Genomic DNA, 57,671 nt, shown 5'->3' with positions numbered 1-57,671 from the left:
TCTGCTGGGATTTCCTACAATAAATTTCTAGCTAAAATGGCTAGTGATTATCAAAAGCCACATGGTTTAACAGTCATCCTCCCAGATCAAGCCCAAGACTTCCTCAAACAAATGGACATTGCTAAATTTCATGGTGTGGGCAAAAAAACAGTTGAACGCCTTCATGAAATGGGCATTTATACTGGCGCAGACTTATTGGATGTCTCTGAAGTCACTTTAATCGATCGGTTTGGCAGACTCGGTTTTGATCTTTATCGAAAGGCTCGTGGTATTCACAATTCTCCAGTCAAGTCCAATCGCATCCGCAAATCAATCGGGAAGGAGAAAACCTATGGTAAAATTCTCCAGGATGAAGAAGATATCAAAAAAGAGCTGACTCTTCTCTCTGAAAAAGTAGCTCACAATCTCAGCAAGCAGGACAAAGCTGGAAAAATCATTATCCTAAAGATTCGTTACACCGACTTCTCCACCCTGACTAGACGAAAAAGCCTCCCACAAGCTACACAGAACGCTAGCCAAATTGCGCAAACCGCCCTTCAACTCTACGAAGAGCTAGCTGAAAAAGAAAAAGGTATCCGTTTACTAGGAATTACGGTGACAGGATTTTAAATCCTTGAGGGGATTCATTGGTTTAAATCAAATGAGGTTGGAACAAAAGTATTTCAGCCTCTTTCTGTTTTAAAAATAATTCTTAAATCGTGATAGCTAACCACTAAGACAGTCTGAGGTACTATCTTAAATTGCTGACCAACATTCAGCAGGCTGTATCAGTATTATTCCCCTTTTAGACTCTAATAATTCCTAATTCAAGAAAGTCTCTTCCTCTTATTCCCTCTCTCTTTTATTAGAAAACTGAATGCTTTTAGGAGTTATAGTTTAGTTTGATGTCCTACCGCATTTGTACTAGGATATATACTAGAATTTTCAAGTAATATTTCCAAACTACAATATTTTTTGACAATTTATTAATGAAAAAGGGCAGTTGGTTTTAATTAAGTATTAACTCCAACACTTAAAACTAAAAATGTGAGATAGATTTCAAATAGTTTCTAGTAAAAAAAAGTTTTTATCATAAGTGGTAGGTGTTGACACCTTCATTTTTATTTGTTAAACTAGAAAATATAAAAAAATACCGTCTGGTCGGTTTTTAAAAGAAAGGACTTAACATGAAAAAAACTATGCTAGAAAAAACAATCGATTCTATTGGAAAACAAAATCAACGAGTACGTCAACAACAAATACGTCATCACGAAGTCATTAAAAAGCAAATAAAACTGCAAAAAAAACTGTTTGATCGATTCACACAAGGAGAGAGCGGTATCCGACATTCTCGTTTGGGAGTGAAATGTGGGTATGCTACAATCACTGGTGGGCTCATCACTACTTTGTTTAGTCCTTGGAATGGTTTAGGAATAATGGCCATCGGTGGGATTTCAGTTCTCTCAAACTTGTATCAGATCAAACGTATAGAAGCAAAATTAAAAAAGTAGAGTGATTTTCTTAAGAAGGAGGCTTGTTAGACGCTCAAATATTACCTTTTCTTCTTTTTTTGATAAAATAAATCTAATATAACAGAGAGAAGGAACTCAATGGTCGCAAAAACAGAAAAATCTCAAGCAATGATTGAAAAAATTTTATCAACAGCTTCACAGCTTTTTATTCACAACGGCTATGAAAAAACAAGTATACAAAACATAGCACAAACAGCTAGTATTTCAAAAGGAGCCATTTATCACCATTTTCAATCAAAAGATGAAATTCTTTTTGCAGTTTTAAAACAGCGTTATCAATTGATGGAAAAGGAATTGCTAGACTGGCTTGAATCCACCAGTCATTTAACTGGAAGAGAACAGCTCAAAGAAATCTTTCAGTTTAGTTTAAAAAGTCAGAAAACTAACTACGAAATGTTGAATCACGCGCCTCTTGATGCAGAGTTCATGCTGACTATTATCCGTTACAATCTGCGTATAGGAACTCCCCTTATTGCAGATATTATAAAAAAAGGGATAGAAGATCAGTCCATTCAACCCATCCCCTTCCCTAATGAAGTAGCCGAGACAATCTTGCTTTTGACTAACTTTTGGGTAGAAGGAAGTATTTTTGAAAATTCTTCCGAAAAAATTGTAGATCGGATCTATTTTTTACAATTTATGCTTCAATCCATCGGCTTAGATATTTTTGATGAATCTTTGATCCAAGAAATTTTAAGTCAATCAAATTAAATACAATCTTTTCGTTTACTTTTAAAACCGTAGACAAACGTCGGGCAAGGCGACATAATAAGGTAATATAAAATAAACTAAACGATTATAAAAAATAGGATAGTTCCCCAAATGTTTTTTTGGCGAACTATCCTATTTTATTCTAATTTCAACTTATACAAACAAACGTACAAAACTATAGAGCAACAAGACACTACCGAGTACGATACGGTATTTCCCAAAGAGTGTAAAGTCGTGTTTTTTCACATAACTGGTCAAGAAACGAATAGCAACCATGCTGACCGCAAAGGCTACTCCCATGGCTACAAGAAGCAAGAATAGTTGACCAAAACTCAAGAGCTGACCTGCTTTAATAAATTTGAAAATCTTTAAAGCACTGGCTCCGAACATAACAGGAATTCCGAGATAGAAGGTAAACTCTGTTACGACAGAGCGACTTGTTCCATTCAACAAACCTCCAACGATAGTCGCACCTGAACGGCTTGTCCCTGGGAAAAGGGCAAGGACTTGGAAGAGTCCAATGTAAAGAGCTGTTTTATAAGGCAACTTGTCTAACTCTGTTACTGTTGGTTCAATAGCTTGCGCCTTATTTCGTTTTTCAAGATAGATAAAGGCAACCCCATAGATAATCAACATGATCGCAACTGAAACCATGTTATGGAAGTTGGCATCAAACCAATCATCCAGTTTAAAGACCAATAGCAACGGCAAGGTCGCAACGAAAACTTTTGACCACAATTGCCAAGTTCTACGAACTTCGACTTTAGTTTTACCAGGTTTGAAGGGATTGAGCTTGTTAAAGTAGATGACCACAACTGCTAAAATAGCACCGAGCTGAATGACAACATTAAACATAGACATGAAGGCTTCATTTTGGTCCTTGTATTGTACAAACTCTTCAACCAAAATCAAGTGTCCAGTACTTGAAATGGGCAACCATTCTGTAATTCCTTCAACAATCCCAAAAAAGATTGACTTCAAAATTTCAATAAAATACATACATTACTCCTTTTTCTGTCCTCTATTATAGCATAATTTCGGATGTTGCGATAGATTTTTTAGAAGGCGCCGATGCTACCACCGCCTCCGCCTCCTGAGAATCCTCCACCCGAACTTCCGCTTCCAGAAGATACCGAGTAGTTGCTAGCTGTATTAGCGACAGCTGTGTATTGCTTGATTTGTGCAGTTGAGGCATGGAACTGTGTATGCCAACCGTAGGCTATATACAGATTCAAATCTGGATTTTCTAGCTGAATATGACGTACTTTCATTAACTTGCTCACCTTCTTGGCATAACCAAAGAGAGTCGCATAGACTAGTAGACGATTCCAAAGGACGATGCTCTCTAGCTCGGCCTGATCCAGATGAGCGATGTCGCGAAGCATATTTTCAAAACTAGTCCAGAGATAGAAGATTTCCGCTCCTTCCTCTGTTAGAACTCCATCACGATAGGCTCCTCGCATCGCAAAATGAACCCAGAAACTTGCTGCCAGCCCTGTCAACCCCAAGAGAAGGAAAGGAATTGAGAAGAAACCGTGAGTCCGCCAACTATAGTAAAAGAAAAGTAGGCCACCTAGAGCCGTTATAGCTGAACAGACCCGCATCCCAAGAGCAAGACGGCGTTCCTCACTTGTCAAGGGACGATAATAGCTTGGAATACGAAGTACATGGACCTTATCCTTGACACAAGACTGAATGCGTTGAAGTCTTCTTTCAAAGGAACGCTTGAGGTGCAGACCTGTTTCTCGGATATGTTTTTCATCTGACTCTTTAGCTCCATGATACAAGCCAGATGAGACTTGGTAATCAGGGAATAAATCCGAAATAGCCAGTTCCTTCTTATTCGATAGGGTCATGCGCAGGCATTCCTTCTCAAAATTGGATAGGCCTTTTTCACTGATAATTCGTAGATAAGGTTCCTCATCACCTTGGAAAATAGATAAATGGCCTCGATCTACTAAATCCAACAAGGTTGCCTGAATCAGACGTTCAAAAGTAAATTTGCCAAAACCTGATTTGTTTAGAGGATTGACTTCCTCTAAGGAAGTTGAATACACTGCTTCTGCTAGAACCATTGGAGGCAAATCCATCGGCGGTTCATAAAGCCTGTGGTCTTTTGGAAAGACCTTTTTAATGCTTATACTCTGACGAAACATTCTATAAAAGATAGGAATTGGAAGTAAGAGACTCATAAAAATGATCGGGAAGACCCATTTCATCATAATCTCACCTTGCGCTTTTTCTGTCGCTATATTGCTTTCAATTCGATTAAAATCCGTTAAACGTTCTTCCTCTAATCCTTGATCTGGAGCTCCTGCAAAAGCACTTCTCAGCCAGTAAGCATGTAATTCGATCTGTCGCTTTCTAGGAAGGTCTTTCATTTTGATATGATAGAGATTATTAACTTTTTCAACACTAGAGTCCCTTAGGAGTTGTCCTGCATGAAAATAGAGTTTCTCCGCTGGATGGTCCGAGCTGACCTTGAACTCAATCTCTTTGATGTCTCCAGTACTATCTGTCAAGGGTTGCCAATTTAGCTCTGCGATATCCGTATATAAGAAGAGAAGGTTTGTTAGTTTCCAGGTGACCGTTACCCGAACAGTATCTCCGGCATATCCAGCATTGTAAATTTTTAACTTGTAGCCGTCCTCTTCCTCCATAGTATAGTAGGAAATATTTTGCACAATTTTTCCATTTTTAGAGACCTGAACGGTCGGGTCAGGATCAATAGCAAATCCTTCTGGCATTTTCCCAGCTTTGCCGAGTCCAACTAACTGACCATTATAATCATCACCGAAGCGGTAGGTGATTGTTTCCTTAAAAATTGCAGTATTATCTGCATGAATATTCAAATCACCTTGATAGAATAAGACATCAAAGTCTACCGCAAAAACCAAGCTCGGGATAAATAATAAACAAGTAAGTAGCAGAGTCAGTAGCCATCTTTTCTTCATAACAATTTCCCTTTCAATCTTTTCCCTATTATATCATTTTTTATAAGTAAAGGCTTACTTGTATTGAAAATCTCACTATTTTTAGATACAATAGAGAGAAGTCATTTTTAGACTAGAAATAGGAGAAAACATGAAAAAATTATGCTTATCTGTGCTTGCTAGCCTAGCCCTCACACTGGGACTAGTTAGCCAGGTCCAAGCCGATGAATATCTACGCATCGGGATGGAGGCAGCTTACGCCCCTTTCAACTGGACCCAAGACGATGATAGTAATGGCGCTGTCAAAATTGATGGTACCAACCAATATGCCAATGGCTACGATGTCCAAATCGCAAAAAAGATTGCCAAAGACTTAGGTAAGGAGCCTTTGGTCGTTAAAACCAAGTGGGAAGGACTTGTCCCAGCCCTTACTTCTGGCAAGATCGATATGATTATTGCAGGTATGAGCCCAACGGCTGAACGCAAACAAGAAATTGCCTTTTCAAGCAGTTACTATACCAGTGAACCTGTTCTATTGGTCAAAAAAGACTCTGCCTATGCCAATGCCAAATCTTTAAACGACTTTAGAGGAGCAAAAATCACGTCCCAACAAGGTGTTTACCTCTATGATTTGATTTCCCAAATCCCTGGCGCCAAGAAAGAAACAGCCATGGGTGACTTTGCTCAGATGCGCCAAGCACTTGAAGCAGGTGTTATCGATGCTTATGTTTCAGAACGTCCTGAAGCCCTGACCGCTGAATCTGCCAACTCAAAATTTAAGATGGTCCAACTTGACAAGGGCTTTGAAACCGGAGAAGAAGACACCGCTATTGCCATTGGTCTTCGCAAAGACGATAGTCGCATCAGTCAAATCAATGCCAGCATCGAAACCATCTCTAAGGACGAACAAGTAGCTCTCATGGATCGGATGATCAAAGAGCAACCAGTAGAGGCGACAACAACGGAGGAAGACAGTAGTTTCTTTAACCAAGTCGTTAAGATCCTTTCTGAAAACTGGCAACAACTCCTGCGCGGCGCTGGTATCACACTCTTAATCTCCATTATCGGAACTGTCACAGGCCTTATTATCGGGCTTGCAATCGGAGTCTTCCGTACAGCACCTCTATCTGAAAACAAAGCCATCTATGGCTTGCAAAAGCTACTTGGCTGGACCCTCAATGTCTATATTGAAATTTTCCGTGGTACACCAATGATTGTTCAATCTATGGTTATCTACTACGGTACAGCGCAAGCCTTCGGCATCAATCTCGATCGTACACTTGCAGCCATCTTCATCGTTTCAATCAACACGGGTGCCTACATGACAGAAATCGTCCGTGGAGGTATCCTAGCAGTTGACAAGGGACAATTTGAAGCCGCAACTGCTCTGGGTATGACCCATAATCAGACCATGCGCAAGGTTGTCCTACCCCAGGTCGTTCGCAACATCTTACCTGCTACTGGTAATGAGTTTGTCATCAATATCAAAGATACCTCTGTACTGAATGTTATCTCTGTGGTAGAACTCTACTTCTCTGGTAATACTGTGGCCACCCAAACTTATCAATACTTCCAGACATTTACCATCATCGCCGTGATTTACTTTGTCCTCACCTTCACAGTGACCCGTATTCTACGCTTCATCGAAAGACGTATGGACATGGATACCTACACTACAGGTGCTAATCAAATGCAAACGGAGGACTTGAAATAATGAGTCAACCCATTCTTGAAATTAAACACCTCAAAAAATCCTATGGACAAAACGAAGTCTTAAAAGACATCTCTCTGTCAGTCCACAAAGGAGAGGTTATCTCCATCATCGGCAGCTCAGGAAGCGGAAAATCAACCTTCCTACGTTCGATCAATCTACTTGAAACACCTACTGAGGGGGAAATTCTCTACCGAGGAGAAAACGTCCTTGCAAAAGGCTATGACCTTACTCACTATCGTGAAAAACTCGGTATGGTTTTCCAGTCCTTTAACCTCTTTGAAAACCTCGATGTTCTCGAAAATACTATTGTCGCCCAAACGACTGTCCTTAAAAGAGAACGCTCTGAAGCTGAAAAAATTGCCAAAGAAAATCTTGAAAAAGTTGGCATGGGTGAACGCTATTGGCAAGCCAAACCAAAACAACTCTCTGGAGGCCAGAAGCAACGTGTAGCCATCGCTCGCGCCCTCTCCATGAATCCTGATGCCATCCTCTTTGATGAGCCAACATCTGCTCTGGATCCAGAAATGGTCGGTGAAGTCCTTAAAATCATGCAAGACCTGGCTCAGGAAGGATTGACCATGATTGTCGTAACCCACGAAATGGAGTTCGCCCGCGATGTCTCTCACCGTGTCATCTTTATGGATAAGGGTGTCATTGCTGAAGAAGGCAAACCAGAAAACCTCTTCACGAACCCTAAAGAAGAACGGACGCGCGAGTTTCTTCAGCGCTATCTCAAATAAGATAAAAGACTGCATAAAGAATGCAGTCTTTTTTAGTAATTAGGAAAAAGAAAGACAGATCCGCTTTAAGAATCTGCCTGTAAGCGTGGTTTAATCTTCAAATTTTTCATGATTTTTTTCATAGAAATCAATTAAACCTAGGGCTGTTTCAAATGAAATATTTTTAACTTTTGCGCGACCTTGTGCTAGAGCAATGATAGACATTTCACGAGCGTTAGTTTCCTTAGAGATACGGTAACCTGTGATTTTCTTATCACGAACCCAGCCAACAACTGCTTCTACTTTTTCAAAGTTTGACTTAGCCATGTTCTTCTCCTAAATTATTCTTTACAATACTTAATTGTATACGTTTTTATTTTGTTTGTCAATAAAAAAACATATATTCGTCCAAACTATAATATTCTGCATATTTTTATTTGGCTTTTAAAGCCGATAATATATGAGTTCTTATGTCCTCAACTCCATTAGGATTCGCTGGTAGGAAGATTGTATTATTACCCTCTTTATCTGCAAAATTATTCAACGTGTCTAAGTACTGGTTCGTTAATAGGATCGACATGATTTGTTCTTCAGTTAGTTCGACATTGGCTCCTTTTAACTCTTGGATAGAATCAGCAAGTCCGTCAACAATCGCTTTACGCTGCTCTGCAATCCCTACCCCATGTAGGCGATCTTTTTCTGCTTCTGCTTCTGCTGCGGTCACGATCTTAATCTTATCTGCTTCAGCAAGTTCTTGCGCTGCAACTCTTTTACGTTGTGCAGCATTGATTTCATTCATTGATTGTTTTACTTCAGCATCAGGTTCAACCTTAGTAATCAGCGTTTTGACAATAATATACCCATATGTAGACATTTCTTCTGCTACTTGTTTTTGAACTTCTAATGCAATTTCATCTTTCTTCTCAAATAACTCATCTAAGGTTAACTTAGGTACAGATGAACGTAAAGCATCTTCGATATAGGATTTAATCTGAGCTTCTGGACGCATCAATTTATAATAAGCATCCGTAACGTTGTTTTCATTAACTCGATATTGAGTAGCTACATTCATCGTCACAAATACATTATCCTGCGTTTTAGTTTCTACAACGATCTCACTTTGCAACAATCGTAGTTGGACTCTAGCCGCAATCCTATCAATTCCAAAAGGAGCTCGTACATGAATACCACTATTACTCAACTTTTGGTATTTACCAAAGCGTTCAATAATAGCGACAGATTGTTGCCGTACTACATATACAGAACTAATTACAATCGCTGATACTATCAGCACTAGAAAAAATAGAACAAGTAAAACATGTAAAACCATGGGAATCTCCCCCTTTCATCACCCTCATTATAGCACCATCATATTAATTACGCAAATAATATGATAATAAATTTATTTTATTTTACACTAACATATTATACAAAGTCTCATTCCCATTCAAATTAATATAAGATGGGTCAAACTTTTCCATCCGATGAATCAAGCCATTATAATCATGCTTATCCGCAAGAGCAATCCCAATCAAGACTGGCCCTGTCCCCTTGCTGGCTCGTTTGATATACTCAAAACGAGTAATATCATCATGCGGCCCCAAGATATCATTTACAAACTCTCGGAGAGCCCCTGGACGTTGTGGAAAATTGACTACAAAGTAATGCTTGATGCCATCATAAATCAAGGCACGCTCTTCCATTTCTGGCATACGGTTAATATCGTTATTGCCTCCAGAAATGATGCAGCAGATTGTTTTGCCTTTGATATAGTCCGATAGAACTTCCAAGGCCGCAACACTGGCAGCTCCAGCCGGTTCGGCGACAATTCCTTGCTTGGAATAAAGATCAATCAGGGTCTCGGAAATCAAGCCTTCATCCACTCCTACAAGAGTTTCAACATTCCGACGAGTCGCTTCATAGGTCAATTGCCCAACTTTCTGTACAGCTATGCCATCAGCAAACTTGTCGATTTCTTTTAATTTAACTGGCTCTCCAGCTTCAAAAGCCGCCTTCATCGAACGGGCACCATTGGCTTCAACACCGATGACTTCCATTTCCGGATTTGTTTCCTTGATATAGGTAGAAACTCCCGCAATCAGACCTCCACCACCGACTGGAACGAGAACAGTGTCAAAGTCGATTGACTCTTTCCGAGCGTCTTCTAAGATTTCATAGGCAACTGTTCCTTGCCCTGCCTGAACATGGACATCATCAAAAGGATCGATAAAGGTTCTATTTTCTGAAACGGTAAATTCTTGGGCTGCCTTAGCCGAAGCGTCGAAAGTATCTCCGACCAATTTGATCGTCACATAGTCACCTCCAAAGAAGCGAACTTGCCCAATCTTTTGTTGAGGCGTTGTGATGGGCATAAAAATTGTCGCAGGAATTTTCATCTCGTTACAAGTGTATGCGACACCTTGAGCGTGATTCCCCGCCGATGCACAGACCACACCACGCCCACGTTCTTCTTTTGTCAACTGTGAAATGGCATAATAAGCTCCACGAATTTTAAAAGAGCGAACTCGTTGCGCATTTTCCTTTTTCAGATAGATCTTAGCTCCATACTTTTCTGATAAATAATGATCATATTCCAGTGGTGTATTCACTACTACACCACTTAAAACTTTGTGGGCTTTCACCACATCTTTTGCAATTAGCATGTCTCCTCCTCAAATACTTTACAAGGTAAAAAGCGAGTTAGGTACCCCCCAACTCGCCTTCTGTCTTTATTCTAAGAATTAGTTATAGATTTTGAAAGCATCATCGTCGTTTTTACCAACGAAAGGCATTGCTTTACGCAATTCTGCACCAACTTTTTCAATTTCAAGGTTAGCTGCTTGTTCACGGTAAGCAGTTAATTTTGGACGACCAGCCTTGTAGTCATTGACAAAGTCATTTGCAAATTTACCATTTTGGATATCTGCCAAAACAGCTTTCATGTTTTCTTTAACTTGCTCAGTAATCACACGTGGACCTGATACATAGTCACCGTATTCAGCAGTGTTTGAAATAGATTGACGCATTTTCTTGAATCCACCTTCATAGATCAAGTCAACGATGAGTTTCATTTCGTGAAGAACTTCAAAGTAAGCCAATTCTGGGGCATAGCCTGCTTCTGTCAAGACTTCAAAACCTGCTTCGATAAGGGCAGTCAAACCACCACAAAGTACGGCTTGTTCACCAAACAAATCTTCTTCAGTCTCTTCTTTGTAAGTTGTTTCAAGCAAACCAACACGAGCTGCCCCAACACCTTTACACCAGTCCATAGCAATATTTTTAGCATTCCCTGTTGCATCTTGGTAGACTGCGTAAAGAGCTGGAACACCAAATCCTTCTTCGTAAGTACGACGTACCAAGTGTCCTGGTCCTTTAGGAGCACACATGAAGACATCTACATCTGCAGGAACTTTGATAAATTCAAAGTGGATATTGAAACCGTGAGCAAATCCAACTGCATTTCCAGCTTCCAAGTTTGGAGCGATTTCTGCTTCGTACAATTCTTGTTGGATTTCGTCTGGTGCCAAGATCATGATAACGTCAGCCAATTTAGTTGCTTCTGCTACTGTGTAAGTGTCAAATCCATCTTCTTTTGCTTTGTCAAAAGATTTACCTGGACGCACACCGATGATGACATCACGACCTGAATCACGCAAGTTTTGCGCATGCGCATGTCCTTGTGAACCATAACCGATTACGGCGATTTTTTTACCGTCAAGCGCTGCTACTTTAACATCTTTTTCGTATTCCATTTGAACTGCCATAGTTTTTCTCTCTTTTCTATTTTTATTGCCTTATAGGCTGGTTAAACAAATTTATGCTGGATTTTATACTCATTGAAAATCAAAGAGTATTAGTCGCGGGTAAATCCAGTTGCACCCGTACGAGCGATATTCCTAATTCCATAAGGACGGATTACTCGCAAGAGTGCCTCGCTCTTTTCAGCATTCCCAGTCATCTGGATCGTAATCGAGCTTGGAGCCACATCCACCACCGTTGCACGGAAAGGTTGAATAATAGCCAAGATTTCTGCACGCTTTTCAGCAGGCGCAGACACCTTCACCAAGATAACTTCTCTTTCCAAGTGTGGTTTATCTGTAATATCCCGAATGCGAATCACATCGATCTGACGGTTGAGTTGCTTGATGATTTGCTCGACCTCATCATGAGAAGCCACATCAATGATGATGGTAATCCGTGAAACGTTTGGATCCTCAGTCGCACCGACCGAGATACTCTCAATATTGACCTGACGGCGAGAAAGGACACCCGTAAAACGGTTGAGTACTCCTGAGCGGTTTTGTAGTCTTGCTGTTAACATTCTACGCATGGAACTTCACCCCCAACATCTCATGATTGCTCTTACCAGCTGGTACCATCGGTAAGACCTGTTCCTTACGAGAAATGTCCACCTCGATAAACATGGGTACATCCTCTAGAATGACTTCTAGATCCTTCTCTATCGTCTCTGGATTATCAAATTTATAGTTTTTGATGCCGTAAGCCTGTGCCATCAACTGGAAGTCAGGAAGGGTATCAAAGACTGACTCGGAAGTCCTACCCTCATAGAAGGATTCCTGCCACTGACGAACCATTCCTAGTGAGTGGTTATTTAGCATCACGACCTTAATCGGTACCTTGTAAATGTTTAGGATGGCTAGTTCCTGGTTGGTCATTTGGAAGCCACCATCACCGACAAAAAGAACTACTTCTTTTTCCGGATTGGCAATCTTAGCTCCGATAGCTGCAGGAACTCCGAATCCCATGGTACCCAAACCACCTGAAGTGACTAACTGACGCTCATTTTGGTAAGGATAATACTGAGCTGTCCACATTTGGTGTTGCCCTACGTCAGTTACGACAATGGCATCCCCATGCGTCAACTCACCGATGCGTTCAATGACAGCCTGAGGTTGAACCACACGTTCTTTCTTATCATAAGAACGAACTCGATTCTTGTCCTTGGTGACTTTTTCAATCCACTTTTCAGTATTGTTATGAACAGTTGGTTCTGCCAGTAGCATCTGCAAGGCTTTCTTAGCATCCCCCACTACAGGAATATCTGCACTGATAATCTTACCAATCTCAGCTGGGTCAACATCGATATGGGCAACCTTAGCATTCTTCGCGAAGGTCTTAGGGTTCCCAGTCAAGCGGTCATCGAAACGGCAACCAATACTAATCATAAAGTCCGCTTCCGTCATTGCAATGTTGGCTGCGAAAGAACCGTGCATGCCTCCCATCCCTAGGAAGAGCGGATGACTCGTTGCAATGGTTCCTTGTCCCAAAAGACTGGTCACGACTGGAATTTGATAGCGTTCAGCAAATTCATTAAGCTCCTTAGAAGCTTCTGCATAGCTGATACCACCACCTGCCAACAAAACAGGTTTCTTAGCCTTAGACAATTGTTTCAAGATTTTCTTGATTTGCATGTCGTTCGGTTCGATCGTCGGTTGATAACTCGGCAAATGCACTTCGGGTGAATAGATGAAGTCCGTCTCTAAAGCAGATACATCCTTAGGCAAGTCAATCACAACAGGACCTGGACGACCTGTCGTTGCGATATGAACAGCTTCCGTAATGATACGGGGAATATCTGCTGTCTCACGAACTTGGTAATTGTACTTGGTAATGGGCATGGTAATACCCACGATGTCCGCCTCCTGAAAAGCATCTTTCCCAATTCCAGCTCGCGCAACCTGACCTGTAAAGACCAAAAGGGGAACGCTATCGCTCATGGCATCTGCAATCCCTGTAATGGCATTTGTTGCTCCCGGTCCACTCGTGACGACGGCAACGCCCAACTTTCCAGTTGATTTGGCATATCCTTCAGCTTCGTGCAAACAACCTTGCTCATGGCGTCCTAAGATGTGGCGAATACCTTTAAAATTGTATATCGCATCATACAAAGGTAAGACCGCACCACCAGGATAACCAAAAATGGTATCAATCCCTAAGTCCCGAAGTGTTTCCAAAACTAGGTCCGACCCCGTCTTAGGAGATTCTAAACTGATTTTCTCCATTGTTCCCCTTTCTCTTCTCTTAAAAAAATAGCTTGTTACTATCATACCATTTTTTCAAAAATTTTCAAGGCAAAAGAGTCAATTTTCTGAATTTTCTATCTAAAAGTGTATTTATGAATCTTTCCCTTATTTTTATTAAGTTATCTACGGAATTAGGAACCTTTATTTACTTTAACTTATCAAATTAGAATATTTTCTTTCTTGGTAGAATTAGTATTTTTCTCACTTAGCGACCAAATTCGTATACTATATTCAGTAAAAATGAATAGTTAAAGACAAAAAAAGGAAGCCACTAAGTGACTTCCTTCTAGAGTGAGGACTGATTAGTCTTCACCTTTGTTTTTCTTAATGATTTCTTCTTGTACTGACTTAGGTACATCTTCGTAGTGGTCGAATACCATCATGAATGTACCACGTCCTTGTGATGCAGAACGAAGAACTGTTGCGTAACCGAACATTTCAGCAAGTGGAACGTAAGCACGAACGATTTGGCTGTTACCGTGAGCTTCCATACCATCTACACGTCCACGACGAGCAGTTACGTGACCCATAACATCACCAAGGTTTTCTTCTGGAACAGTGATTGTTACAAGCATCATTGGCTCAAGGATAGCTGGTTGTGCAGTCTTAGCAGCTTCTTTAAGTGCAAGAGATGCAGCAATCTTGAAGGCAGTTTCAGATGAGTCGACATCGTGGTATGAACCATCGTAAAGCTTAGCTTTAACGTCAACCATTGGGTAACCAGCAAGAACACCGTTAGCCATAGATTCTACCAAACCTTTTTCAACCGCTGGGATAAATTCACGAGGAACCACACCACCGACGATTGCGTTTTCGAATTCGAATCCTTTACCTTCTTCGTTTGGAGTAAATTCAATCCATACATCACCGAATTGACCTTTACCACCAGACTGACGTTTGAAGAATCCACGTGCTTGAGTAGAAGCGCGGAATGTTTCACGGTAAGATACTTGAGGAGCACCTACGTTCGCTTCAACTTTGAACTCACGACGCATACGGTCAACAAGGACGTCAAGGTGAAGCTCACCCATACCAGAGATAACTGTTTCACCAGTTTCAACGTTAGTTTCAACGCGGAATGTTGGATCTTCTTCAGCCAATTTTTGAAGGGCGATACCCATCTTGTCTTGGTCAGCTTTAGATTTTGGCTCAACCATCAATTGGATAACTGGTTCTGGAACGTTGATTGACTCAAGGATGATTTTCGCTTTTTCATCTGTCAATGAGTCACCAGTTGTAGTATCTTTCAAACCAACGGCAGCAGCGATATCACCTGAGTAAACAGTGTCGATTTCTTGACGGCTGTTAGCGTGCATTTGAAGGATACGTCCGATACGTTCACGTTTACCTTTAGAAGTGTTCAATACGTAAGAACCTGATTGAAGAACACCTGAGTAAACACGGAAGAATGTCAAACGACCTACGAATGGGTCAGTCATGATCTTGAAGGCAAGAGCTGCAAATGGCTCTTCGTCTGATGCTGGACGAGTTTCTTCTTCATCTGTGTCTGGGTTGATACCTTTGATTGCTGGGATATCAAGTGGGCTTGGAAGGTAGTCGATAACCGCATCAAGCATCAATTGAACACCTTTGTTCTTGAAGGCAGAACCACACAATACTGGGAAGAATTCAACGTTGATAGTTGCTTTACGGATGGCAGCTTTCAATTCTTCGTTAGTGATTTCTTCACCTTCAAGGTATTTCATCATCAATTCTTCATCAGTTTCAGCAACTGCTTCAACCAATTTTTCACGGTATTCTTGAGCTTGGTCAAGGTATTCAGCTGGAATATCTTCTTCAAGGATATCTGTACCAAGGTCATTAGTATAGATTTCAGCTTTCATCTTAATCAAGTCGATGATTCCACGGAAGTCATCTTCAGAACCGATTGGCAATTGGATTGGGTGTGCGTTTGCTTGAAGACGGTCGTGAAGTGTGCTTACTGAGTAAAGGAAGTCAGCACCGATTTTGTCCATTTTGTTGGCAAATACGATACGTGGAACTCCGTACTCAGTTGCTTGACGCCAAACTGTTTCAGTTTGAGGCTCAACACCTGATTGTGAGTCAAGAACTGTAACCGCACCGTCCAATACACGAAGAGAACGTTGTACTTCGATTGTGAAGTCCACGTGTCCTGGTGTGTCGATGATGTTTACGCGGTGGTTGTTCCATTGAGCTGTTGTCGCAGCAGATGTGATAGTGATACCACGTTCTTGCTCTTGCTCCATCCAGTCCATTTGAGACGCACCTTCGTGAGTTTCACCGATTTTGTGGATTTTACCAGTGTAGTAAAGGATACGCTCAGTTGTAGTTGTTTTACCAGCATCGACGTGGGCCATGATACCGATATTACGAGTTTTTTCAAGTGAAAATTCGCGTGCCATGAGGTTTGTTTCTCCTATATTTTTTATTTCTATTCTATTATAACACGATTTCAATAAAAACGGATAGGCAGGACCCACCCGTTCTCAATGTTTATCTTGTTTAGTTGGTTTCAACTTGTGAGATGGGAAGTTGAATTGCAGCTAATACTATTTGTTTTAGCCAATTTGAGCTGGAACGGGATGCTGGGTGAAAAAGATAAACTTCCTTGTATTCATCGAATACTGCGTCAGTTTCCTATTTTCACTGTGCATCCTTACCGTTCCTAGCATCATAATTGAACTCGGGCTAAAAGCTTGGAAAATAGATAAGCTTTCCTAGAATCTTTGATTCCGCGTCAAGCTTCCTAATTTTCAGTCGCTTTTTTAACGCCCTCAGTATCTTATTCTTACCAACGGAAGTGTGCGAAGGCACGGTTAGCTTCAGCCATACGGTGAGTGTCTTCACGTTTCTTAACAGCTGCACCAGTGTTGTTAGCAGCATCCAAGATTTCTTTTGCAAGACGGTCTTGCATTGTGTGTTCGCCACGAAGGCGAGCGATTGTTACCAACCAACGAAGCCCAAGTGTTGTACGACGTTCTGGACGAACTTCAACTGGGACTTGGTAGTTAGATCCACCAACACGACGTGCACGTACTTCAAGTACAGGCATGATGTTTTCCATTGCTGTTTCAAATACTTCAAGTGCATCGTTACCGGTAGCTTCTTTGATTTGCTCAAAAGCACCGTAAACGATTGAAGCAGCTGTACCACGTTTACCGTCAAGCATAACGCGGTTGATAAGACGAGTAACTAGTTGTGAATTGTAAAGCGGATCTGGCAATACTTCACGTTTTGGAGCTCTATTTTTACGACTCATTTCTCTTTATCCCCTTTCCTTATGCTTTTTTCGGACGTTTAGTACCGTATTTAGAACGGCCTTGTTTACGATCGTTAACACCTGCAGTATCAAGTGCACCACGGACGATATGGTAACGTACCCCTGGAAGGTCTTTTACACGTCCACCGCGAAGAAGCACCACGCTGTGTTCTTGCAAGTTGTGTCCGATACCTGGGATGTAAGCAGTAACTTCGATAAGGTTGCTCAAACGTACACGAGCAAATTTACGAAGGGCAGAGTTAGGTTTTTTAGGTGTCATAGTTCCAACACGAGTTGCTACACCACGTTTTTGTGGTGAAGAAACGTTTGTTTGAACTTTTTTATGACTGTTGTAACCAACGTTCAAAGCTGGTGATTTAGATTTTTCTACTTTTGATTTACGCGGTTTGCGAACCAATTGGTTAATTGTAGGCATCTACATTCTCCTGTGTTTTTTTATTTTTGGTGATGATACACTTGGTGACAGCTATCATCTGTGTGTACTTTTGCAACATTTGTCAGCACGTCCCTGTACACTCTTGAGAGACCAAAAGTAAAAAGTACCGTCTATTATTGTAACACATTTTTTCTATCCTTGTCAATATTTTTTCGTTTTTATTCTGATCTTTTAACTCTTTGACACTAATTCTTACCGCTTTTCCAAACCAGAAAAGGAGGCAGTTTTGCCTCCTCCTTTCTGGTATGGATTTCCTTCTATTCAAGTTATCGTTTCGGATTTTTTTAACCCTTCTTATCAAAGCCAACCTGATTCTTTTGCGATGTTAGCTGCCTCTGTTCGATTGCCTGCATTTAGCTTGGAAAGAATATTGGTGACATAGTTTCGGACAGTTCCGTTTGATAGATAGAGTTGTTCTGCAATCTCTTGATTGGATAAGCCCTGAGCAATTCCCTTTAAGACAGCAATCTCTTGTTCTGTCAATGGATTGGGATGCGTCATAACCACTTCCATCAATTCAGGCGAATATTCCTTGCGCCCTTCTAGAACAGTGTGCAAGGTTTGCATGAGGTCTGCAATGCTTCTTTCTTTTAAGACATAGGCATCCACTCCAGCCTTAATCGCTCGTTCAAAATAGCCAGGGCGCTTGAAGGTTGTCACCACAACTACCTTTGTTTCTAACTTTTCTGCTCGAATCCACTCCAAGACTTCGAGGCCAGTCTTAACAGGCATTTCTACGTCAAGAATGGCGATATCCACAGACTCTTTTTCTAAAAGTTGGATTGCTTCTTGGCCATCCTTGGCTTGTAGGACGGACTCCACATCTGGTTGAAAGGTAAGCAACTGGCACATGGCATCTCGCAACATACTTTGGTCTTCTGCAACAAGTAGTTTCATCTTAGTTCCTCTCCTTATAAGGTAGTCGTACTTGCACTTCTGTTGGATACTTCTGACTGATCACCTTTACCTCTCCCGAAAATGGAAGGACACGATCTCGGACTGTATGGAGTTCATCCCCCTTTAGTGAAGGAAAGCCACAGCCATCATCTCTGACTGTTAAAATGAGTTCTTTCTCTGTCCGTTCTAATTTTAAGTAAGCTTTCGACGCTTTGGCATGTTTGATAATATTGGTCACTAACTCAAGTAAAATCATGGAGGCCGTTGATTCTAATTCCTGAGTTAAGCTAGCAGTATCTAATTGGTGATTGATTTCCGTTTCAATTCCTGCAATTTCCAGCATTTTTTTAACAGTCGTAAATTCAGAAGCAAGGGTTCTGGTTTTAAGATTTTCGATAATTGTACGAACTTCATTCATGGATTCTTTACTGATCTGATGAATTTCTTTTAATTCTTTTTCCACTTGAGGATAGGCCTGCATTTGAAGAAGCTGGAGGGCAAGGTCCGTCTTCACACTCAACATGGCAAAGGTATGCCCCAGACTGTCATGGAGATCCTGACCAATCCGACTGCGTTCATTTTCAGCCAAGAAAAGACTGAGCTTGGCATTTTGTTTCATCTTTTCTTCTTTTATCTGTTCAGATACCTGAATCCGATAAAGACCGAAGGTCAAGGCATCAGAAACGATAAAGGTCACCAAGAAAAAGAGGAGGTGCCAGAGACTAACTTGACCAACCATAGAGATTCCAGTTAAAATCATCGGTTGTAAGACAACAAAACTGACAAAACGCCAAGAGTGGAAAGAAACCTCATCCAGCTCATAAATAAGGAGATTAGATAAATAAAAAATAAACCAAGCGAAGCTCGCATTTAACCAGATGGAACTGTAAAAAATGTAGGCAAGCATGATCCACCAAGCTAGCCACTGCACGGTGCGGTTCTGACTGATTAAAACCGAGTAGAAGGCAAGGACAAATAGTAAGGTCCATAACAAGGTTAAAAGCGGGTACTCTCCAACGATGACACCCGCTATAGGAAAGATGATAAACACTATTGAAATATGAAACATATAATGAGTGTTTTTAAATTTTTCCAACATAGATTTATTTTACCTCGATCCGTTTTTTCAGTTGGATTACCAATACACCAAAGAAAACTGTATAACCTAGCACAACTAAGGCAGCAAGAATATTAAATTCATGGTGTTCCAAATAGGAAGAGACAACCTGCATCAGTTGATAGGTTGGAGTCAGTTTTCCAATAGATTGGAGCCATTCTGGGAAGGAATTCAAAGGAAACCAGAGTCCACCTAGGACAGCCAAAGCAATATAGGCAATATTTCCAATAACCGTCATCAATTGAGCACTGGGAAGCAAGCTCACCAAGACCCCCATGCTGATAAAGACCACACTTCCGACCAGCAACATAACTCCAATCACCAACCAGTCAAGCCAAGGTAGAGTCACTCCACGGACAAAATGACCAACTGAAAAGACAACTATAATTGATAACAAGAAAGTCAGCAAAGTACTGAACAGCTTTGATACATAATATTCTACCATAGAAACTGGAGAATGTTGAATCAATTTTTGCCAGTTGTTCGTCTTGTCAGATTCGAGTGTACTAGGGATACTGAAAAAGGCACTTGACATGATACTAAAGAGCGTCATGGCAAAAAGATAGGCTTGAAGAACAATTTCCGGAATATCTGACCCTGACATCATACCAGAAAAGATAAGGTAAAACACACTTGGGAGTCCGATGGACAGCAAGTAGTAGACGGCTTGCCGTTTCATCAGAATGATTTCCACTTTCATGAGACTTGTCATATTTTTCATCGTCAATCTCCTTTAGTCTTGAGTCGTTTCGAAGATACTGTCTAAGAGAGTTCGATTGCGAACTTCAATTTCTTCGATCGTGCAGCCCTGTTCTTGCAAGGCTTCCCATACCTGGCTGGCTTCTTTGGTTGTGAAGGAAAGAGCATTTTGCTTGATTTCAATCTCTTGAACTTGGTCCAAAGTGCTGATAAATTCCTGATAAGTTAGAGGTGCCGTAAAATGCTTTTCTTGTTCTTCACCACGCATAGCATAAGGCGTCGTATCGCGAATCAATTCACCCTTGTGGAGGACCAAAATGCGGTCAGCCGTATGCTCTACCTCTTCGATATAGTGAGAAGAATAGACAATGGTCACGCCATTTTGCTTCAACCGATCGATAATCTCCCAAAAATGCTGACGTGTCGAGGTATCCATGGCAGCAGTTGGTTCATCTAAGAAAAGAATTTTCGGACGACCTATTAAAGTCAAGACGAAAGAGAACAAACGTTTTTGCCCACCAGACAACTTGCCCGCTAGCTGATTTTTCTGCTTGTCTGAGAATCTTAGCAAGTCATCAATTTCTTTGTCTGAAAGACTGTCGGGATAAAGTGACTTGAAAAATGATAGAAGTTCTTTCACTTTCAAGCTTTGAACAACTGCATTTTCTTGAGGTAAGACAGAAATAAGCTGCTTTAATCGAGGATCTGTTGGCGCAAAGCCTTGAATGGCGACCCGACCTGAGCTCATGAACTTGTCACCCAAGAGACAATCAATCAAGGTTGTTTTTCCTGCTCCGTTAGGCCCAATCAAGGCAACACACTCACCATCATTGATTTCAAAGGAGATGTTCCGCAAGATCTCCTTGTCTTTTATTTTCTTACTCAATTTCTCAACTTTAATCACAGTCATGAGATTCTCCTTTCAACCACTTCATTCCCATAGGGAAAACAACGAAAATCATAAATCCAAAACCCCAAGCACCACGAATAAATTGGCGAAACAAGGTTTGGTCAAACCAACCAGTAAACATTTCCACTAACCATACCAAGAGTGACAGGCCGATAAAGAAATAAATGATTGCCTTTTTCATTCCTCAAACTCCTTTTTCACATCTCTGACCAATTTCAAACCTTCTCTGACAAGCCAAGACATCATTCCAAAGCCAGCAAAGAGCTTCCAAGGAAAATGGTAGAAACCCTCGTCCAATCCTGAAAACATGAGATAGGTCATAACTCCTGCTGCTACTAAACTCACTGTGACAATCATTTTATTTTTCATTTCTTCTTCCTCCATTTCATACTTCAATTATAATCTTTTGAAGTTAGCGTAGCTAGATGCTTCTGTCACTAGGAAATATGACAAATGTCATAAAAAAAGAACCGATTTCTCGGTTCTTAAAAATGATTAGTCTGATTCATCGTTTCGTTTCTTTTTACCTAGCAATCCAAGTGTCATGACACCTGCTAGGGCTGTCAGAATTCCTAGATTTTTCAAACCATCTTCTTGACTTCCTGTATTTGGAAGTTGATTTTTTTCTACAGAGATGTTTTGAGTCAATTGATCTGGTTTCGAATCAGCTACTGAAAGTTCTTTTTTATCAGAAGGCTTCACTTGCTCTGGAAGTTCTACTACTGTTGGAGTATAGAATCCTGAAAGGATATTTCCATTGCGATCTTTACGGATCACTTTTACACCTTTGGCTTGTCCTACAAAGTCTGCCTCAGGAGTAACGGTGACGGTGCCATCTGGCGCAATCGTGTAAGTTCCTTCACCTGGAACGACTTTTTCAGTTGTTCCATCTTCAAAGGTTGGTGGAACTGTCAGATCGACATCACCTGTAAAGTTTGGTTTACCAGTCTGAGTTTGACCTTTAAGACCTTCTGATGTCGCATCACTCACTTGTGTTTGTCCAAGGACAGTTGGTGTGTAGCGAGCAGTAACTACATTTCCATACATATCCAAACGTTTCACAACCAATCCTTTAGCTGTACCAACAAAGTCTGGTTCTGGAGTAAAGGTAATCTTACCATCTTTATCAATTGTATAGCTTCCTTCACCCGGAACAACCATAGTCGTGCTACCATCCTCAAATGTTGGTGGAACAGTCGAATCGATATGTCCTTCAAACACTGGTGTTGCCACTTGTGGTTGGCCTTTTGCTCCTGTAGAAGCCGTGTCATGACCAATAGATGGATCTACAACTGTTGGGCGATAGCTTGCAGTAACTGGAGTACCATTCTTGTCCTTACGGACAATCGTTACGCCGGTTCCTTTTCCTACAAAGTCTGCCTCTGGCATGAAAGTGACGGTGCCGTCTGGTGAGATTGTATAAGTTCCTTCACCTGGAATCACTTTTTCAGTTGATCCATCTTCAAATGTTGCTGCCACTGTTTCATCGATTGGAACAAGCGGATTACCACCTTGGAAAGTTGGGGTGCCTGTTTGTGGAACACCCTTAATGTTCACTGAAGAAGTATCTTTACCAGTTGGTCTTACTTTCGTAAACTCTGGGCTGTAGGTTGCAGTAACCGGAGTGCCATTTTTATCCACACGTTTGACTGTGACTGGATCTGGACTACCTACAAACTGTTTATCTGGAGTGAAGGTTACAGTTCCGTCTGGCGCAATCGTGTAGGTTCCTTGACCTGGAATAGATTTCTCTTTGCTTCCATCGTCGAAGGTTGGCTCGACTGTTTCATCGATTGGAACCAGTGGATCACCACCTTGGAAGCTTGGAGTGCCCGTTTGTGGAACACCCTGAGGACCTGTGCTGGTTGCACCAGTTCCTATTGGTGTTACCTTGGTTACTGTTGGGGTATAAGTCGCAGTAACTGGGGTACCGTTCTTATCCACACGTTTGACTGTGACTGGATCTGGTGTACCAACATATTGTTTTTCTGGCGTAAAGGTAATAGAGCCATCTGGATTGATGCTGTATTCACCTACACCTGAAACGGTTTTCGTTGACTGTCCATCTTCGAAAGTCATTGGTTTCGTATCATCAATTGAAACCAATGGATTACCTTCTGTGAAGGTTGGGGTACCTTTTTGCGGTTGACCTTGGATACCATTTGAAGTGGCGTCCGTTGAAGTTGGGATTACTTCTTTCACCACCGCTTGGTACTTGACAGTAACAGGAGTGCCGTTGGCATCCACACGAGTCAATTCAAGTTCTGGTGTTTCACCCTTGAACTGTTTATCAGGAGTGAAGGTCACCTTGCCGTCTGCGTCCACTTCGAACTTACCAACATTTGGCAATTCTTTCACAGTTGTACCATTGTCAAATAGTGGAGTCGAATCAGCTGGGAATGGAACTGAGTCATGGCCTGGAGTGACGGTCACTTTACCTTCTTGGACCTGACCTTGCAGACCTTCCGTCTTATCACCAATACCAGTTGGGGTCACCTTAGTAAACTCTGGACTGTAAGTCGCAGTAACTGGGGTGCCATTCTTATCTACACGTTTCACTGTGACTGGAGCTGGGCTTCCGACAAACTGTTTGTCTGGAGTGAAAGTTACAGTTCCATCTGGCGCAATTGTGTAGGTTCCTTGTCCTGGAATCACTTTTTCCTTGCTTCCATCTTCGAAGGTTGGCTCTACTGTTTCATCAATTGGAACCAGTGGATCACCACCTTGGAAGCTTGGAGTGCCCGTTTGTGGAACACCCTGAGGACCTGTGCTAGTTGCGTTAGTACCTGTAGGAACAACTTCTTTCACTACTGCTTGGTACTTGACAGTAACAGGAGTTCCGTTGGCATCCACACGAGTCAATTCAAGCTCTGGTGTTTCACCCTTGAACTGCTTATCTGGTGTAAAGGTAACTTTGCTGTCTGCGTCCACTTCGAACTTACCAACATTTGGCACTTCCTTCACAGTTGTACCATTGTCAAATAGTGGAGTTGATTCAGCTGGGAATGGAACCAAGTCATGACCTGGGGTGAAAGTCACTTTACCTTCTTGAACCTGACCTTGAAGGCCTTCTGTCTTATCACCTGAACCTGTTGGTGTTACTTTCGTAAACTCTGGACTGTAAGTCGCAGTGACTGGAGTTCCATTCTTATCAACGCGTTTAACCGTTACTGGATCTGGGTTTCCGACAAACTGTTTGTCCGGTGTGAAGGTCACTGTGCCATCTGGTGCAATCGTGTAGGTTCCTTGACCCGGAATCGTCTTCTCTTTGCTGCCATCTTCAAAAGTTGGCTCTACCGTTTCATCAATTGGAACCAATGGATCACCACCTTGGAAGGTTGGGGTACCGGTTTGTGGGACACCTTGAGGACCTGTGCTGGTTGCGCCAGTTCCTGTAGGAGTGACCTTAGTCACTGTTGGTGTATAAGTCGCAGTAACCTCTGTACCGTTCTTATCTACACGTTTCACTGTGACTGGAGTTGGTGTACCAACATATTGTTTTTCCGGCGTAAAGGTAATAGAGCCATCTGGATTGATGCTGTATTCACCGACACCTGGAACTTTTTTCGTTGATTGACCATCTTCGAAGGTCATTGGTTTCGTGTCATCAATTGGAACCAATGGATTACCTTCTGTGAAGGTTGGGGTACCGGTTTGTGGGACACCTTGAGGGCCTGTGCTGGTTGCGTTAGTGCTGGTTGGAGTGACTTCTTTCACTACTGCTTGGTACTTGACAGTAACAGGAGTTCCATTGGCATCCACACGAGTCAATTCAAGCTCTGGTGTTTCACCCTTGAACTGTTTATCAGGAGTAAAGGTTACCTTACCGTCTGCGTTCACTTCAAACTTACCAACATTTGGAACTTCCTTCACAGCTGTTCCATTGTCAAATAGTGGAGTTGAACCAGCTGGGAATGGAACTGAGGCATGGCCTGGGGTGAAGCTGACTTTACCTTCTTGGACTTGGCCTTGCAGACCCTCTGTCTTATCACCTGTACCAGTCGGTGTTACTTTCGTAAACTCTGGACTGTAAGTCGCAGTGACTTCTGTACCATTCTTATCCACACGTTTGACTGTGACTGGAGCTGGAGTACCAACGAACTTCTTGTCTGGTGTGAAAGTTACTGTGCCGTCTGGCGCAATACTGTAAGTTCCTTGACCTGGAATAGACTTCTCTTTGCTTCCATCTGCGAAGGTTGGCTCTACTGTTTCATCGATTGGAACCAATGGATTACCTTCTGTGAGGGTTGGGGTACCGGTTTGTGGGACACCTTGAGGGCCTGTGCTGGTTGCGTTAGTGCTGGTTGGAGTGACTTCTTTCACTACTGCTTGGTACTTGACAGTAACAGGAGTTCCATTGGCATCCACACGAGTCAATTCAAGCTCTGGTGTTTCACCCTTGAACTGTTTATCAGGAGTAAAGGTTACCTTACCGTCTGCGTTCACTTCAAACTTACCAACATTTGGAACTTCCTTCACAGCTGTTCCATTGTCAAATAGTGGAGTCGAATCTGCTGGGAATGGAACTGAGTCATGGCCTGGAGTGAAGGTCACTTTACCTTCTTGGACTTGGCCTTGCAGACCCTCCGTCTTATCTCCCGTACCAGTTGGAGTCACCTTAGTAAACTCTGGACTGTAGGTTGCAGTGACTGGAGTACCGTTCTTATCCACACGTTTAACAGTTACTGGATCTGGGTTTCCGACAAACTGTTTGTCTGGGGTGAATGTTACAGTTCCGTCTGGCGCAATCGTGTAGGTTCCTTGACCTGGAATAGACTTCTCTTTGCTTCCATCGTCGAAGGTTGGCTCGACTGTTTCATCGATTGGAACCAGTGGATCACCACCTTGGAAGCTTGGAGTGCCCGTTTGTGGAACACCCTGAGGACCTGTGCTGGTTGCATTAGTACCTGTAGGAGTGACTTCTTTCACTACTGCTTGGTACTTGACAGTAACAGGAGTTCCGTTGGCATCCACACGAGTCAATTCAAGTTCTTGTGTTTCACCCTTGAACTGTTTATCTGGGGTGAAGGTCACCTTACCGCCTGCGTCCACTTCGAACTTACCAACATTTGGCAATTCTTTCACAGTTGTACCATTGTCAAATAGTGGAGTCGAATCTGCTGGGAATGGAACCGAGTCATGGCCTGGAGTGAAGGTCACTTTACCTTCTTGGACCTGACCTTGAAGTCCCTCTGTCTTATCACCAGTACCAGTCGGAGTTACTTTCTCAACAACTGGGGTATAGGTCGTGACAGCCGACTCTCCATTTTTATCCACCACTCCAACTTGAACTGGAGTTGCCGGACCATAGAAGGTTTTCAGTGGAGTAAAGACAATTGTTTTATTTACAAGATCTAAATCGTACGTCCCTTGGTCGGCAATGGTTAGCGAAGTTACCTTTTGCCCATTCTCATCATAAAGAAAGACACTACTTTGGACTAGTTCAACGGATTTCTTTGCTCCATTAATGGTTGTTGTCCCTTTTGTAAAGTGAACCTCGCTCTCGCTTGCTCTATCCTCATCAAAGTGAATCGTTGCTGCCTGCTTCTGCCCTTGAAGGCCTTTAGATTTCGCTTCGCTTGCTGAAGGGACAACTGGAAGCGGAACATAATACACCACCCGATACCAGGTAAATTCTTTTTCCAACTCTTCATCTCTAGGATCATCCGCGTTCAGTAAATATTCATCGAGAGCTCCTTCTCCCGACATTGTGTTTGCGTCAATATCCTCTCTTGGATAATAGCCAGGAATTTCAGGAGAAATCACTTGAGACCAAGTTTGGTCTGCAGACCAGGCTGAGTATGTAACACCAGCTGTCGCATCATTTGGCTGCCGTTTCGCCAAAACCTGGTCAATTCTCTTCGTTCGAGTAAACGAATGAGTCTCAACATGTTTTGGAGCAAGGAGTGATAAATCAGTATTGTTTGTTTTTTTGAGATATTCATAATCAATTTCGCGAGTTGCACGAACAGTTTCGGATAGTTCTGTAATCTTGTGTCTAAACTGAAACTTGAATTGTTTTGGACTAGCCGAGTCACCAAAGGTATGATCTGTAAAATCGTTACTGATCAGTTCATATCCTGCATCTTCTAATTCCTTAATTCGACGAGCAGGGTCATAAGAAATTGGTCCATTAGGTTTTCCTACAACTGTGTCTACCTGTCCTAGTTGCACTTCCTTAGACGGATCATTTACATCCACAAAGGTGAAACTTGCAGATGACAGTTTGGTGGACATTTGGATTAAAACATTATTGGACTCAGTGTACTTGGAACTACCATTTGCCATGGCCGAAGAAAGATAAGCCGTAGCACCTGAGGCAGTATCTTGCCCGATAACTGCTCCATCGATAGAAAACTGAACCCTACTTCCAGCAGCAACCGGAGCAGTCGAATGCCAACGAACTGCACGAATCTCTGACCAATCCGATACCTGTTCTGCTCTGAGCCATTGTGAAGCATTAATTTCTGTAGCAGTGCCCGCAGTACGACTATATTGAACTTCCCAGCCTGAAGGTGGTGTTAGAGCTTTTGTCAAACTCACTGTAAATTGAGAACCACGATTTCTGGATTCCAGCTGTTTATCACCTTTCATCGGAAGGGATGATAAAACATAGACATCTGAAACAGGCTGTTTCGCTGCGTTTTTATAGGTCACTCTGAAATCAATCTCATCACCAGGATAGTGTTCTTGGGAATTGTAGGCAAAGTGTTGATCTGTCGCCCTTTTCACTTCAGAGTAGACACCGCTCGCTTCTGAGGCCTGTACGATCACATTGAAGTCATGAGAGGTCGAATTTTTCGAAGTAACAGTAATGCCGTCGAGCTCCCCTAAGTCGTAACCATTCTGAGCTTGAACGTCAGGAAGTTCTTCATCCCAGAAAGCAATCGCTTTATAGGTATAGGTCCCATTTGGAATCGTCTTGTTTTCCAACTTCAAAAGTGTTGGGGGCATAGGGGAGTCTGGGGTTCCCTTTACTTGGGCATAGTAGAGAGTTTTCCCAGTATCTTTATAATTATAATAGACCTTAAAATTAAGGTTTCCACTAAAGTTTAATTGAGGATCAGCCAAATAAGCCAGATGGTAAACTCCCGTTAAGTTTGCGAAGTTCTGGGTAGGTGTGTCTTTACCTGCAGTCCTTGTGATAAAATCTTCTTTAAAACCAGAAGCATCTGTGTGTCGATTAAAGACATCTGTCCGACGGCGTCCAACCATTGAAATTTGCTGGATAACACGCGTCAATTCGGCTGAGGCAGTTTGAGAGAAGGAAACAGTGTTTCCAGTATTCTTAAAAGTGAAATCCGTTCTAGAATCCAACTTACTAATCGTCGAGTCTTTATAGAGACTTTCCCAATTATTAAAACGTGTTTTTGTCTGGAAAAAAAATGCCGAAGTATCATTTGTTGAGGACTTCCTCATCTTGATATTTTTAAACTTGTACTCCAGTTCCTTCACATCTTGCTCTTCCGTCAAACGTAGACTACGGGTGTTACTATTAAAAGTACCTAATAACTCACCTGTAGCTTTATTGTATACTTCTACGGATGCGTCCGGTGAAGAGAAAAATTCATTCCATTGACGCTCCTCAATCACGTTTACTTCTCGATAAGACTCTCGTGAATCCTGTATTTTATGGGTGACCGTATAGTCATTGATAGGATAATCTTTTTCAACCTGAGCAACTGATGAAAGTCGAACATTAGAACGGTATTCTGTTTCACCATAAGAACGAATCATCTCCGAGTCAGACTGATTATAGTGTCTAAATTCAAAGAGAGAAGACTCTGGTTGGTCTGTTTTTTGAACAAAGAGAGTATAGGGGAGAACAGCCGTATTTTGATAACTAGTTCCATCTGCTTTTGTATAGATACCCGTCACAGTTAGCTTTTGCGCTTTTCTATTGATATCTGCTACTTTGGCATTCTTTAACTTGAAAGAAATTGGAATGAGCTTATTTTTATTGTTATTAATATCTTGAAGCGGATTGTTAGCTCTGTTAATCGTCAGATGATAACCCGTCGCATCAGCAGTCCAACCCAGAGCTTTCGCTTCATCTGTCAATTCATAACCTTCTTTTAACTCTATATTATAGGTATAAGAAGTGACAGGATCAATGATATGCCCTCCGACATCACTAATCCCCATACCATTGATCATACGACCATCAAAGACACCATTTCCATAGTTGAAGTAATCATTTCTTGCCGTATTATTCTTAGGATCTTTCGCGCCATTAAATAGATAGAAGGACACACGAGACGAATCTTCATCAACGATACCATCATTATTTCGATCGTAGCCAATGACCTGATGGTTAGACATTGGTGTCAGACCACCTACCCCGTTTTCTAAGACTTTCCATGTGTGTTCAATACTTCCAAGTTCTTTGAGGACATTGCCTTTTTTGTCATAGAGCTTAGCAGTTGCGGTCACCTTGTGGTCTGGCCCAATGGCTTGGACAGCACCTCCCCAGTTCTGAGTCAAAGGATCTATCTGAAAAGTATAGACGAAGTTATAGTTTGCTCCACCTCTCAGATTAACGGGTTCTATCTTTAAATCAAGGTCTCCATTTATTTTTTCTTGACTGAACTTTACACCACCGACAGGAGAAGGGGTCAATTTAATAGCTTTCCCATTTTGGAAATGAATTTTGATATACCCACCAGAATAGTCTGCTTCGTGTCCAGTAATACTAAAGGACAAGGATTCACGGACACTATCTACCGCATGGATATCCTTAATTGGCGAATGAGCTTGAAATGCAGCATTGACTTCATCTAGCGATCTCTTGCGTCTAGAAGAAGTTTTTCCGCTAGAACCGCTTTCTTCCTTGCTTTTCTGCTCAGTTTGAGTTGATTCTAGAGATTGCTTTTTCTCCTCATCTAAAGAAGGCCGACTCGCTTCCTTCGTATTGTCAATTTGAGAAACTGGTTGGCTCTGAGCAACTGGTGCAGATACTTCTGTTTTGGACGGTTCAGTTTTATCCTTCTGGTCCTTAACTGCTTCGTTCTGTGTTACCTCTTTTTGAGGTTCAGAAATGACTTCCTGCCCATTCTCAGCACTTTTTTCCTTCTGTTGAATTTCCGCCTGCGTTTGTTGTTCCTTATTGTTGACTTGAACTTCATCTGCTTGTACTGGAGAAGCAGCCATCACCATAAAGGTTCCTAGCAATACCGAACAGGTCCCAACACTTAACTTTCTAATCGAAAAGCGGGAAAAAGATTGATTAAAAAATTTTTTCTTCATCATTTCTCCTTTATATTCATACTTAACTCAATATAACAGCTTTATCATTATAACCTATCGTGATTAGAATTTCCAATAGAAGGTTTGTTTCATTATAAATTTATTGGTAGGTCAAATTGCATAGAAAAAGGAAACTGTCAGTTCAGCTTCCTTCTGTTATTTTCGGCTCTATAATATTTGTAGTGGGTAAATCCCCTATGGATATCATGGAGCCTATTTTGTTGTAGAAAAAAGTCCCATAAGATCTATAATGAAAAGCAACCAAACCATCATTAGAAAGAATCATATGGAACAACTACATTTTATCACAAAACTACTCGATATTAAAGATCCTAACATCAAGATTGTAGATATCATCAATATGGATATACACAAGGAAATCATCGCTAAACTGGACTACGATGTGCCAGATTGCCCTGATTGTGGAAGTCTGATGAGGAAATATAACTTTCAAAAACCGTCTAAAATTCATTACCTTGAAACGACTGGTATGCCTACTAGAATTCTCCTGAAAAAGCGTCGTTTCAAGTGCTATCAGTGTTCAAAAATGATGGTCGCTGAAACTTCTCTACATCTTAACTTTTCTTCAACCCACTACAGTTGACAAAGAACCTTTTTTTGGAGATAAGGGACTATTGTCCCAGCCTCTTTCGTTTATTCTTCTCTAAATCCTTGTAACTTTAAACCAGCAATCAGAGTATTCGGTTTCTTAAAGTCTTCTACACTATCCTCAAGCGATTTAAAGAAATAAGTCTTTTTAACTCTATCCATATCTGCTTTCTCAAGGTCAAGATCGATAACTATTCTCATCTTTTTATTATCGGTGATAAAATATTCAACCTTAACACCTGGCTCGTCCTTGATTTCAAGATACTCTGGAGAGCTTTCCGCAGCTTCGCGAAAGACTTCTTGAAATTCTTCCAGAGTAATTTCTGCAGGAATTTCCTCTCCAAATTCTCCCAACATATCCATCTTGTATCGTTTTACAACATCTGTGTAAACTAAAGTCAGAGTAACATCGGAGTTATCAATTCTTCCTTTGAGAACTTTGGTCGTTTCCTTGATTTCTTCTTTCACCTGACTAGATGAATCAACCGAACTCGCTGTGCCACTTGACTCTGTTGTTGCGGTGTTGGTTTGACCACAGCCAGCAAGAACAAGTAACGATGCAAAAACTAATCCTAAAACTTTCTTCATTCAAAGTCTCCTATTCCACACTGAAAAGATATGGGTAAACAGGTTGTTGACCTTGGTGGATTTCGACTTCAACATCTTCGAATTCTTCTGCGATTTCTTGGGCGATTTGGTTGGCCAATTCTTCACTTCCATCTTCACCGACATAGAAAGTCACGATTTCACTATCTTCGTCTAGCATGTGTTTCAATGTTTCAGTCAAGGTTTGGTGCATGTCAGGATTTGACACGAGGATTTTCCCATCTACCATACCAAGATTGTCATTTTCATGAATTTCCAATCCATCGATAGTTGTATCACGAACGGCTGTTGTCACACTACCGCTGACTACATCAGCAAGAGCTGCAGTCATACGTTCTTTGTTTTCTTCGATAGACTTGCTTGGATCAAAGGCAAGAAGACTAGTCAATCCTTGAGGAAGGGTACGAGCTTCTACCACTACTGCTGGTTGATCCAATACCTCTGCAGCAGATTGGGCCGCCATGAAGATATTTTTGTTGTTTGGCAAGAAGATGATGTTGCGAGCATTGACCTGTTCAACAGCCTTGATAAAGTCTTCTGTTGAAGGGTTCATCGTCTGACCACCTTCGATGACATAGTCCACACCTTGGGCACGGAAGATATCTGCCAAGCCTTGACCTGCTACTACTGCGATAAGGGCGTATTCCTTCTCTTCAGCTGGCTTGCTGACTTGAGCTTCTTTTTCTACCTGAGCTTCGTGTTGGTTGCGCATGTTATCTACTTTAACCTTGACCAAGCTACCATATTTAAGGCCTTCTTGCATAACAAGACCTGGATCTTCTGTATGGACGTGGACTTTGACGATTTCATCATCGTTGACGACAAGAAGAGAATCCCCTAGGTCATTCAAGTAGTTGCGGAATTCATCATAGTCAAAATCTTTGGCATAAGTTGGACCTTGTTTAAGGGCAACCATAATCTCAGTACAGTAACCGAAGGTAATATCCTCAGTTGCCACATGCCCTGCTACAGACTTGTGGTGCTCTGCATTGATCATTTCACCCATATTAGCTGGAGTTGCTACAAAGTCCTCAGACGCACTGTATTCACCAGTAAGAGCTGATAGGAAACCTTCGTAGATGAAGACCAAACCTTGACCACCTGAGTCCACAACACCAACTTCTTTCAAAACTGGTAGCATGTCTGGCGTTTTGGCAAGAGCTGTTTTAGCTCCTTCTAGGGCTGCACGCATGACCTCAACGGCATCATCTGTTTGCTCCGCTTTTTTCTTGGCACCAATGGCTGCTCCACGAGAAACAGTCAAAATAGTTCCTTCGACTGGTTTCATAACAGCCTTGTAGGCTACCTCGACACCAGATTGGAAAGCAAGAGCCAAGTCTTGACCTGTTAACTCGTCTTTATCTTTGATAGCTTGAGAGAAGCCACGGAAAAGTTGAGAGGTGATAACTCCTGAGTTTCCACGCGCACCCATCAAGAGCCCCTTAGCAAGAATGCTCGCCACTTCTCCAACTGTAGAAGCCGGCTTATCTGCTACTTCTTTGGCACCATTTTCGATGGTCATTCCCATGTTTGTCCCAGTATCTCCATCTGGAACTGGAAAGACGTTTAATGAATTGACATATTCTGCTTGCTTATTCAAACGAGTTGATGCAGCCTGCACCATCTCTTGAAATAAGCTGGTAGTAATTTTTGACACGATTATTCTCCTACAACTTTGATATTTTGAATGTAGACATTCACAGTCTGAGCAGTAATTCCTAGTTGGTTTTCCAAGCTAAAACGAACGCTCTCTTGGATGTTTTTTGAGACTTCACTAATCTTTGTTCCGTAGCTCAACACGGTATAAACATCAACTGCAATGCTGCCATCCTCGGCAGCTTTTACGACGACGCCTTTTGCATAATTTTCCTTACCAAGAAGGGCTTGGAAATTATCTTTGAGGGCATTTTTACTAGCCATACCGACCACACCAAAAATCTCAGTTGCTGCACCACCTACAACGGTTGCAATCACTTCATCTGTCAGTTCGATTTGACCATCTTTTGTATTAATTTTTACAGTCATTTTTTTTACCTCAAATTGTTGATACTCTATTTTATCATATTTCAGCCCAAGTGTAAAAGCAGAATGCTGTATCGGCGGATATTTACTCTATTTTTCAAATAGTTTTATCCTTAGAGCAAAAAAAGACCAGTTAGGTCTTTTCATTTTTATTAAACGCGTTCAACTTTACCTGATTTCAAAGCACGAGCTGAAGCCCAAACTTTTTTAGGTTTACCATCGATAAGAACAGTAACTTTTTGAAGGTTTGGTTTTACGGCACGTTTTGTTTGGTTCATCGCGTGTGAACGGTTGTTTCCTGATACAGTCTTACGACCTGTAAAGTAACATACTTTAGCCATTGTGTTTTCCTCCTATTAGATCTAATATAGCGGATGTGCTAGCACCACATACCGTACTATGTTATCACACTTTCTTGAATTTATCAAGGGCCTAAACTATTTTTTTATTTAACATAGACAACGCCAAGTTTACCAAAGGCTACTTCTCCACGGATAATCAGGGTTTTACTAGTTGGTGCTAGAGGAGCGTCCGCCTTAGCAGCGCCAAAGGATGTTTCTACTTTCAAGTCTACACGCCAGTGTTGCGGAACATAGACTGTTGCATTACCAAAAGCCACTTCGATATTCAGAGTTGCAAAATCACCTAGCATCTCTGCATTATCATAGTAGATTTTAGCATCCCCAAAAGCCACTTCCACTTGGTCATCTACAAGATCTTGATCTTGTTTATAAAAGGTTCCACTGCCAAAAGTAACTTCCTTATCCGTGACGACTGTTTTTTTCCCATCGTACCACCATTTTTTTTCATTCCAGAACTTACTTGAATGCGTCAGATAACCAACACCTAGCACTGCTAAGATACTAGCCCAAAACAAAGACTGGTTTGGAATAGGAAGAATGTTATAAAAATGATTCGCAATCATTAAGGCTACTAGAGCGGTAAAAACTGCTGATGTTAGATGACGACGAAGCAAAGCTTCAACTGATTGGTAAGCAAAAAAGGCGATACCAATCAAAGGCCATATCTTGCCATCCAAAGAAGGAATTCCAAAATTCCCTTGCAGCAAGATCCAAGCTGCTAAAACCAATAAAACAATACCAAATGCTTTCTTTTTCATGTTTTTTACCTCATGTTTCTTAGATTTTCTTTTAGGAGGGATTGGTAATGTCGTGAGACATGAACCTCCTTGTGCGTCTGATAAAAGGAAATGGTGCCCGTTCCTGAAAAGGACTTATCCACTGAGTAAATCTGACGGATGTTTGCGATCGTTGACTTGGACACTCGACTGAAATAGCGAGGTAAGATGGACTCCAACTCATAGAGCTTGAGGCGAACTTCATAGGCTTCCTTCTGGTTATGAGCGTAGATCTTGCTCCCTTCTGTTTCAAAGAAGAGAATTTCTGACAGGTCTAGGTAATATTCACCTGTCCCCTTGTAAAAAGTCAACCTCGGAGCCTTTGACTCTTGCAAAAGTCGTTGCAAGTCTGCAATTTCATCTGTCAAAGCAGGGGTCTTGATGACAATTTCAGTCTCCTCTAAATTGCCGTCAATCTCAATTCGTAACTTCATCACATCTCCTTTCTGACTCTACTATATCAAAGCTAAATTAGGAAAACAAGGGCAAAAAAGCAAGTGGTCATTTTGAAGCAGTAAGTGGTTGTAGGACTAGCTTAACTTACATGTCAAAATAAGAAGAAAAGGAGCCCCCACATGAGACCACAAGCATAGCCAACCAAGACATCCTTGGGATAATGAACACCACCTAGTACTCGGACCAAGGCTAAGAGTCCTGAGCAAATAAGCAAGATCATTCCGATTAAAGTCCAAGCATGGAAACAGGCCATGGAGATGATAGTTGCTGAAAAGACATGGCGACTAGGCATAGACTGTCCCGAACTATCCTTTTCAAGCAGGGGACAGATATCCCACGTTTCATAAGGCCGCGGGTGGTTGATTTTCTTACGAAAAAGAGACAAAATCACAAAACCTGTAGCGGGGACAAGCAAATAGACCACAACTTGCTGACCAAATCCTAGCTGCAGGTAAGTAGTGACTAGCAAGGTCAGATAGACCAGGGGCATAGCTACTGTCATCAAACGATTGAAACTAAGCAATAGAAATAAAAGGGTGGGATGGCTAGTTAGTTTGGAGCTAAGGTTGCTATACCATTCTTGATAATTTTTCATGTATACTTCTCATTATCATTTTATTTTTCCTCTAGGTGAGGCGCTTGTCTTCTAGTATAGTGCAGAAAAAGAAGGCCGTCAAGCCTTCCGAGGTTTATTCTTCTGCATCATCTTCTGTAAATTGACTATTGTAGAGATCCGCGTAGAAGCCAGCTTGGGCCATCAGGTCATCATGATTCCCTTGCTCGATGATATTTCCATCTTTCATGACCAAGATCAAGTCTGCATTTCGAATGGTTGACAAGCGGTGGGCAATAACAAAGGAAGTTCTCCCTTCCATCAAACGGTCCATGGCTTTTTGGATCAATTCCTCTGTCCGTGTATCAACTGAAGATGTCGCTTCATCCAAAATCAAGAGCGGTGCATCTTTGAGAAGCGCACGAGCAATGGTCAAGAGCTGTTTTTGTCCAACAGACAAAGTCACGGTGTCATCCAAAACAGTATCGTAGCCATCTGGCAAAGTCATGATAAAGTGGTGGATTCCCACAACCTTGCTGGCTTCCATCATTCGTTCATCACTAATCCCTGTTTGATTATAGATGAGATTGTCTCGAATCGTTCCTTCAAAGAGCCAGGTATCCTGCAAGACCATTGAAAAGGCATCATGCACTTCTGAACGCGTCATAGCCTTGGTATCCACACCATCAATGCGAATACTTCCCTTATCAATCTCATAAAATTTCATCAAAAGATTGACAATGGTTGTCTTACCAGCCCCAGTCGGTCCAACAATGGCAACCTTTTGACCAGCGTGAGCTGTCGCAGAGAAGTCATGGATGATGGTGCGTTCTGGTGTGTAGCCAAAGGACACCTGATTAAAGACCACTTCACCTTTCATGTTGGTTAATTGTCTTTCCTTATGAGATTCATCTGCCATTTCCTCTTCATCTAGAAATTCGAAGACACGTCCCATAGCTGCACTAGCCTGTTGAAGACTGGTAATTCCTTGGGCAATTTGAGAAAGGGGTTGAGAAAAGATACGCACGTAAGCCATAAAGGCAACGATAATCCCGATACTGATGTGCCCATTCAATGCTAAGGCTGCACCAACGATAATCACCAAGACGTAGCTAAAGTTTCCAATGAATATCATGATTGGCATCATAATTCCTGAAATAAACTGAGATTTCCAGATACTGTCATATAGGCGATGATTTAATTTCGCAAATTCTTCTTTAGTGCTCTCGATAGCATTGTAACTGGTCACCACATTATGGCCAGAGTACATTTCTTCCACATAGCCATTGACGGCTGCCAAATCCTGTTGCTGACTCTTAAAAAAGCCCTGTGACTTGCCCATAAAGACGGACACGAAAACGAAACCGATAAGAGTTGAGACGACGGTTACCAGTGCCAAAATCCAGTTCATCCCAAACATGGTAATCAAAACAGCAATCAACAAGAAACTAGCTGAAAGAACTGTCCCTAGACTTTGGTTAAGAGACTGAGCTGCTGTATCCACATCATTGGTCACGCGCGAAAGGGTATCCCCTTGAGAATGACGGTCAAAATAGCCTAGAGGCAAGCGATTGATTTTTTCCGCGATAGCCTTCCGCAAACGTTGTGAAAAATGTTGGATGCTCGTTGAAAAGATATAGGCTTGTGTATAGTTAAGGATAATACCAAGCACATAAAGGATAACCAAAAAGCTAGCAATACTTGACACAGCCTCCAGGTCAATTCCAGTCATCAAGCCATCTGAGATTAAGTTGGTGATTTCTTTTATCTTGGTTGGTCCATACACCGTGATGATACTAGAACATACAGCTGCGACAACAGCTACTAGTAGGGGAAGTTGGAGACCTGCTAGAAAAGGTCTACACTGTTTCCATAAGGACATTTTCTTATTTTCCATGTTCCAATTCCTCCTTCGATAGTTGTGAATAGGCAATTTCTTGGTAAACTTCATTGGTAGCTAGAAGTTCCTTGTGGGTGCCTTGTCCTACGACTTTACCTTGATCCAAAACCATGATCAGGTCAGCATCCATGATGGTTGAGATGCGTTGCGCTACGATGAGCTTGGTCATGGATTGTGTTTTTTCAGCAAGTTCTTGGCGCAAGTTCCGGTCTGTCTTGTAGTCCAAGGCTGAGAAGGAATCATCAAAGATGAGAATTTCAGGCTTCCGAGCCAAGGCACGTGCAATGGCCAAACGCTGTCTTTGACCTCCTGAGAAGTTGGTCCCACCTTGGGCCACTTCTGAAGCCAGGCCTGCTTCCTTATCCTCGATAAAGTTCTTAGATTGAGCCAATTCCAAAGCTTGCCACATAGCAGCTTCGCTTAGAGGACTTTCTTGACTCTGACCAAAGTCTAAGTTTCCCTTAACATCTCCAGAAAAGAGCACAGCTTTTTGAGGGATATAGCCGACTTTATTGCGCAAATCTTCCAAGTCGTAATCTTGCACATTGACACCGTCGACTAAGATTTGACCAGCTGAGACATCATAAAAACGAGGCAAGAGATTAACAAGTGTCGATTTCCCAGAACCAGTTGATCCGATAAAGGCTACGGTTTGACCCGCCTCTGCCTTGAAGCTGACATGTTCCACAACTGCTTCTGAGTTTTGAGAGTAGCGGAAGGTTACATCTCGGAATTCCACTTGTCCCTGAACTGAAGGAACTGCCACCTGTGGATGACTAGGATTTCCAATAGAAGGATGCAAGTCCAAAACTTGGTTGATACGTCCTGCCGAAACCAAGGTACGAGGAAGGACGATAAAAAGAGCACCCATGAGCAAGAAGCCCATTACGACTTGCATGGCATAGGACATGAAGACCACCATATCGCTAAAAAGAGGCAGACGTTCTGTCAAGCTAGCATCGTTGATGATATAGGCTCCAATCCAGTAAATAGCTAAACTCAAGCCACTCGAAATCCCCATCATAATGGGATTCATAATGGCCATCAAACGGTTGACAAAGAGATTGAGTCGAGTCACCTCATCATTGGCTTCTTCGAATTTCTTGTCTTGGTAATCCTCAGCATTATAGGCACGAACAACTCGAATCCCTGTCAGACTTTCACGGGTGATGCTATTGAGTTTATCTGTCAACTTCTGGATGACAGATTGTTTTGGAAAGGCCAGAGTCATGAGAACAGTGGTCATCAAAACATTGACGATAACAGCAACCACTACTGCCCAGAGCCAGTATTCAGACTTGCCAAGGATTTTCCCAATAGCCCAGATGGCCATGATTGGCCCACGAGTGACTACCTGGAGTCCCATAGTAAAGAGCATCTGAATCTGAGTGATATCATTGGTTGTTCGAGTCAAGAGACTAGGAATAGAAAAACGTTTGATCTCTGTCTGCGAAAAATCCAAAACACGATGAAAAACATCTCTACGTAGATGAGCCGTATAGGAGGCTGCAACACGAGCCGCAAAAAATCCCACTGTTACGGATGTTAGAAAGGCCAAAAGTGACAAGCCCATCATCTTAAGGGCTGGTGACCAAAGCTCTCCCAACTCCGTACCTGGTGTTCCAAGTAATGCTGTAATTTCTGAAATATAAGTCGGCACTTCTAACTCGAGATAGACCGAGAAACAGGTAAAGAGAACAGTCAGGAGAATCATGCCCCATTCTTTTCCTGTAATACGTTTAGCGAGTTTCTTCATTCTCTCCTCCTATTTTTTCTACATTTGCTTGCAGTTTATCAAGGACTTCTTCAAAGATTGCGAGATTCTCTTCAGAAATGCCTTCAAGTAAACTACGGTCAATTCGATCAAAGAATGATTTGATTTGATTTATTTGAGAGCGTGATTTTTCGGTCAAATGAACAAATTTCGCCCGTTTATCACTTGGACTGGTCTCCAACTCCACCAAACCATTTTGTACCATACGCTTGACCAAATTACTAGCAACAGATTTGGTAATATTGAGTTCCTGCTCGATATCCTTAATCAGGACCAGTTCCTCTTTTTGTTCACAATGATCTAAAAAACGCAGAACCTGCCCTTGCGGTCCACCCATAAATTCAATACCACATCGCTTGGCTTCCTTTTGCACCATGAGGTGAACCTGGTGTCCAAAACGTTTAAAGACTAACATTGGTTTATCCATATCTGCTTCCTCCCAAATAAAAAATAGTTCTCTTGAGAACAATTGAGTTTTCATGAGAACTATTTTATCATTTTCAGAAAAGATGTCAAGAAAAAAGTTTTCATGAGAACTATCCTGGTCAGAATTGACATTAGCAGATATTTTCTCTATAATAAGCACTAACTACTGTGGATTGATATCCATTCACTCGATGAAGGGAGAAAACGTTCAAATGAAACCAGAAGAACAAAAAGTTTTAGGGATTTTGGCAACCATTTTTGGAGCCATCGCACTTTTAGGATCTTGGATCCCATTTATTAACTATCTGTCATTTTTCATCGCCATCGTCGCTTTAATCCTAGGGATTATCGGCCTTATCGTCAACCTCAAAAAACGAAAAACAATGGCCATTATCGGAACAGCTCTATCAATTGCTTCTATTGTCCTTTTCTTTACAAACCAGATACTGTACGCTAATATCTACAAAGATTTTGCCAAGGAATTTAATCGCTCCTACAGAGAGGCCAGTGCCTCAATGGAACGCGAAGAAGAAAGCGACTTGACAGATGATAGCAGTGATTTCATCCCTGAAGAGGAGGAAGAGGATTCCTTCACTTGGACCCAAAAAGAGTTTGACGACTTAATCGAAGGTGACCTTGACAACAAAGGAAAAGGTGGCACCAACTACAAGGATATTATCAAAAAACACGGACTGCCAGACTCCGAGTTTGACTCCACTATTGGGGGTTACAATACGAGAAAAGTCACCTATATCTCCATTGGTGACAAAATTAAGACGGTTACCCTAACTTTTGCAAAAGATGACAATGGGCGACTCTTGCTCGTCCAAAAACATGCAGTCGGTCTAGGTCTAGGAAAAAGCAAGCAACAAAACGATTCTGAAACCAGAGTCTAAGCTCCAATATAAAAAGCGAACAGCTAGTAAGTCTGTTCGCTTTTTATATTAGAATCCATCAACGTTGGTATAGATCTTTTGGACATCTTCGTCGTCTTCAAGGACGCTGTAAAGTTTTTCAAAGGTTTCAAGGTCTTCGCCTGACAATTCCACTTCTGACTGAGGAATCATCTCAAGTTCTGTCACTTGGAATTCTTGGACACCTGACTCACGAAGAGCAACGATTGCCTTGTGAAGGTCAGTTGGAGCTGTGTAAACAGTGATTGTTCCTTCTTCAGCTTCGACATCATCCACATCCACATCTGCTTCAAGCAAGAGTTCAAAGATAGCATCCGCATCTTCACCAGCAAATACGATCACACCCTTGTTGTCAAAGAGGTAAGAAACTGAACCAGAAGCACCCATGTTTCCACCATTCTTACCAAAGGCTGCACGGACATTGGCCGCGGTACGGTTGACGTTTGACGTCAAGGTATCAACGATCAGCATAGAACCATTTGGTCCAAATCCTTCGTAACGTCCTTCTGTAAAGGTTTCGTCTGTGTTTCCTTTTGCTTTATCAATCGCTTTATCGATAACGTGTTTTGGCACTTGGGCTTGTTTAGCACGGTCGATAACGAATTTCAAAGCAGTGTTTGATTCTGGATCCGGATCACCTTTTTTAGCTGCTACATAGATTTCTACACCAAATTTTGCATATACTTTAGAGTTAGCTCCATCTTTAGCCGTTTTCTTGGCTACGATATTGGCCCATTTACGTCCCATTAGGAATCTCCTTTTTTCACATTTTAATCTTTCTTATTATAACACAAGTCCATCTGATTTTCACTAGAGGAAATGGATTTTCTTTCTTAAATCCAGCTAGGATTGTCCTTTAGCTACCAAGATTGCCTTGCCTTCTTTTATCAGGGGATGGCGGAAAAGTGAAAAGTACAGTTGGGTGGTCATGGCAACCCAGATAAGTGGTTCACAGAGGATGACTCCCCTATAGCCCGCCCAAGGGATAATCAAGACCACAAAAACGATTTTGCCGATTAATTCGATAAAACTGGAAACAAGTGGTAAGATTTTTTGCCCCAAGCCCTGCAAGCAATTGCGATAAATCAGCAAAAGGCTCAAAATCGGATAAAAGACTGAACTGATTTGCAGGTAGAGACTACCATTTTCTACCAAGTCAGTATCTGTTGAACTGGCCAAGAAGGAAACCAAGGTCGGACTAGCAAAAAAGAGAAAGATACAGACAAAACCTGCCCAAGACATGCTCAGGCGACTGCCGATTCGAAGACCTTGAACAATGCGGTCTGGTCGTTTCGCACCGAGATTCTGAGAGGCAAAGGTCGTCATGGCAGAAGAAACGGCCGTCATGGGAAGCAGAGCAAAGGCCATAATGCGTCGTGCCGCTGTTTGGGCACTAATAATCACTGCGCCAAAGGTATTGACAGAAGACTGTAAAATCACACTACCAATAGACACAATCGAACTCATCAAGCCCATAGCCAAACCTTGCTCCAAGAGATCCGCGTACAAGCTCTTGTCCCATTTGAAATGTTTAAACTGTGGCAAGAGTTCTGGAACGCTTTTGCGGATATAATAAAAGCAAAGAAGCGCTGACAACCCTTGTGAGATAATGGTAGCAAGTCCCGCAGATTGAACACCCAGTTGCAGTTGCGTAATAAAATAGAGATCGAGAATCACATTGACCAGAGCAGAGAAAATCAGAAAACCAAGCGCAGCCAGACTGTCACCAATAGATCGCAACAAGCCAGCAAAGAGATTATAAGCGAAGCTAACTCCGACACAGGTCACAATCATGGAAATATATTGATAGGATTGGGGAAGGATTTCTGCAGGGGTATCTAAATATTGCAAGAGTGGATATAGACCGACAAAGCCCATCAGCATAACTAAAATACTTAGAAGTCCTCCTAAAATCCAGGTTGCAGCAACCGCTTCTTTGATTTTGGTGAAATTACGAGCCCCATAATAGCGGGCAATGACAATCCCCATGCCATTTCCAACACCAAGCGTAAAGCCTATAATCAAGTCAAAAATGGCCGTTGTTGCTCCTACTGCTGCCAAGGATTCTTGACCAAGAAATCGCCCAACAATCAAGACGTCAGCTGTATTATAAAGCTGTTGAAAGATATTAGACAGCAAGATTGGAAAGGCAAAGCTTAAAAGCGAAGGAAGGATTGGGCCATTGACCAAATCCACTTTTCTTTTCTTATTCATAAACCTATTATATCAGCTTTCTAGAGGAGCGACAAGGATTGCTTGAAATCAATTGCCTACCGAGAGACAATTTGCTATAATCAAGAAAAGGAGGTCATTTATGAGTTTGACCAGTCAATTAATAACCGATGCATTTCCAGATCTTGATAAGGTTGAAAAGCTCAACAATGAAGCCTTCCCCGAGGAAGAACGAGTCCCACTGTCTGAGCTTTTACGCTATCAGGACCGAGATGACGCCCACTTTTTCGCCTTTTATAACCAAGAAGAGTTTGTCGGATTTTCTTTTGCCATCTCCAATCAAAAAGCCTTTTATATCAGCTTTTTTGCCATCATGCCCCACCTGAGAAGCCACGGTTATGGGAAGGAAATCATCGAAAAACTGACTGAGTTTTACCAGCGAACCATGTTGCTGGAAGTTGAGCGATTAGATGAAGACTGCGATAACTTGGAACAAAGGAAGGCTAGAATGGACTTCTATCGGCAAAATGGCTTTAAAACAGCCAACGCTTTCCTTGAGTACGATGATTTGAGTTTTGAAATCCTCTATCGTGGCGATCACTTTGACGAAGAAGCCTATCGTGACATCTTCCAGAAATTGCAAGATGAACATTACTTTGACTTTCATATCGAATACAGACGCTTTAGTGATCATTAGTTCGTTTGAGTTAAATAAAAAAGTAGCAGAAAATCTGCTACTTTTATTTTTATTCTTCAATTTCGATTCCAAGATCATCGCCAAGGTCAAGTGTTACTTCTTGGTTAGAAGTCGTCTCCGCTACTGGACTATGATCAGAAGCTTCTTCATCTTCAATCAACCCATATTGAACACGGACTTGATGGTCAATAGCGTCAAAGATTTCCGGATGATCTGCCAAGTATTTCTTAGCATTTTCAGATCCTTGCCCGATTTTTTCACCCTTATAAGAGTACCAAGCTCCTGCTTTTTGGATGATATCAAGGTCACTTGCAATCTTCAAGAGCTCACCAGTCTTAGAAATCCCTTCTCCATACATGATTTCAACAAAGGCTTCCTTAAATGGTGGAGCCACCTTGTTTTTCACGACCTTGATCTTGGTTTCCTTACCGACATTGGTATCTTTTTGGTCACCAGTTCCCTTGATTTGTGTGCTTCCACGAACATCCAAACGGACTGAAGCGTAGAATTTCAAAGCACGTCCACCAGGTGTTGTTTCTGGATTTCCAAACATGACTCCAACTTTTTCACGCAACTGGTTGATAAAGATGGCAATTGTTTTGGTTTTATTGATAGAAGCTCCGAGTTTACGCATGGCCTGGCTCATCATACGAGCTTGCAAACCAACGTGGCTGTCTCCAATATCCCCATCAATTTCTGCACGAGGTACAAGGGCCGCAACTGAGTCAATAACAACAAGGTCAACTGCACCTGAGTCAATCAATTTCCCTGCAATTTCAAGACCTTGCTCACCTGAGTCTGGTTGTGATAAGAGCAATTCGTCAATATTCACACCAAGGGCTGCTGCATAGGCTGGATCAAGGGCATGTTCCGCGTCGATAAAGGCAGCGATACCGCCTTCTTTTTGAGCTTGCGCAACAGCGTGAAGGGCAACTGTTGTTTTACCAGATGATTCTGGTCCATAGATTTCGATGATACGTCCCTTAGGATAACCACCTGAACCAAGAGCAATGTCTAGAGCCAATGAACCTGAACTCATCACTTGAACTTTTTGCTCTGCTCGCTCCCCCAAACGCATGATTGAGCCTTTACCGAAATCTTTCTCAATCAATTTAAGAGCATCGTTCAAGGCTTTTTCACGATCAGCTCCAAATTTTTTTCCGATTTCATCTAATTTTTTTGTTGGTTTTTTCGCCATTTTGTTCTCCTATATTCTACTGGTCCTTAGACCTATCTTTTATTATACCAAAATTTAGTCACTTAATAAAGCCTTGCGAACTAGGTTAAAGGCATGCATTACCGCAATATGACGAACATCTGCACGGCTCCTTCCTGCGATATTCGCCTTGATAACTTCTGTTCCTTTTGCATGTGCCAAGCCGATAAAGACGGTTCCAGCTGGATGCCCCTCTAGGCTATCTGGTCCTGCCACACCCGTCAAACTAACTCCGTAGTCAGACTGAGTCTTGAGACGTGCCTGCTCTGCCATTTTTCGAGCGGTAAACTCAGAAACGACCCCGTATTCTTTCAGCTCTTGCTCGGAAATATCCAGCATCTTGTACTTTTCCTCTAGGCTGTAGGTGACAAATCCTCCATTAAAGATAGCTGACACACCTGAAAAGTCTGCTAAAGTAGCCTGAAAGAGGCCTGCCGTCAAACTCTCTGCTGCAGTAATGCTTTTCTGTCTCTTCTTTAGCTCTTCTACAACGACACTTGCTAGACTGGTTTCTTCTCCATATCCATAACAGATGTCTCGCAGTGACTGTCCATCGAAAGTTTGGCGATTCAAAATGTGATTCTCCAAGATGTCCAAGGCTTGATCAGCCTTTTCTTGACTGACTGCTTTTGTAGACAAGCGCAAGGTCACTTCTCCCGTTTTGGCATAAGGAGCCAAGGTTGGATCCGTTTGCTGGTCAATCAAGTCCGCCAAAATAGTCACCAACTGACTTTCACCAATCCCAAAGAAACGGAGCACTCGGGAATAGAGCTTAGTACCAGTCATTAACTTGGGTAAGAGCTGATTTAGGACCATGGGTTTCAACTCACTAGGAGGTCCTGGAAGAACCACGTAAGTCACTCCGTCAGCTTCCGACACTCCTCCGACAGCTAAGCCTGTCTCATTTGGCAATGGGGTTGCTCCTTCCACAATTTGAGCTTGCCTCTCATTATTGGGGGTTCGCGCATAGTCAGGTCTATGAGCAAAAAAGTGATCGAGTTTTTCCTGGGCTTGAGGATCAAACACCAAGGCTTTTCCCAAAAATTTTGCCAACGTTTGTTTGGTCAAATCATCTTCAGTTGGCCCCAAGCCTCCTGTCAAAATGACTAAACTGCTACGCAAACTTGCAATTTCTAGCAAGGACATCAGGCGCGCTTCATTATCTCCGACAGCTGTTTGGAAATAAACATCTACTCCAATTTCTGCTAGCTTTTCTGATATGAACTGGGCGTTGGTATTGACAATCTGCCCTGTCAAAATTTCCGTTCCTACAGCAATAATTTCTGCTTTCATTTTTCCTCCTACCTATCTATTCGGATTCTTTTTGAAAAAATCGCAGGAACTTTCCCACGATTTAATCCTTTTTTATTCTGTTTCTTCGCTTGAAGCACTAGTACTTGATGAAGGTGCAGGTCGACCAAATGCCGTCTCGTAAAGAACAACATTGGTTTCCAACTCAGTCACTTCCTCTTTACCTAGTGAACGACGTAAAAGATTTTGCATTTCGAGCATATGTTCTGAGGTGACTATTTGATAAGAAATCCCCTGCAACTCGGCATCTTCTCCACGTAATTGATGCGTTTCGATATTCTTGAAGGAATCTTGATAGCCGAGCAATTGTGGAATGCTCTTGGCTGAAAGATCGACGTTAGTCTGCATATTGTTGCTCAATGCTTTGAGGATGCCTTGATAGTGGCTCACACTATTTAGACTCAAAACCTTCTCTACGATTTTTTGAATAACTTCCCGTTGACGTTTTTGACGACCATAATCTCCTTCTGGATCTTGGTAACGCATCCGTGAATACACCAGCGCTTCCTCTCCATTCAAGGTTTGTTCTCCAACACCAATGGAAATCTTATTAAACTCTTCTTGGTCAGCAATCGAAATCGGGAAACCGAGTGTATTGTTGACGGTGATTCCCCCAACTGCATCCACCAATTGTTGAAGACCTTGCATATTGACCATGACATAGCGGTCTATATGGATATTCATCATCTTTTGAATAGTAGAAATCGCCAGTTCCGCACCGCCATTGGCATAGGCAGCATTGAGTTTGGCTTCCTGAACTTGGCCGTCTCCAAGGTCAATCTTGGTTAAAATATCCCGTTCCAAACTCATCATAGTGGTTTTCTTGGTCTTCGGATTAACGGTCAGGAGAATCATGGAATCACTATTCCCCACCCATGGATCTGTCCGTTCCACATTTCCCGTATCTACCCCCATCAAGAGGATGGTCAGAGGCTCAGTCGCCTCGATAACATTGGTTTCTTCACCAATCTTTTTATAAGTCTTTTCACTCAAGGTTGCTGTTCCTTGTTGGAAAATGGTGTAACCATAAACCGCTACACCTACAACTGTTACTGCTAGAAAGGCTAGCACCATTCCAATTAATTTTTTGATCATCTCGTTATTCATCTATCAGTCTGCCCATAAGGCAAACATCTAAAAATATCCCTTCTGCTAAATAGGCTCCTCTTTCTTGCAAGCCTTCTGTGATAAATCCCATTTTTGAATAGAGGTGGATAGCGGCCTCGTTTCGTTTTTGCACACTTAGTTGTAAGCGACGCAAAACAGCACTCGATTTAGCCCACTCAATGCCTTCTTCTAGAAGTATGGTAGCCAAACCTTGGTTCCAAAATTTCTTTTGAATCGCCAAAAAAACATCACCAATATGCCGAACCCTTACATGCTGATCAGCAGTGATATTCAAAACACCTGCAAGCTCATCATTCAGCAAGGCGAGGAGAGTGATTTGATTTTCTGAAGCAGCTTGTTTTTCGATGAAAAGAGCCATTTCAGACGCAGTCATCCCTATGCCATGTTCATCTAAGCTAGTGAAGTCTGTCTCTCGACCGACTTGATTTAAAAATGCAACCAAAGCTGCGGCATCTGAAATCTCAGCCTCACGAATACACAATTCATACTCCATCCTGAAGCTCCTTAATTAGGTGTTCAGCCCGAGAACCATGAGCTGTAAATTGAAGGCAACGACCCTCGGCTTCTTTCAAAATTTCCAACTCCAAGTAGGAATCTGGTAAATCCTCACCCAAAAGATGCCCCCACTCGATAACAGTCACGCCACCACCAAAGAGAAACTCATCCAAGTCAATAGAATCAGCGTCCCCTTCGATACGGTAAACATCCAAGTGGTAAAGTGGCAAACGCCCTTCGTACTCTCTGACAATGGTATAGGTTGGACTTTTAATCATCTGACGGATATCCAAACCCTTGGCAAGACCTTTTGTAAAGGTTGTTTTACCCGCGCCCAACTCACCCGTCAAGATCAGAACATCGTCTTTTTGCAGGATACGACCTAATCTTTCTCCGAGAGCTAGAAGCTCTTCTTCATTTTTTGTGTGCATGCTACTATTATACCAAAAAGTTTCCTTTTGTGTGAATTTTCTTTACAAACTTACTATAATGATTTTAAAGAATTATCCTCTACTTAAAAGAATAGAAAAATCGCAAAAACAAACAAGATATCTCGAATCAGATGGCTATAAAAGGAAATTTCTCTGTGAAGGCATTTTGGGAAAAGAAAACGTGCGCATAGAAAACCGATACCGACATACAAGAGAATCGAGGCAATTACAAAAGGATTTCTCAGGAAAAGCACAGTAGCTAAAACGGAAATGACGACTGTTTTCTTTTTATTTAGGTAATTTTCTATATCTCGAAAAATTTTATCAAAAGGTAAGAAAATCAATAGATCTACTCCTAGCAAGAAAAAGAAGGAGGGTAAAAAGAGGTCAACCAGTTCCTGCTGCATCTTGCTAGTGGTTTGGATGCTTTCTGAGAGAAGCAGACAAGTTGCCAGAAGATTGACTACTAAAAGGAGGCCATAAATAAGACTCACATTCTTTTGAACATGTAAAATACTATGTCTAGACTGGTCTGCTGTATGGAAATAATTTATCCCAGCGCACAAAACAGAAATTCCTACTATCAAAATCAAAAAATAAGCATTGGTCTGTTTTAAAGATAAAAAGGATTCTTTCCATAATAGACAACTACTATAACTAATCTGGATGACTGCAATCAGTAACAATAGGCGAATTGATTTTACCATTTCTTTTCCCTCCCTATATGGGATTATACCTTATGAGGAGTTTGAAATGATTGTTTCCGCCTCAAGTGTCCATTTTTTGTGCTCAACTGACCAAAAAACAGTTCTGTTGTACACAGAACTGTTTTTTTACCAGTCTAATCCTTAAACCAGAGAGCAATTTCACGTTTTGCAGAAGCTTCCGAATCGGAGCCGTGAACTACATTTTGAATGGCTTGATTTTCTCCTGCAGCCTTGGCAAAATCTCCTCGGATAGTTCCTGGCAGAGCTTCTTCTGGACGAGTAGCCCCCATCATGGTCCGCCAAGTTTCAATCACTTTCGGACCTGATAGAATGCCCACCACTACTGGTCCTGAAGTCATAAACTGACGGATAGGAGGATAAAAACTTTTTTCAACCAAGTCTTGATAGTGTTGGTCAATCAAAGCTTCTGAAACTGCTGAACGTAACTCTAATTTTTCGAGTTTGAAACCTCGTTGTTCCATTCTTTGCAGAATTTCGCCAACCAGCCCTCTTTTCACACATCTGGCTTAATGATAAAGAATGTTTGTTCCATATGGACACCTCCTTGGCATTTTAGTTCTTCTATTCTACCATACTTTATGAAAAAGTGGGAAAATTTTCTGAAATAAAGCAAAGAGAACCCAAAGGTTCTCTTGTTTGCTTTTATTCTACTGTTTCTTCAACTTGGATTTCCACAACTTCCTCTACAGGAGCAAGTTCTGCCTCTTCTTGTTCTGGAGCCAGATATTCTGCTTCATTGATAGCTTGTGGTTCAAGGTTACGGTAGCGAGCCATACCAGTACCAGCTGGGATGATCTTACCGATGATAACATTTTCTTTAAGTCCAAGGAGATGATCTTTCTTACCACGGATGGCCGCATCTGTAAGGACACGAGTTGTTTCCTGGAAGGAAGCCGCTGACAAGAAACTATTGGTTTCAAGTGAGGCTTTGGTGATTCCCATAAGAACTGGGCGACCAGTCGCTGGAACTCCACCTGCGATAAGAACATCCTTGTTGGCATCTGTAAAGTCATTGATATCCATAAGGGTACCCATGAGGAGGTCTGTGTCACCTGGATCCATGACACGAACTTTACGGATCATTTGACGAACCATTACCTCGATGTGCTTGTCACCGATTTCTACCCCTTGGCTACGGTAAACTTTTTGTACTTCACCGAGAAGGTAGGTTTCAACTGACAAGACATCACGAACGGCAAGGAGGCGTTTCGGTTGGATAGAACCTTCTGTAAGAGCTGCACCGCGAGAGACTTGGTCTCCAACTTCGACACGCATACGTGCTGTAAATGGCACCACGTATTCGCCTTCGCCAGTTTCACCCTTAACAAAGACTTTCTTAGTACGAGTTGAAGCATCTTCTTCGATGGCTGTAACCTCACCCTTGACTTCAGTGATAACCGCTTCCCCTTTTGGATTGCGGGCTTCAAAGATTTCTTGGACACGAGGAAGCCCCTGAGTGATATCGGTATTTGAGGCAACCCCACCCGTGTGGAAGGTACGCATGGTAAGCTGTGTACCAGGTTCCCCGATAGATTGGGCAGCGATTGTACCAACTGCTTCACCAACTTCAACCGCATCACCAGTCGCCAAGTTGATACCGTAACAGTGACGGCAGACACCATGACGAGTGTTACATGTAAATACGGAACGGATAGTGACTTCTTCCACACCAGCATTGACAATTTCACGCGCCTTGTCTTCTGTAATCAACTCATTTGGACCAATGATCACTGCGCCAGTTTCTGGGTGTTTAACAGTTTTCTTAGTGTAACGACCATTGAGACGCTCTTCGAGAGACTCGATCATCTCTTTTCCTTCTGCGATAGAGCGGATCAAGAGACCACGGTCTGTTCCACAGTCGTCCTCACGGATGATCACGTCTTGGGCAACGTCAACCAAACGACGAGTCAAGTAACCTGAGTCGGCTGTCTTAAGGGCCGTATCGGTCATACCCTTACGGGCACCGTGAGTTGAGAAGAACATTTCGAGTACTGACAAGCCTTCGCGGAAGTTTGAAAGGATTGGCAATTCCATGATACGTCCGTTCGGAGCAGCCATCAAACCACGCATACCGGCAAGCTGTGAGAAGTTTGAGATGTTACCACGAGCTCCAGAGTCCATCATCATAACGATTGGGTTCTTCGGATCTTGGTTGGCAACCAAACGTTTCTCCAATTTTTCACGAGCCGCACGCCATTCAGCGGTAACTGCATTGTAGCGTTCGTCATCTGTGATCATACCACGACGGAATTGTTTTGTGATTTGTTCTACACGTTTGTGTGATTCTTCGATAATCTCAGCCTTGTCTTCAACCACTGGAATGTCAGCGATCCCCACTGTCAATCCTGCAAGAGTTGAGTGGTGGTATCCGAGGTTCTTCATGCGGTCAAGTAGGGCAGAAGTTTCTGTCGTACGGAAACGTTTGAAGATTTCAGCGATGATATTTCCAAGATTTTTCTTCTTAAATGGAGGGTTGAGTTCAAGATTGCGAATGGCTTCCTTGATATCTCCACCTAGTGGCAAGAAGTACTTAGCTGGAACACCTTCTGTTAAGTTAGCATTTGTTGGTTCTTGCAAGTAAGGTAGACCCTCTGGCATGATATCATTGAAAAGGATTTTACCAACCGTTGTCAGCAAGACCTTGTGTTTTTGCTCTTCTGTCCATGGTTTGTTGAGGCTATCTGTTGCAATACCAACACGTGAGTGGAGGTGAACATAGCCATTGCGGTAAGCCATAACAGCTTCGTCACGGTCTTTGAAGACCATTCCTTCACCTTCACGACCAGCTTCTTCCATGGTCAAGTAGTAGTTACCCAAAACCATGTCCTGAGATGGAGTAACAACTGGTTTACCATCTTTGGGGTTCAAGATATGCTCAGCAGCCAACATCAAGATACGAGCTTCTGCTTGGGCTTCTTCTGAAAGTGGTACGTGGATGGCCATTTGGTCCCCGTCAAAGTCGGCATTGTAGGCTTCACAGACAAGTGGGTGCAAGCGAAGGGCCTTACCATCAATCAAGACTGGCTCGAAGGCTTGGATACCCAAACGGTGAAGGGTCGGTGCGCGGTTCAAAAGCACTGGGTGTTCTTTGATTACTTCTTCAAGGATATCCCAGATGCGTTCATCTCCACGTTCCACCAAGCGTTTCGCTGCTTTGACGTTTTGCACGATGTCACGAGCGACAATTTCACGCATGACAAATGGTTTAAAGAGCTCGATCGCCATTTCACGCGGCACACCACATTGGTACATCTTAAGAGTTGGACCAACGGCGATAACGGAACGTCCTGAGAAGTCAACACGTTTACCGAGCAAGTTTTGACGGAAGCGTCCTTGTTTACCTTTGAGCATGTGGCTCAATGATTTGAGTGGACGGCTACCTGGTCCTGTAATCGGACGACCACGACGACCATTGTCAATCAAAGCATCAACCGCTTCTTGAAGCATACGCTTCTCATTTTGAACGATGATACCTGGTGCATTCAACTCAAGCAAACGAGCCAAACGGTTGTTACGGTTGATAACACGGCGGTAAAGGTCGTTCAAGTCAGATGAGGCAAAACGCCCACCATCCAACTGCAACATTGGACGAAGGTCTGGTGGGATGACTGGAAGGATGTTGAGAATCATCCATTCAGGTTTGTTTCCAGACTTGTAAAAGGCATCCAAGACATCCAAACGACGGATGGCTTTGACACGTTTTTGTCCAGTAGCTGTTTTCAACTCTTCTTTGAGTTCAGCAATTTCTTTTTCAAGATCTACTTGTTTCAAGAGGTCTTGGATGGCTTCGGCACCCATCTTGGCAACGAATGATCCATAACCATACTCACGCAAGCGTTCACGGTATTCACGCTCTGTCATGATAGACTTGTGCTCAAGTGGTGTATCCTTCGGATCAATCACCACATAAGCCGCAAAGTAGATAACTTCCTCGAGGGCACGAGGACTCATATCAAGGGTCAAGCCCATACGGCTTGGAATCCCCTTGAAGTACCAGATGTGAGATACAGGAGCTTTCAACTCGATGTGCCCCATACGCTCACGACGAACTTTCGTACGCGTTACTTCAACACCACAGCGGTCACAAACAATCCCTCTGTAACGAATGCGTTTGTACTTGCCACAAGCACATTCCCAGTCTTTTGTAGGACCAAAGATGACTTCGTCAAAGAGTCCTTCACGTTCTGGTTTCAAGGTACGGTAATTGATTGTTTCAGGTTTTTTGACTTCTCCATAAGACCATGAACGGACTTTGCTTGGAGAAGCTAGGGTGATTTGCATACTTTTAAAACGATTTACATCAACCACTATTTCTTCCCTTTCTATTCTAAGTGAACTGCTTATTCTTGTTCAGCAGCTTCTTCTGTTGCTTCCGCTTTTGTTGCTTTTTCAGCTTCTTCAGCTTCAAAGGCTGCTTTAGCCTCTTGGGCTGCTTTTTCGCGGGCTTTTTCAAGGTCATCTACGTGGATGACATCTTCGTCCATTCCTTCATCCAAGTCGCGAAGTTCCACTTCTTGGTCATCTTCGTCAAGAACACGCATGTCAAGACCAAGAGATTGCAATTCTTTGACAAGAACTCGGAAGGATTCTGGAACACCTGGTTTTGGAATTGGTTTTCCTTTTGTAATAGCTTCATAAGCTTTCAAACGTCCGTTGATATCGTCAGACTTGTAAGTCAAGATTTCTTGAAGGACATTTGACGCACCATAGGCTTCAAGAGCCCAAACTTCCATCTCACCGAAACGTTGTCCACCAAACTGAGCTTTACCCCCGAGTGGTTGTTGGGTAACGGTTGAGTATGGTCCGACTGAACGAGCGTGCAATTTGTCATCAACCATGTGGTGGAGTTTGATCATGTACATGACACCAACTGATACACGGTTGTCAAACGGCTCTCCTGTACGTCCATCGTAAAGGATTGTTTTGGCATCGCTATCCATACCTGCTTCTTTAACAGTGTCCCAAAGGTCTTCCGAACTTGCTCCGTCAAAGACTGGTGTTGCGATATGGATACCAAGAGTACGGGCTGCCATACCAAGGTGGAGTTCCATAACCTGACCGATATTCATACGTGATGGCACCCCAAGTGGGTTCAACATGATATCGACTGGGGTTCCGTCTGGAAGGTAAGGCATGTCTTCTACAGGAACGATACGAGAGACAACCCCTTTGTTTCCGTGACGTCCGGCCATCTTATCTCCGACCTTGATCTTACGTTTTTGAGCGATGTAGACACGAACTAGCATATTCACGCCGGATTGCAATTCATCACCGTTTGCACGTGTAAAGATCTTAACATCACGAACGACACCATCGGCACCGTGAGGTACACGGAGAGAGGTGTCACGCACTTCACGAGACTTGTCTCCAAAGATAGCGTGCAAGAGACGTTCTTCAGCTGAGAGGTCTTTCTCACCCTTAGGTGTGACTTTACCTACAAGGATGTCCCCTTCTTTAACCTCAGCACCGATACGGATGATACCCATTTCGTCGAGATCTTTAAGGGCATCTTCACCAACGTTTGGAATTTCACGAGTAATTTCTTCAGGCCCAAGCTTTGTATCGCGGGTTTCTGATTCGTATTCTTCAAGGTGGACAGATGTGTAGACATCGTCTTTGACCAAGCGTTCGCTCATGATAACGGCATCCTCGAAGTTGTAACCTTCCCATGTCATGTAGGCAACGATTGGGTTTTGTCCAAGCGCCATTTCCCCTTTTTCCATAGAAGGTCCATCAGCGATAAAGTCGCCTTTTTCAACAATATCGCCGACTTTTACGAGAGTACGTTGGTTGTAAGCAGTACCTGAGTTTGAACGACGGAATTTTTGGATGTGGTAAACATCAAGTGAGTTATCTTCACGACGAACTTCTACCTTGTCAGCATCTGCGTAAGTAACTTTACCACCATGCTGAGCAATCACAGCTGCACCTGAGTCATGAGCTGCTTGGTATTCCATACCAGTACCAACGTAAGGCGCTTTTGGATCAATCAATGGCACAGCCTGACGTTGCATGTTGGCACCCATGAGGGCACGGTTGGAGTCATCGTTTTCCAAGAAAGGAATACATGCAGTCGCAACGGCAACTACCTGTTTTGGTGACACGTCCATGTAGTCAACCACTTCTGCTGGATACTCTTGGTTGACCCCTTGGTGACGTCCCATGACAACCTTTTCAGCAAAAGTACCATCTTCGTTGAGGCGAGAGTTGGCCTGTGCTACAGTAAATTCATCTTCTTCATCGGCTGTCAACCAAACGATCTCGTTGGTAACAACACCTGTTTCACGGTCAACCTTACGGTATGGTGTTTGAACAAAACCATACTTGTTCAAGTGTCCGTAAGATGACAAGTTGTTAATCAAACCGATGTTAGGTCCTTCAGGTGTCTCGATTGGACACATACGACCATAGTGAGTGTAATGCACGTCACGTACTTCATATCCAGCACGGTCACGTGTCAAACCACCAGGTCCTAAAGCTGACAAACGACGTTTGTGAGACAACTCAGAAAGCGGGTTGTGTTGGTCCATGAACTGTGACAACTGTGATGAACCAAAGAATTCTTTGACCGCAGCTGTTACAGGACGGATATTAATGATTTGTTGCGGTGTCAAAACTTCATTGTCCTGAACAGACATACGCTCACGAACATTACGTTCCATACGAGAAAGCCCAAGACGTACTTGGTTGGCAAGCAATTCACCAACTGCACGGATACGACGGTTTCCAAGGTGGTCGATATCATCCACACGTCCAATACCTTCCGCCAAGTTGAGGAAGTAGCTCATCTCTGCAAGGATATCCGCAGGAGTTACAACACGAACCTTGTCGTCAGGGTTAGCATTTCCGATGATGGTTACAACACGGTCTGGATCCGTTGGCGCAACAACCTTGAATTTTTGAAGCACAACTGGTTCTGTCAAAACAGCTGCATCGTTTGGAATATAAACAATCTTGTTCAAGTCGCCATCCAAGTGACTCTCGATGCTTTCAATCACGCTACGAGTCATAACGGTACCAGCTTCTACCAAGATTTCACCAGTTTCAGGATCTACCAATGGCTCAGCAATAGTTTGGTTGAGCAAGCGTGTTTTGATGTTGAGTTTTTTATTGATCTTGTAACGACCAACGGCTGCCAAATCGTAGCGACGTGGGTCGAAGAAACGTGCCACAAGCAAGCTACGTGAGCTTTCAGCAGTTTTAGGCTCACCTGGACGAAGGCGTTCGTAGATTTCTTTCAAGGCTTCGTCTGTACGAGAATCCATTGGATTCTTGTGGATATCTTTTTCAACGGTATTGCGAACCAATTCGCTATCACCAAAGATGTCAAAAATTTCATCATCACCAGAGAAACCAAGCGCACGAACCAAGGTCGTAAACGGAATTTTACGGGTACGGTCAATACGAGTGTAGGCGATGTCTTTAGAGTCACTTTCCAGTTCCAACCAAGCTCCACGGTTAGGGATAACAGTTGATCCGTAACCCACTTTGCCGTTCTTGTCTACTTTGTCATTAAAGTAAACACCTGGTGAGCGGACCAACTGAGAAACGATAATACGTTCACCACCATTGATGATGAAAGTACCCATTTCGGTCATGATTGGGAAATCACCAAAGAAGACTTCTTGGGTCTTGATTTCGCCTGTTTCTTTATTGATCAAGCGGAAGGTTACAAAAATTGGTGCTGAGTAGCTAGCATCGTGGATACGAGCTTCTTCGAGCGTGTATTTTGGTTCCTTGATTTCATAGCCAACAAATTCCAACTCCATTGTGTCTGTGAAGTTTGAAATTGGCAATACATCTTCAAATACTTCCTTAAGACCGTGATCTAGGAAATCTTTGAATGAATCCGTTTGAATTTCAATCAAATTTGGTAAGTCAAGAACTTCTTTGATTCTTGAAAAACTACGACGGGTACGATGTTTCCCGTATTGAACGTCATGTCCTGCCAAGATGATTCTCCTTTGTAAATAAATTCCAAGCCTTGTCAATCAGGCTTTTCTAATCGTCATATGGTTTTTAAAACCCCTATCACCGTGTCCCTTTGATGAATTTTCAGAATCTTTAAATCTTTGTTACAAGCACTCAAAAACCTGAAAAAAAGCACAAAAAGAGCAGCTAAATCCGACTTTTTCAGGAGATTTAACTGCTGTGAGTCCTGTCTGGACAATATTTCAGACAAAACCTACGACAAATGATTATTCTTATTATACCTTATTGGCCAAGATTTTTCAAGGTTTTTTTACCATTTTTCAAACAATCTTTTCCTATAAAATGCTTTAACTTTTCAAAAGAATGAAGCATAAAATTTTCTTTCAAAAACTAGGAAAACGCTTGCATAAATGTTTACCTCATGCTATACTGATAGGGAATAACTACACAAGGAGAATTGTGATGAAAAAGATTCCATCTCAAACTGAGAAAAAAATGGTTTACGGTATTCGTTCCTTGAAAAATGGAACAGGCTCTGTCCTTATCGGTGCCAGCATTGTCCTACTTTCTGCTGCAATGCCAACCATTTCGGCTAACGAAAACCTTCCTCAAGCTCAGGAAAATACCAGCGCTGTGACCAAGGCCCCTACTGAGACTGAAACGAGTCAAACTCAAAAGGAAACGCCTATTTCTGAACAAAAGAATGCAAACGCTTCCCTTGACACTAAAAAGGACGCCCCAGCAACTGACGCTGTTCTAGCATCTGAAACACCTAAAAAAGAAGCTCCAGCTGTGGAAACTACTACAGCGCCAGAAACACCTAAAACAGAAGACGCTAGCACAAACCAGGCTAACAGCAAGGAAGAGAAAGTAGACGCCAACACTTCGACGCAAACTTCAGGCCAAAAACCACAAGCTGACACGTCTTCTGAAGAACCCATCGCAGATAACTACTTCCGCATCC

Annotated in this window: 46 protein-coding genes and 2 pseudogenes (2 of these 48 cut by a window edge); 9 read left to right on the top strand and 39 right to left on the bottom strand. The window is 42.3% G+C overall.

The features are described 5' to 3' along the window. From dinB to ACVC7S_RS05490, 3 genes are all read left to right on the top strand, one after another. Nucleotides 1-609: the 3' portion of a DNA polymerase IV gene (gene dinB / locus ACVC7S_RS05500; protein ID WP_447266459.1), read on the top strand. 453 nt of this gene lie to the left of the window's left edge; the window shows 609 of its 1,062 coding nt (coding positions 454-1,062); its start codon lies beyond the left edge, outside the window; its stop codon occupies nt 607-609. A 557-nt stretch (nt 610-1,166) separates the two neighbouring features. Next, a complete protein-coding gene (locus ACVC7S_RS05495) occupies nt 1,167-1,490 on the top strand; it encodes a hypothetical protein (protein ID WP_447266458.1) in 324 nt (107 codons plus the stop codon). Nucleotides 1,491-1,589: 99 nt separating this feature from the next. Continuing rightward, entirely contained in the window at nt 1,590-2,222 is a 633-nt protein-coding gene (locus tag ACVC7S_RS05490; RefSeq protein ID WP_447266457.1) for a TetR/AcrR family transcriptional regulator, read from the top strand. Nucleotides 2,223-2,375: 153 nt separating this feature from the next. Here ACVC7S_RS05490 and ACVC7S_RS05485 read toward each other — a convergent pair whose 3' ends face one another. Together ACVC7S_RS05485 and ACVC7S_RS05480 are read right to left on the bottom strand one after the other, a co-directional pair. Then, the gene (locus ACVC7S_RS05485) at nt 2,376-3,221 is read right to left on the bottom strand and encodes an undecaprenyl-diphosphate phosphatase (protein WP_447266456.1); all 846 of its coding nucleotides are present in this window, start codon (nt 3,219-3,221) and stop codon (nt 2,376-2,378) included. A 59-nt stretch (nt 3,222-3,280) separates the two neighbouring features. Then, the gene (locus ACVC7S_RS05480) at nt 3,281-5,176 is read right to left on the bottom strand and encodes a DUF2207 family protein (RefSeq protein ID WP_447266455.1); all 1,896 of its coding nucleotides are present in this window, start codon (nt 5,174-5,176) and stop codon (nt 3,281-3,283) included. Nucleotides 5,177-5,306: 130 nt separating this feature from the next. Here ACVC7S_RS05480 and ACVC7S_RS05475 point away from each other — a divergent pair, with 130 nt between their 5' ends. Together ACVC7S_RS05475 and ACVC7S_RS05470 are read left to right on the top strand one after the other, a co-directional pair. Further along, nucleotides 5,307-6,869 (top strand): ABC transporter substrate-binding protein/permease, encoded by a 1,563-nt coding sequence (locus tag ACVC7S_RS05475; RefSeq protein ID WP_447266454.1) that lies wholly within the window; start codon nt 5,307-5,309, stop codon nt 6,867-6,869. Beyond that, entirely contained in the window at nt 6,869-7,609 is a 741-nt protein-coding gene (locus ACVC7S_RS05470) for an amino acid ABC transporter ATP-binding protein (protein ID WP_000081948.1), read from the top strand. Before ACVC7S_RS05475 ends, ACVC7S_RS05470 begins: the two co-directional genes overlap by 1 nt. Before the next feature lie 90 nt (nt 7,610-7,699). Here ACVC7S_RS05470 and ACVC7S_RS05465 read toward each other — a convergent pair whose 3' ends face one another. The 16 genes from ACVC7S_RS05465 to ACVC7S_RS05390 all read right to left on the bottom strand — a co-directional run bounded on the left by ACVC7S_RS05465 (nt 7,700) and on the right by ACVC7S_RS05390 (nt 30,202). Beyond that, complete coding sequence (locus ACVC7S_RS05465) at nt 7,700-7,915, bottom strand: capsule biosynthesis transcriptional regulator (protein WP_001130031.1); 216 nt, start codon at nt 7,913-7,915, stop codon at nt 7,700-7,702. A gap of 106 nt (nt 7,916-8,021) precedes the next feature. Next, nucleotides 8,022-8,918, bottom strand: coding sequence for an SPFH domain-containing protein (locus tag ACVC7S_RS05460; RefSeq protein WP_000242872.1), 897 nt, complete (start codon nt 8,916-8,918; stop codon nt 8,022-8,024). 82 nt (nt 8,919-9,000) lie between these two features. Further along, nucleotides 9,001-10,251 carry a threonine ammonia-lyase IlvA gene (gene ilvA, locus ACVC7S_RS05455; RefSeq protein ID WP_447266453.1) on the bottom strand — a complete coding sequence of 417 codons (1,251 nt, stop codon included), beginning with the start codon at nt 10,249-10,251 and terminating at the stop codon, nt 9,001-9,003. Between the two features lie 78 nt (nt 10,252-10,329). Next, nucleotides 10,330-11,352, bottom strand: coding sequence for a ketol-acid reductoisomerase (gene ilvC, locus ACVC7S_RS05450; protein ID WP_000290683.1), 1,023 nt, complete (start codon nt 11,350-11,352; stop codon nt 10,330-10,332). Between the two features lie 89 nt (nt 11,353-11,441). Further along, on the bottom strand, nt 11,442-11,918 hold the full coding sequence (gene ilvN, locus ACVC7S_RS05445) for an acetolactate synthase small subunit (protein WP_001253812.1): 477 nt from the start codon (nt 11,916-11,918) through the stop codon (nt 11,442-11,444). Then, nucleotides 11,911-13,611, bottom strand: coding sequence for an acetolactate synthase large subunit (locus ACVC7S_RS05440; protein ID WP_447266452.1), 1,701 nt, complete (start codon nt 13,609-13,611; stop codon nt 11,911-11,913). The genes ilvN and ACVC7S_RS05440 overlap by 8 nt, the downstream gene beginning before the upstream one ends. Before the next feature lie 323 nt (nt 13,612-13,934). Continuing rightward, a complete protein-coding gene (fusA, locus tag ACVC7S_RS05435) occupies nt 13,935-16,016 on the bottom strand; it encodes an elongation factor G (protein WP_447266451.1) in 2,082 nt (693 codons plus the stop codon). 386 nt (nt 16,017-16,402) lie between these two features. Next, nucleotides 16,403-16,873 (bottom strand): 30S ribosomal protein S7, encoded by a 471-nt coding sequence (gene rpsG / locus ACVC7S_RS05430; RefSeq protein ID WP_004250722.1) that lies wholly within the window; start codon nt 16,871-16,873, stop codon nt 16,403-16,405. A gap of 19 nt (nt 16,874-16,892) precedes the next feature. Beyond that, the gene (gene rpsL / locus ACVC7S_RS05425; RefSeq protein ID WP_001142333.1) at nt 16,893-17,309 is read right to left on the bottom strand and encodes a 30S ribosomal protein S12; all 417 of its coding nucleotides are present in this window, start codon (nt 17,307-17,309) and stop codon (nt 16,893-16,895) included. 318 nt (nt 17,310-17,627) lie between these two features. Continuing rightward, a complete protein-coding gene (locus ACVC7S_RS05420; RefSeq protein ID WP_447266450.1) occupies nt 17,628-18,227 on the bottom strand; it encodes a response regulator in 600 nt (199 codons plus the stop codon). 1 nt (nt 18,228) lies between these two features. Further along, on the bottom strand, nt 18,229-19,326 hold the full coding sequence (locus tag ACVC7S_RS05415; RefSeq protein WP_447266449.1) for a sensor histidine kinase: 1,098 nt from the start codon (nt 19,324-19,326) through the stop codon (nt 18,229-18,231). A gap of 4 nt (nt 19,327-19,330) precedes the next feature. After that, a complete protein-coding gene (locus tag ACVC7S_RS05410; protein WP_447266448.1) occupies nt 19,331-20,065 on the bottom strand; it encodes an ABC transporter permease in 735 nt (244 codons plus the stop codon). Nucleotides 20,066-20,077: 12 nt separating this feature from the next. Next, complete coding sequence (locus tag ACVC7S_RS05405) at nt 20,078-20,953, bottom strand: ABC transporter ATP-binding protein (RefSeq protein ID WP_447266447.1); 876 nt, start codon at nt 20,951-20,953, stop codon at nt 20,078-20,080. Further along, the gene (locus ACVC7S_RS05400; protein WP_007520695.1) at nt 20,940-21,134 is read right to left on the bottom strand and encodes a hypothetical protein; all 195 of its coding nucleotides are present in this window, start codon (nt 21,132-21,134) and stop codon (nt 20,940-20,942) included. Before ACVC7S_RS05400 ends, ACVC7S_RS05405 begins: the two co-directional genes overlap by 14 nt. Continuing rightward, nucleotides 21,131-21,337: a hypothetical protein gene (locus ACVC7S_RS05395; RefSeq protein WP_447266446.1), complete on the bottom strand. Its 207-nt coding sequence runs from the start codon at nt 21,335-21,337 to the stop codon at nt 21,131-21,133. Before ACVC7S_RS05395 ends, ACVC7S_RS05400 begins: the two co-directional genes overlap by 4 nt. A gap of 111 nt (nt 21,338-21,448) precedes the next feature. After that, on the bottom strand, nt 21,449-30,202 hold the full coding sequence (locus ACVC7S_RS05390; RefSeq protein WP_447266445.1) for a YSIRK-type signal peptide-containing protein: 8,754 nt from the start codon (nt 30,200-30,202) through the stop codon (nt 21,449-21,451). Between the two features lie 283 nt (nt 30,203-30,485). On the opposite strand from ACVC7S_RS05390, the pseudogene ACVC7S_RS05385 reads away from it, so the two are divergent. Beyond that, a pseudogene (locus ACVC7S_RS05385) lies at nt 30,486-30,770 on the top strand (transposase family protein); the annotation flags it as partial. Nucleotides 30,771-30,853: 83 nt separating this feature from the next. Here the strand turns inward: ACVC7S_RS05385 and ACVC7S_RS05380 are convergent. From ACVC7S_RS05380 to ACVC7S_RS05335, 10 genes are all read right to left on the bottom strand, one after another. Further along, nucleotides 30,854-31,396 (bottom strand): SP0191 family lipoprotein, encoded by a 543-nt coding sequence (locus ACVC7S_RS05380; RefSeq protein WP_447266444.1) that lies wholly within the window; start codon nt 31,394-31,396, stop codon nt 30,854-30,856. A 10-nt stretch (nt 31,397-31,406) separates the two neighbouring features. Next, nucleotides 31,407-33,071: a DAK2 domain-containing protein gene (locus ACVC7S_RS05375; protein WP_447266443.1), complete on the bottom strand. Its 1,665-nt coding sequence runs from the start codon at nt 33,069-33,071 to the stop codon at nt 31,407-31,409. Between the two features lie 2 nt (nt 33,072-33,073). Further along, on the bottom strand, nt 33,074-33,439 hold the full coding sequence (locus ACVC7S_RS05370) for an Asp23/Gls24 family envelope stress response protein (protein WP_000216432.1): 366 nt from the start codon (nt 33,437-33,439) through the stop codon (nt 33,074-33,076). Nucleotides 33,440-33,588: 149 nt separating this feature from the next. Next, nucleotides 33,589-33,777 (bottom strand): 50S ribosomal protein L28, encoded by a 189-nt coding sequence (gene rpmB / locus ACVC7S_RS05365; RefSeq protein WP_001140948.1) that lies wholly within the window; start codon nt 33,775-33,777, stop codon nt 33,589-33,591. 104 nt (nt 33,778-33,881) lie between these two features. After that, a complete protein-coding gene (locus ACVC7S_RS05360; RefSeq protein WP_447266442.1) occupies nt 33,882-34,556 on the bottom strand; it encodes a LiaF transmembrane domain-containing protein in 675 nt (224 codons plus the stop codon). A 5-nt stretch (nt 34,557-34,561) separates the two neighbouring features. Continuing rightward, complete coding sequence (locus ACVC7S_RS05355; protein ID WP_000776582.1) at nt 34,562-35,008, bottom strand: LytTR family DNA-binding domain-containing protein; 447 nt, start codon at nt 35,006-35,008, stop codon at nt 34,562-34,564. Between the two features lie 113 nt (nt 35,009-35,121). After that, nucleotides 35,122-35,625 carry a phosphatase PAP2 family protein gene (locus ACVC7S_RS05350; protein WP_447266441.1) on the bottom strand — a complete coding sequence of 168 codons (504 nt, stop codon included), beginning with the start codon at nt 35,623-35,625 and terminating at the stop codon, nt 35,122-35,124. A 94-nt stretch (nt 35,626-35,719) separates the two neighbouring features. Next, nucleotides 35,720-37,480, bottom strand: a complete 1,761-nt coding sequence (locus ACVC7S_RS05345; RefSeq protein WP_447266440.1) for an ABC transporter ATP-binding protein — start codon at nt 37,478-37,480, stop codon at nt 35,720-35,722. Then, a complete protein-coding gene (locus ACVC7S_RS05340; RefSeq protein WP_447266439.1) occupies nt 37,470-39,239 on the bottom strand; it encodes an ABC transporter ATP-binding protein in 1,770 nt (589 codons plus the stop codon). Before ACVC7S_RS05340 ends, ACVC7S_RS05345 begins: the two co-directional genes overlap by 11 nt. Next, nucleotides 39,223-39,684: a MarR family winged helix-turn-helix transcriptional regulator gene (locus ACVC7S_RS05335; protein WP_447266438.1), complete on the bottom strand. Its 462-nt coding sequence runs from the start codon at nt 39,682-39,684 to the stop codon at nt 39,223-39,225. The genes ACVC7S_RS05340 and ACVC7S_RS05335 overlap by 17 nt, the downstream gene beginning before the upstream one ends. Before the next feature lie 190 nt (nt 39,685-39,874). On the opposite strand from ACVC7S_RS05335, the gene ACVC7S_RS05330 reads away from it, so the two are divergent. Next, nucleotides 39,875-40,579 carry a CD20-like domain-containing protein gene (locus ACVC7S_RS05330; protein ID WP_447266437.1) on the top strand — a complete coding sequence of 235 codons (705 nt, stop codon included), beginning with the start codon at nt 39,875-39,877 and terminating at the stop codon, nt 40,577-40,579. A 48-nt stretch (nt 40,580-40,627) separates the two neighbouring features. Here the strand turns inward: ACVC7S_RS05330 and ACVC7S_RS05325 are convergent, their stop codons facing one another. Together ACVC7S_RS05325 and ACVC7S_RS05320 are read right to left on the bottom strand one after the other, a co-directional pair. Next, a complete protein-coding gene (locus ACVC7S_RS05325; RefSeq protein WP_447266436.1) occupies nt 40,628-41,344 on the bottom strand; it encodes a YebC/PmpR family DNA-binding transcriptional regulator in 717 nt (238 codons plus the stop codon). Nucleotides 41,345-41,440: 96 nt separating this feature from the next. Continuing rightward, nucleotides 41,441-42,811 (bottom strand): MATE family efflux transporter, encoded by a 1,371-nt coding sequence (locus tag ACVC7S_RS05320; protein ID WP_447266435.1) that lies wholly within the window; start codon nt 42,809-42,811, stop codon nt 41,441-41,443. A 100-nt stretch (nt 42,812-42,911) separates the two neighbouring features. On the opposite strand from ACVC7S_RS05320, the gene ACVC7S_RS05315 reads away from it, so the two are divergent. Continuing rightward, nucleotides 42,912-43,466, top strand: coding sequence for a GNAT family N-acetyltransferase (locus ACVC7S_RS05315; RefSeq protein ID WP_447266434.1), 555 nt, complete (start codon nt 42,912-42,914; stop codon nt 43,464-43,466). 49 nt (nt 43,467-43,515) lie between these two features. Here ACVC7S_RS05315 and recA read toward each other — a convergent pair whose 3' ends face one another. The 9 genes and pseudogenes from recA to rpoB form a co-directional block, all read right to left on the bottom strand. After that, nucleotides 43,516-44,664, bottom strand: coding sequence for a recombinase RecA (gene recA, locus ACVC7S_RS05310; RefSeq protein WP_049536817.1), 1,149 nt, complete (start codon nt 44,662-44,664; stop codon nt 43,516-43,518). A gap of 54 nt (nt 44,665-44,718) precedes the next feature. Beyond that, nucleotides 44,719-45,975, bottom strand: a complete 1,257-nt coding sequence (locus ACVC7S_RS05305; protein WP_447266433.1) for a competence/damage-inducible protein A — start codon at nt 45,973-45,975, stop codon at nt 44,719-44,721. A 72-nt stretch (nt 45,976-46,047) separates the two neighbouring features. Further along, nucleotides 46,048-47,088, bottom strand: a complete 1,041-nt coding sequence (gene lytR, locus ACVC7S_RS05300; protein WP_049505416.1) for a glycopolymer--peptidoglycan transferase LytR — start codon at nt 47,086-47,088, stop codon at nt 46,048-46,050. 4 nt (nt 47,089-47,092) lie between these two features. Then, a complete protein-coding gene (locus ACVC7S_RS05295) occupies nt 47,093-47,614 on the bottom strand; it encodes an N-acetyltransferase family protein (RefSeq protein WP_447266432.1) in 522 nt (173 codons plus the stop codon). After that, nucleotides 47,604-48,047 carry a tRNA (adenosine(37)-N6)-threonylcarbamoyltransferase complex ATPase subunit type 1 TsaE gene (gene tsaE / locus ACVC7S_RS05290; protein ID WP_447266431.1) on the bottom strand — a complete coding sequence of 148 codons (444 nt, stop codon included), beginning with the start codon at nt 48,045-48,047 and terminating at the stop codon, nt 47,604-47,606. Before tsaE ends, ACVC7S_RS05295 begins: the two co-directional genes overlap by 11 nt. Before the next feature lie 83 nt (nt 48,048-48,130). Beyond that, on the bottom strand, nt 48,131-48,754 hold the full coding sequence (locus ACVC7S_RS05285) for a hypothetical protein (RefSeq protein WP_447266430.1): 624 nt from the start codon (nt 48,752-48,754) through the stop codon (nt 48,131-48,133). 134 nt (nt 48,755-48,888) lie between these two features. Continuing rightward, nucleotides 48,889-49,307: pseudogene (gene ndk, locus ACVC7S_RS05280) on the bottom strand (nucleoside-diphosphate kinase). A gap of 110 nt (nt 49,308-49,417) precedes the next feature. Then, nucleotides 49,418-53,083 (bottom strand): DNA-directed RNA polymerase subunit beta', encoded by a 3,666-nt coding sequence (gene rpoC / locus ACVC7S_RS05275; protein WP_255778079.1) that lies wholly within the window; start codon nt 53,081-53,083, stop codon nt 49,418-49,420. 32 nt (nt 53,084-53,115) lie between these two features. Next, nucleotides 53,116-56,727, bottom strand: coding sequence for a DNA-directed RNA polymerase subunit beta (rpoB, locus tag ACVC7S_RS05270; RefSeq protein ID WP_447266429.1), 3,612 nt, complete (start codon nt 56,725-56,727; stop codon nt 53,116-53,118). A gap of 442 nt (nt 56,728-57,169) precedes the next feature. Here rpoB and ACVC7S_RS05265 point away from each other — a divergent pair, with 442 nt between their 5' ends. Beyond that, on the top strand, nt 57,170-57,671 hold the 5' end (the start) of the coding sequence (locus ACVC7S_RS05265; protein ID WP_447266428.1) for a pullulanase. It continues 3,257 nt past the right edge of the window; the window shows 502 of its 3,759 coding nt (coding positions 1-502); it begins with the start codon at nt 57,170-57,172; its stop codon lies beyond the right edge, outside the window.

The sequence above is a fragment of the Streptococcus sp. Z556 genome (assembly GCF_053010225.1).
This window is presented reverse-complemented; position numbering and strand designations above follow the sequence as displayed.

What these genes read in the sequence shown, in the direction of transcription:
- ACVC7S_RS05495 (WP_447266458.1), top strand. Translation starts at nt 1,167, where the DNA reads ATGAAAAAAACTATGCTAGAAAAAACAATCGATTCTATTGGAAAACAA.
- ACVC7S_RS05490 (WP_447266457.1), top strand. Translation starts at nt 1,590, where the DNA reads ATGGTCGCAAAAACAGAAAAATCTCAAGCAATGATTGAAAAAATTTTA.
- ACVC7S_RS05485 (WP_447266456.1), bottom strand. Translation starts at nt 3,221, where the DNA reads ATGTATTTTATTGAAATTTTGAAGTCAATCTTTTTTGGGATTGTTGAA.
- ACVC7S_RS05480 (WP_447266455.1), bottom strand. Translation starts at nt 5,176, where the DNA reads ATGAAGAAAAGATGGCTACTGACTCTGCTACTTACTTGTTTATTATTT.
- ACVC7S_RS05475 (WP_447266454.1), top strand. Translation starts at nt 5,307, where the DNA reads ATGAAAAAATTATGCTTATCTGTGCTTGCTAGCCTAGCCCTCACACTG.
- ACVC7S_RS05470 (WP_000081948.1), top strand. Translation starts at nt 6,869, where the DNA reads ATGAGTCAACCCATTCTTGAAATTAAACACCTCAAAAAATCCTATGGA.
- ACVC7S_RS05465 (WP_001130031.1), bottom strand. Translation starts at nt 7,915, where the DNA reads ATGGCTAAGTCAAACTTTGAAAAAGTAGAAGCAGTTGTTGGCTGGGTT.
- ACVC7S_RS05460 (WP_000242872.1), bottom strand. Translation starts at nt 8,918, where the DNA reads ATGGTTTTACATGTTTTACTTGTTCTATTTTTTCTAGTGCTGATAGTA.
- ilvA (WP_447266453.1), bottom strand. Translation starts at nt 10,251, where the DNA reads ATGCTAATTGCAAAAGATGTGGTGAAAGCCCACAAAGTTTTAAGTGGT.
- ilvC (WP_000290683.1), bottom strand. Translation starts at nt 11,352, where the DNA reads ATGGCAGTTCAAATGGAATACGAAAAAGATGTTAAAGTAGCAGCGCTT.
- ilvN (WP_001253812.1), bottom strand. Translation starts at nt 11,918, where the DNA reads ATGCGTAGAATGTTAACAGCAAGACTACAAAACCGCTCAGGAGTACTC.
- ACVC7S_RS05440 (WP_447266452.1), bottom strand. Translation starts at nt 13,611, where the DNA reads ATGGAGAAAATCAGTTTAGAATCTCCTAAGACGGGGTCGGACCTAGTT.
- fusA (WP_447266451.1), bottom strand. Translation starts at nt 16,016, where the DNA reads ATGGCACGCGAATTTTCACTTGAAAAAACTCGTAATATCGGTATCATG.
- rpsG (WP_004250722.1), bottom strand. Translation starts at nt 16,873, where the DNA reads ATGAGTCGTAAAAATAGAGCTCCAAAACGTGAAGTATTGCCAGATCCG.
- rpsL (WP_001142333.1), bottom strand. Translation starts at nt 17,309, where the DNA reads ATGCCTACAATTAACCAATTGGTTCGCAAACCGCGTAAATCAAAAGTA.
- ACVC7S_RS05420 (WP_447266450.1), bottom strand. Translation starts at nt 18,227, where the DNA reads ATGAAACTACTTGTTGCAGAAGACCAAAGTATGTTGCGAGATGCCATG.
- ACVC7S_RS05415 (WP_447266449.1), bottom strand. Translation starts at nt 19,326, where the DNA reads ATGTTGGAAAAATTTAAAAACACTCATTATATGTTTCATATTTCAATA.
- ACVC7S_RS05410 (WP_447266448.1), bottom strand. Translation starts at nt 20,065, where the DNA reads ATGAAAAATATGACAAGTCTCATGAAAGTGGAAATCATTCTGATGAAA.
- ACVC7S_RS05405 (WP_447266447.1), bottom strand. Translation starts at nt 20,953, where the DNA reads ATGACTGTGATTAAAGTTGAGAAATTGAGTAAGAAAATAAAAGACAAG.
- ACVC7S_RS05400 (WP_007520695.1), bottom strand. Translation starts at nt 21,134, where the DNA reads ATGAAAAAGGCAATCATTTATTTCTTTATCGGCCTGTCACTCTTGGTA.
- ACVC7S_RS05395 (WP_447266446.1), bottom strand. Translation starts at nt 21,337, where the DNA reads ATGGAGGAAGAAGAAATGAAAAATAAAATGATTGTCACAGTGAGTTTA.
- ACVC7S_RS05390 (WP_447266445.1), bottom strand. Translation starts at nt 30,202, where the DNA reads ATGATGAAGAAAAAATTTTTTAATCAATCTTTTTCCCGCTTTTCGATT.
- ACVC7S_RS05380 (WP_447266444.1), bottom strand. Translation starts at nt 31,396, where the DNA reads ATGAAGAAAGTTTTAGGATTAGTTTTTGCATCGTTACTTGTTCTTGCT.
- ACVC7S_RS05370 (WP_000216432.1), bottom strand. Translation starts at nt 33,439, where the DNA reads ATGACTGTAAAAATTAATACAAAAGATGGTCAAATCGAACTGACAGAT.
- rpmB (WP_001140948.1), bottom strand. Translation starts at nt 33,777, where the DNA reads ATGGCTAAAGTATGTTACTTTACAGGTCGTAAGACTGTATCAGGAAAC.
- ACVC7S_RS05360 (WP_447266442.1), bottom strand. Translation starts at nt 34,556, where the DNA reads ATGAAAAAGAAAGCATTTGGTATTGTTTTATTGGTTTTAGCAGCTTGG.
- ACVC7S_RS05355 (WP_000776582.1), bottom strand. Translation starts at nt 35,008, where the DNA reads ATGAAGTTACGAATTGAGATTGACGGCAATTTAGAGGAGACTGAAATT.
- ACVC7S_RS05350 (WP_447266441.1), bottom strand. Translation starts at nt 35,625, where the DNA reads ATGAAAAATTATCAAGAATGGTATAGCAACCTTAGCTCCAAACTAACT.
- ACVC7S_RS05345 (WP_447266440.1), bottom strand. Translation starts at nt 37,480, where the DNA reads ATGGAAAATAAGAAAATGTCCTTATGGAAACAGTGTAGACCTTTTCTA.
- ACVC7S_RS05340 (WP_447266439.1), bottom strand. Translation starts at nt 39,239, where the DNA reads ATGAAGAAACTCGCTAAACGTATTACAGGAAAAGAATGGGGCATGATT.
- ACVC7S_RS05335 (WP_447266438.1), bottom strand. Translation starts at nt 39,684, where the DNA reads ATGGATAAACCAATGTTAGTCTTTAAACGTTTTGGACACCAGGTTCAC.
- ACVC7S_RS05330 (WP_447266437.1), top strand. Translation starts at nt 39,875, where the DNA reads ATGAAGGGAGAAAACGTTCAAATGAAACCAGAAGAACAAAAAGTTTTA.
- ACVC7S_RS05325 (WP_447266436.1), bottom strand. Translation starts at nt 41,344, where the DNA reads ATGGGACGTAAATGGGCCAATATCGTAGCCAAGAAAACGGCTAAAGAT.
- ACVC7S_RS05320 (WP_447266435.1), bottom strand. Translation starts at nt 42,811, where the DNA reads ATGAATAAGAAAAGAAAAGTGGATTTGGTCAATGGCCCAATCCTTCCT.
- ACVC7S_RS05315 (WP_447266434.1), top strand. Translation starts at nt 42,912, where the DNA reads ATGAGTTTGACCAGTCAATTAATAACCGATGCATTTCCAGATCTTGAT.
- recA (WP_049536817.1), bottom strand. Translation starts at nt 44,664, where the DNA reads ATGGCGAAAAAACCAACAAAAAAATTAGATGAAATCGGAAAAAAATTT.
- ACVC7S_RS05305 (WP_447266433.1), bottom strand. Translation starts at nt 45,975, where the DNA reads ATGAAAGCAGAAATTATTGCTGTAGGAACGGAAATTTTGACAGGGCAG.
- lytR (WP_049505416.1), bottom strand. Translation starts at nt 47,088, where the DNA reads ATGATCAAAAAATTAATTGGAATGGTGCTAGCCTTTCTAGCAGTAACA.
- ACVC7S_RS05295 (WP_447266432.1), bottom strand. Translation starts at nt 47,614, where the DNA reads ATGGAGTATGAATTGTGTATTCGTGAGGCTGAGATTTCAGATGCCGCA.
- tsaE (WP_447266431.1), bottom strand. Translation starts at nt 48,047, where the DNA reads ATGCACACAAAAAATGAAGAAGAGCTTCTAGCTCTCGGAGAAAGATTA.
- ACVC7S_RS05285 (WP_447266430.1), bottom strand. Translation starts at nt 48,754, where the DNA reads ATGGTAAAATCAATTCGCCTATTGTTACTGATTGCAGTCATCCAGATT.